The following is a 41,059-nucleotide window of genomic DNA, read 5'->3' as shown; positions in this document are numbered from 1 at the left end:
CTTACTTTCCGCTCCCTGCAAGTTGGAATCCAAAACCGGGATTCCAACTTGCAGGGAGCGGTTACTATTTATTCACCCACAAACATTTTACTCATACCGACTTTTCTGCACCAAGTACTTTTACAGTTATTTTAAATTGGCCTCGAAAGTTATTATATAAGCGGAATAGCCCACCAATTAGCCGTATCAAAATCCATACGCTAACTTAGTGGGCAATTATATATCATCAATATTTCCTGAATGACTTGAAGCCATCTCTGTATTTACTGCTTATTTCTGACCGTCTTTCACGTAATATAAATACTCTCTAATATTCTCTCTACTCCTAATTGTGTGTGTACCTGTTCAACAAACAACAACCAACAATTCAACCAATTGCATATATATTTGATAAACATTAGACTTTAACGTTTTTTCGCATAAATATGTAATTGTAGTGTATTGTCGGAATAGTTTCGTGCACAGGTACCCGAACTTAAATTGAAGGCTGGCAAGCTTGTGTATTTTCTCTTGCATTCTTCTGCACTTTTTTCTTGCAAAATACACCAGTGTTAAATGCAGCACTTACTGATCAATTAACTCATAAATCGCACGTTCTAAATATGATTGGTCCATCATATCGCATGAAAGAAACACAAGAATGGATTGAAAATAATCATGATTTATTGGCTCAAAATTAAGTTACGAAATGGCTCACTTTTCAGTTATGAAATAAACCTTATACAATTATTCAGCCATAAACACTCCTTTATATGGGGTTCTCATTACTTTTATCCATAGTTTTAAAGTTTCTCTATTAACTTGCGTTATTGGATAGTTTCTGGCGGTACAAACTTTCTCAGCGCCTGGAGAAAGTGAGCTTGTGGTAACGAGTAAACCGGATTCTGCACCATACTCCTGAATATCAGCCCAAAGCGATTTTACAACCATTTTTTCGATTTTATCTTTATATCTTTTACACTGTATAATAATAGTTGGAGGGCCTAATTTATCTATTTCATGAGTCCACAATCGCGCATCTATGCCGTCATCATTTCGTCCTTCTCCAATTTCTACGTAATATCCCTGCTTTTCAAAGAATTCACATGTGAGTGCTTCAAACTTTCTCCAATGGATATTTCCGATGGAGTCAAAGTTGTGACTGAGGTAATCAATATATCTTTGATCAATAAAGTTACCATAGAGTGTTTCTAAAGATTCACTCTCAAACAAGTTTTTTAGTTGTGCGATATCTGTCCAATTAATTTGTCTGATTTCCCCCCAAGGGCTCCTATGGAGGTCTGAATTGAATCCTTTCATTATTTCAATCGCCATTTCAACACCTTTTTTTTCATATTTAATGCCCGATTCTATTACATAAGGTGAAGGATCTATGCCATTTTTACTGTTATTCTCGACAAATTTACGTGTTGCCTCTGAAAGAAAATTAATAGCAGAGGCGGCTAAATCCATATACATCTTTAAAAGTTCCGGATTATTCCTGTATTTATTATGCAACAGTATGGAAGAAGGGACAGTGCTAGGACTTTGCGTATTCCCCACTTTATATAATAAATATGTAATGAGTTCTTCGTATTCCTCCGATCTAATTCTTAGTAAGTCGGTGCTATTGCCGAACCATAATGAATGAAATTGAATGGGAACAATATCATTAAACTCTTCAAGAGTAAGACCTAAACCAGACTTATAACCTATAATTTCACTAGTACGACCTACTAAATGATTTCTATTTATCCATATCGCCATTTCTTATCACCAACCTACTAATATTAGTTTTTCTGTAGTATTGCTGTAACCGTCTATCAGATAATACATGCTCAAACTACATAAATTCGGGTAAGCTGTGTATAGAACTATTCAGAATAACTCCCTGTGATTCTATAATAACAGAATGAAGATCAGAGTAATTAATTTTATTTTAGGCACCTATGCGTTGTAACCGTCAGTATTCAATTAATTCACTACAATTACATACTAATTGTGTGTGTACCTGTGCAACAAACAACAACCAACAATTCAACCAATTGAATATGTATTCGATAAACATTAGGATTCAACGTTTTTTCCGCATGAATATGTAATTGTAGTGTATTGTCAGAATAGTTTCATGCACAGGTACCCGAAATTAAGCTTTAACGTTTTCTTTGCATAAATATGTAATTGTAGTGTATTGTCGGAATAGTTTCGTGCACAGGTACCCGAAATTAAGCCTCATAATGGTATTTTTTTTGAAACTCAACAATCACAGAACACTCTATAATGGCGTTTTTCCGCAACGTGAAAGGTCTTGCATTTCATTCCACAGGGATACATCCTATTAAATACAAAATAAGTTTCTTTAACGTTTTATTCGTATTTGTGGAACAAGACCCATAACGCTGTGTAACGAGGTCATTAAAGCCTCAGGTACCTTGAACAATGTGGTCTACGTTCCGGGAAAACGCCTTTGTTTATTGCTTAATGGAACGTTTACAGTTCTTCTGCTTTTAGATAGCGTTGATTGAACAGCTTTTGCTTTTCAGTGTGTCTTAGTTTGCCAGCGATGACTTTTTCTAAACAATAATCCGGTTGATTGCTTTTATAAAGCTGTTGGTTTTTGATCATGGCGAAGGCAATTCTTAGAATCCGATTCCCCAAGGCAATATAGGACTGACCTGCTTTCTTCCCTTTGTCCTTCATCGCCAGGTAACGTATTTTCATTTCCGGATTCTGAATTGAAACATTTTTTCCTACCTGATAGACCACGTTTCGGAAAGCAGCCCTACCTTGTTTCGATATTCGGTAATGGTTCGCACGTTTTCCACCAGATTGTCTTACAATCGGATTCGTACCGGCCATTTTGATGAGTTGCCCTGCATGCGAGAAGTCATGGACGTTCCCTATTTCAGCAGTCAATTCCGCTGCTGTAGTGATGCCCAAACCAGGCATACTCAAGAGAATACCACCATCAGTCTCCAATAATTTCTCTTCAATTACATCCTCAAGTTCCTTGATTTGACGGTGAATTAACGCATACTCATCCAACTTTAGTTTGAGTAAAATCAATTCGCTTTCAAGCATAGACTTTGGTTTGGAAATCGAGTTCCCGGCGTAATCCAATAGCCTGTCTATGACATCATTCCTGAGCTTCAAATTATTTTCTATTGAAATCTTTCTCAGCCCCTCTTTACCAAGGGTTAAGATATCTGACGGGTGAGGATGGTTTCTCATCAAGAATAGGGACGTTTTTGAAACGAACTGATCCAGGATTTTAATCACCTTATTTTCACCATCAACCTTTAGATTTTTCCCTTGAAACTCACGGAAAATATGGTCCATATACAAACGTAGATGATTGATAGTCCTCGTTTGTGCGTTCACAAGCGTCCGTCTGGCTCTTGTCAATGTCTTTAACGATTCTAGCTCCAGCATTGACTCAACGCTCGTTCCACCTCGTCCATGAAGTAGCGACTGAACAATCGCCATCAAATCCACACGGTCCGTTTTCGTGTAATTTAACACGGTTTCTCTTTCCCTGGCGGTCGTCGCCGCATTCAATATACGGACGATATATCCTTCCACCATACAAAGCCTTACGAGGTCTTCATAGTAATGCGCAGTCGTTTCAATTCCGACAATCACTTGCGTAAGTGAGTAAGCCTCACAAGTCGCATCAATGTGTTTCTTCATCAGTTGATAGCCTGACATTGACCCGTCAAACTCAAATGGCTCCTGTAAAATATCGCCGTAGATCGTGCACACCATCGCTGTATTTACAAACTTTGCCGCATCAATCGCTACAATACAATATTCCTTTGCCTTTTCTTCCCGCATTAAGCGGTTCCAATGACTTCCATTCTTCCCCTGAATATGATTAAATGATAGTGTAACCATTGTTTTCAGCTCCTCCTTTTTGGTGGGAATTGTATATTGGAAGTTCTGTGATTGGTACTTCTCTTATACCCTGAAAACAATGGTTTTTTCATTTGCCGACTATCTATTTAACATAATAGGTACCTGAAATGATTAATAGCTGGGGTAGCTCGTCCAGGCTGGATTTTCGTAGGAACATACCTAGCTTTATGTATTAATTGTGCGTGAATTGTGTGGGTGCCTGTGCAACAAACAACAACCAACAATTCAACCAATTACATAATTATTCAATAAACATTAGACTCTAACGTTTTTTTCGCATAAATATGTAATTGTAGTGTATTGTCGGAATAGTGTCGTGCACAGGTACCCGAAATTAATTATTGTAGTGTATTATCGGAATAGTTTCGTGCACAGGTACCCAAAATTAATACCCTGAAAACAATGGTTTTTTCATTTGCCGACTATCTATTTAACATTATAGGTACCCGAAATTTGATACACAGCTATCTGAAATTCAAATTATTATATTATCAGTTTTCATTTTCTCTTTTAATTGCTCAACTAGAGTATCAATCCTACCCTCTACATCTAAACTTTCGGTATATACCTTAACATTCTCGATAAAATAATCATAATTTCCTTCCAACTCAACTATTGCTTGAGAGAAGTCATTTGAACTAATACCTACCTTATAGTCTGTACAAATTCTTTTTAAAGGTGGATTTTCAGAAGTAAGTAATGGTATGCCTTCGAACAAACTTTCATATAATTTACCCGAAGCACAATTTATATTATTTACAGTATCCAGAGCAAAAATAGAAACACTGACATTAGTATTTTTCAACATATATTTCATTTCACCACGGGAAATAAATCCTGCATAAAATATATTAGAATATTTCATTGTTGAAAGCATTGAATTAAACTTATCCTTATCCTTTGCTGTGCTTTGTCCAATAACTATTAATTGATATTTAGATCCTAATTTCCCTACAGCTTCTGCTAACTCAAAAGTTAATCTATGTTCCGCAATTCCTCCTGCATACAAAATATTGAATGAGTCAGAATTAAATAAATGCCCATATTTTTGTTCGCATTCAACAACATTAAATGTATCATCTATTCTATGGATATTATCAAAAACTATTGGAACCTCATCTAATCCATAATAATCTTTCATAATATTTGCTCTCTCAATATTTGCTGCAATAACAATATTAGCATATTTTAAATATTTTCTTTCAAAATACCTCATATGCTCTGCTATTTTCATTTTCAAAGTCCTACGTTTTCCGTTTTTCCCAATATATAATTCACTTGAATCATATATCACATATATATTTTTTCTATGTTTTGTTATCCATCTCAATATAGTTGAAGTATAATTATCATGTAAAATAACAATATCGGGATTCTCATTTTTAATCGCTTTTATAGCCCCTTTTATAAACGAAAAATAATTTCTTTCTCCATTTCCTGTTAAAATGCATTTGTAATTAGAAGTATCAAATGGTTTAGAATATGAAACTAAAATTGTTTCATCGCTCAATTTCTTTGCACATTCAAGAATTTCTTGGCTTCTAGCTTCAGTTTGTATATCATGATATACAATAAACATTACTTTCACAATAGCCCTCCTTCTTTTTCGGTTTTCAAAATCTTTCTAACTTCAACAAAAAGAAACACTAAACTCACAATTTGACCAACTATTGCTGCAATAGTTACTCCCCAAATTGCGAAATTATAGCCTAAAATAAAATACAAAGATATACTAATAATTGCACCTTTTAGAAAGGCCCTACTATAGGCTTTTGTATACCCGCTTGCAACTAATATTTGAGTGCCCATGAAATTGGAGATAATACTAAGCGTTGGTAAAAATCCGAGTAAAACTAATAAATTTGCCTTCTCTACAAAGGATTGACCCAAGATTAACCAAACTAACTGCTCTCTACACAAGACAACGCAAACCGATATAAAAACAAAAATTGGTATTACTATTTTTGCAATCCTAATTACAGAATAATAGCCCTGCATAAAAGAAATAACAAACTTTTTGCTATGGTAAGGAAATAAAGCCTGTCCAATAGGATAAAACAGCATTATTATAATTTGATTAATCTTGCTTATACCTGAATAATATCCACTGTACTCTACTACATAAAATACCCCTAATACAATAACACCTGTCGAACTCATAAGTGAAATAACAGCACTAGAAGTAAAAACATGAAAACCATCTTTTATCATTTCTAATATATCTACAAAATAAATTTTACACATTTTCACTTTAATTACAACATTAATAATAATTAACGAAATAACTGCAATAAGAAAAAAAGAAGCCGAGTATATTAAGGCATAAAGTTGTATATCATCTGGCGATTTAATTAATGTAAACACACAAATCAAAAACACAATTCTAACTGAAAAACTAATAATAGTCATATATTTTACTTTCTGAAGACCTTGAAATAACCATGTCGGCATTAATACATTACTTAATACCATTAAAAGGAATATAAAAATAACTTCATGATATTCAAATAACTTAGCATTTAAAAAAGTTAGTAATATTATTATTGGGAAAGAAACAAAAAAGAATAACAACTTTGTAGCTAAAATCGCTGTATATATTCTTGATAGTTCTTTTTTATTTTTTTCAACGATTGCTATTTTTCTTGCTCCAGTTAAGTTAAATCCATAATCAATAAACGTTTGAAAATAAGCAATAAACGCTAAACAAAATGTTATTATCCCAAACCCCTCTGGAAGAAATATTCTCGTTATATATGGGAAAGTGAAAAAGGGGATTAATTTGTTAGAAAAATCCAATAAAAACAACCAAGACATGTTCTTTAAAAACTCACTCTTTTTCTTACTTTTTATTTTATTAAAAAGCTCATTCATTTAGTCACCTTATGCAAACTTTTTTTATTTTTTATATCTGTTATAGCAATGGAATTAAAAAAGCCCATATAAATCCAAAATACAACAGAATAACTAATTTCATTCACAAAATGGGATCCTCCCATTGCATCAAATAAAAAAGCAAAAAGAATAATGTATGCAGTTCGTCTTAAAGCTTTTTCTTTTATCCCACTAAATCTCTTAATTAAAAGACAAAATAATATTAAAGTGATTACGAATCCCATTATTCCTAACTCACTTAAAATTAATATATACATATTATGAGGATCAATTAATCCAGTAATATCATCAACTGAGATAAATCTAGTTTCATATATCCTTTCAAAAAAATTCCCCATACCCGAACCAAACAATGGATATTTCGAAAAAATATATAAACCTAGGGAAGTCGCTTCCAGTCGTGCTATTTCTGAATCACCTGAAAAACTTAAGCCCCCTAATAATCTAGTTAAGTCATAATTACTAAAAGCATAAAACAATGCAGCTATTACAACACAAATTATACTTATATTTCCGCTTATTTTAGTTTTTTCATTTTTTATGAAAATCAAAAAATATAATGTAATTAATAATGTGCATAATGTTGCCGTACGTGATAAAAGTACTAAAGTTGCAATAATAATGATTATTATAGCCAAAAGAGAAATTATTCTCCAACTTCTCTCCTTGTCAGTAAAATAAATATAGAAACAAAGTGGTAATGTTAAATTAAAATAATAACTTACTGTAATACTAGATCCTAACATCATAGAAGCTCTATACTGTGCAGAAAATCTATAATTAGTCACATCATTTCCTACTAACTCCATAAAATAGGCATAATTAGTGGAAAGTATTATTGCGAAAACAGCATAAATTAAACAAATAACAATAAAAAACTTTATTATAATTCTTATATCATCACTTTTACATTTGGACATTGGGAAAAAAAGTAACATTGGTATAATAAATAATAATCCAGCATATATATATTGAGCAATAGAATTGATATGAAATCCGCTAACAGCAATATTTAATATATACATATAAATAAGTACTAAAAAAATTAAATTATATTTTTTAATACTTTCTAATGGATTTGATTTCCCTATAAAAAAAATTACTAAACATAATATTGGTATAATCCAAACCTCATTTGTTGTAACTTTATTATCAACATGAAAAGAAAAAGAATTCTTTACTCTATCAAATGCAAATAATGCATATAAGAATATGCTTCCTAATATATATAGATAAGTATTGTTTCTTTTTTTTACCTCATGTTCATAAAGTTTATTTGCTGTGAACTTCTCCATAATTATATACTTCCTTTTAATTTTCTAGATAGTAATGAGCAGTATAGATGTATGGACATTATAATAATAACCAGTAGCTTTTTAATAAAACTGCCTTAATTTCAATATTACTAAATATCCATTAAAAGTGAATTTAAACTTGGCAATGACTACCGTTAGGACAATGATTTTCAGTGATTCAAATCAAAATACACCGGGATCTACTTTTGCAATCAAAAGACTAGTCATAGTTTTTTAAAATTAATTATTAAACCTTAAAATTGGTGGTTGTCAATCTAATTGTCGTATTTGGCTAGTTTATTTTTCTCCAAAACTAATTTCAAACATATTGTATTCCCAAGGTTCAATCAAGGCCACCGCGCTACGCTTGCTGCCTGGTGATAAAAATGGGGATTTATCTTTCACCTAAGGCTTCTTCTATTCCTTCCTCTTTCATCGGGTTTAATGCTGATTTTTCATGTGTAGTCCAATTTCTTGTTTTTCAGGCCCATCGCTCTGCATGCTTTTCCCTTGCCAATTCGTATACTACTTTTCGTTTTTCTAATATAGCCACATGCGCTCCAATGTGGCATTGGACGGGCGTCACGTAATGGAGCCCGCTATGTAAATGCTTGTCATTGTACCAATGGATAATTATTTGCGCCCATTGTCTCGCTTCTTTTAGTGATGAAAAGCCTTTGCACGGAAATTAGGTAGGTACTTGAATATTCAAAACACTACTTTTGAATCTGGTTTATCGTTACTCACACGTAGTCTTGAAAAGGAACTTTAATGGCCATACTTCCCTGCCGACTAATTTCCTGCTAAGTTCCTGCTAACTAAATCGGGAATTAAATATAGCTGGTAATACAAGTCTTTAACTGCTCCACCTAACCAGGTAATATCCTATATCCGCACCTGATTTGGCGAGGTTAAATGGATTTTTGGAATTCTACGCTCCTGTTTTTTACTACGTCCTCGGTGATTTCTCTATTTTTTCTTCCCGTAAAACACGGTGAAAGGTAGATTTTGACGCAATATAGGGGCCTTAATCGGAGGACCTTGGAACGATTTGCGTTAACAGTAAATGTGCATATTCCGTTTGTTTGTCAATCGCGATGATTTCGGCTTTTTCTTCGTCTAACGATTTATTTCTAGGCGACAGCCTTTTCGTCAGTAGCCGCTTATCGACCATTACGTCATCATCCGCAATCCAGCGCTCATACGTACGCATATTAATGTTTAACTCCTGGCAAGCCATCGCTAATGGTGCGCCATTTTGATTGGCTTCTTGAATTAACTCTCTGCTTGTGCGTGATTTGACTGGTCAATCATTCGTCCTCGTCGTCCCCCAAAATAGCTTTGGCCTTTTTCACAAAAGGAGTATTGTCGCGGCATCCGCTAGCGCTTTCTCTTTTTCGAGGAAATCTTTCTCCAAAGCCTTCGCACGTTTCTTTCCTTCTTTCAACTGAATATTTAAGTGCTTCGCTTGATCTAAAGCTTGTCCATTTGCTTGAAAACAAACACCCCTACACACTTCAATCTGTTCCCGGCACAAACCTTTTCCCGACAATAATCTAGCCAGTTCAGCAACATTCATCGTAAATGTTTCCATCACGATTAAAAACTTATCAAGGCTATTCTAATTGTTGCTTGTCTGTCCATCTCCCGGTGTTGCCAACCCAGTTGTGCATGCATCCTTAAAACATTTTTGCAGCATCACTTCTGTAATGTCTTCTTCTTTTGAAATTTTCGCCACGGGTTCATTATTCTGTGTCAACATGCTTTTGATCGATTCCGTTTTTCGTTCTGATATGAACAGTGTTTTATTTTTCCCTGTTATATAGATTAACTTCCGTACTGCTTACTTAACCATACCACATTAGCCCCTCACGACTTCTTTCCCAACAGAGGGTTAAATCGAGAAAGCTATAGAAGCAATATTAATTTTATTTAATACACTATAAAAAACAAATATTCATTCCAATAAAAGTGAATCTAGTAGTTCTATATCAAAAATGTTTTCACTATATTACTAACTTTACAAATCTCTTCATCAGAAATATAAGGATGTATCGGCAATGAAAGTACAACATCACAGAGTCCAATTGTCACTTTAAATTCTTGATCATCATAATCCAATTCTGAAAATGCTTTCATTTTGTGCATCGGATTAACATAATAAACCATACTAGGAATTTCATATTCTTTTAGAAAAGACTGCAACCCATCCCGTTGCTTTTTATTCTTAAGCTTAATAGTATATTGAGCGAAACTCGAATAAAACCCATCAGGTATAAATGGAGTTTCAACAACTCCACTTAATCTTTCATTATATAGTTGGAATACTCGGTTTACATCTTCCACTTCATGATCAATAAATGCTTTGAGCTTTACTTTTAAAATAGCAGCTTGGATTGTGTCTAGTCTTGAGTTAACTCCAATTCTAACATTGTCATACTTATTTTCGCCTTTTCCATGAATCTGCAAAGACTTTAGTAATGCTGCTGAGTCATCATCATTCGTAAAAATAGCCCCGCCATCCCCATAACATCCTAATGGTTTTGCTGGAAAGAAGGATGTAGTTGCTGCATCGCCAAAACTACAAGCTCTTTTTCCATTGATGTTACCTCCAAAACCTTGGGCACCATCTTCTAATACTAACAAATTGTATTTCTTTGCCATTTTTTCTATTTCATAATGGTCTGCAGGAAGGCCGAATAAGTCAACAGGAATAATAACCTTAGGCGTTAACTTACCTTCTTCAATTGTCTTCAAGATTGCCATTTCTAATTTACTTGTATCAATGTTGAATGTATCTTTATCTACATCTACAAATACAGGAGTTGCACCACTAAATGAAACAACTTCTCCAGTTGAAAAGAAAGTAAAATCAGGTACAAATACTGCATCGCCTTCTTTGATACCCCATGCCATCATCACTAATGTCATTGCTTCTGTTCCATTGGCACACGTGATACAGTGCTTAATACCAACATAGTCAGCTAATTGTTCTTCTAGCTCTTTTACCACTTTACCGCCAATAAAACTTGCATTAGTAATTACATCTTGTATATTAGAATCAATTTCTTGCTTATATTTCTGATACTGAGCCTTTAAATCTCTGAATTCCATAAATCATCAACCCCCAATCGCCATATAATTATAATAAACTTTATTTGAATTTTTCTTCTAGTTTTCCATCAATAAGAATGTATTCTCTACTACAATCTTTACATTTCAAATCATCTTTTAGAACCTGGCCGCACTCACAAACCCAACCTCTTTGTTTAGCGGGTACTCCTGCCATTATAGCATAATCTGTCACATCCTTTGTTACTACTGCACCTGAAGCAATCATCGCCCAACGACCGACAGTATTACCACATACTATCGTAGCGTTTGCTCCTATTGATGCACCGTATTTAATAAGGGTTCTTTTATAGCCTTCAGTACCTTTAGGATATTTACTTCTTGGAGTTAAATCGTTTGTAAATACCATTGAAGGTCCACAAAATACGAAATCCTCTAATTCAACACCTTCATAAACCGATACGTTATTCTGAATTTTTACTCCATTACCAATTTTAACATTATTAGATATATTAACATTTTGGCCTAATGAACATTTCTCTCCTATTTGAGTACCTTTTTGAACATGGCTAAAATGCCAGACTTTAGTATCTTCACCTATCGTAACATTTTCATCTATATAACTACTTTCATGAACAAAGTAGTTCATCTATCAAACCTTCCTTTAAAATCAATCGTGCTGCATTTTTCCATTGGAAGTTTAATACTTTTACCTTCCGCGGCTGATTTATAAATAGCTAGAACAAGTTCAAGTGCTCTTCTACCATCCTCCGCTGTTACATATGGAGCTCTATCATTATTTACTGCATCAATTACATCTGCATAGAGTGGATTATGACCAAATCCGTAAACTGTTGGAGGATTTTCATGATATTTTTCTTTTACCTCTTCTGAGTCGTCTTTATTGTCGGCAAACATCCATTCTTCAATGATATTTACTGATTTACCGCCAATTTTGACAGTACCCTCCTCACCAAAAATATAAAGCGTTTCTTCTAAGTTTTTAGGAAAAATATTCGTTGTACCTTCGATAAGCCCATAACTACCGTTAGCAAATCGAACTAATGCCATCCCTAAATCTTCTGCATCAATAAATTCATGCATCAAATTATCCGTCATTCCGACAACTTCTACAATTTCATCGCCCATCATCCAGCGCAAAAGATCAATATTATGAATACATTGATTCATAAGTGCACCGCCATCTTGTTCCCAAGTTCCACGCCATGGTGCTTGTTTATAATAATCTTCTCCACGATTCCAACGAATATGAGCAGTTCCATGAAGTAGCTTACCGAAACGTCCTTCTTCCACTGCTTCTCTCATTTTTAGAACAGATTTATTGAAACGATTTTGGTGACATGCACTTACTTTCACATTTTTTTCTTTTGCTTTTGCAATAATTTGATCTGCTTCTTCTAATGAAAGAGCAATTGGTTTTTCAATAATTAGATTACTACCAGCTTCGATACAATCTAATGCAATTCTTCCATGTTCTCCACTTTCCGTACAAATACCCACTAACTCAGGGTTTTCGTTTACAAGCATTTCTTTATAATCTGTATATTTTTTTACGGTATTTGGAAGATTAAACGTTAAAATTGTTTCATCCATTTTCGATTCTTCCAAGTCACATAATGCAACAATGTTCAACTTATTTTTAACTGCTGCTGCAATATGATTCGGTGAAATTCTTCCACATCCAATGACTGCATATTTTAATTTCATAAACTATCCTCCTCAAGTCTTCTTATTATTTTTCCAGGAACACCAACAACAACGACATTATCTTCAACATCTTTTAAAACAACTGTGCCTAATCCAACAATACTATTTTCTCCTATTGTAATTTGATTCATAATTGATACAGAAGGGGCTATATATGAATTTTTCTTCAAATGTACACTTCCAGCTATCATTGATTGGGAAATTACACTTACATTCTCTTCAATTATGACATTATGTGCTATTTTACATAGATTACCCACCTTTACATTATTGCCTATTTCAGTATTATTTAAGGTTCCTCTATCAATACATGTATTTGCTCCGATTTCAACATCTTCACCTATAGTAACACCACCAAAATGAGGAACTTTTATATTCTTTCCTTCATCATTTTGAAAATATCCAAATCCATCAGATCCGATTATAACCCCGGAAGAAATTATCGAATTCTTTCCTATCGTTACTTTACCTTCAATGGATACATTATTTTTTATTTTCACATTATCTGAAATCACTACATTATACCCGATATAGCAATTATGGCCAATATATACGCCCTTACCAATATGGGATGATTCTATAACAGAATTCGGACTTTTATATTCTTTAGATGTTTCAGTAATAAAAAAATGATTTAATATCGTGAAAAATACTTCTTTTGGATTTTCACAGTAAATAAAATTCAAGCCTTCAAAGCCAATATTTTCAGCTTCTTTAGACACTATAATAGATTCTTTTATTTCTTCAATAACAAGAGAATTCATTTTTTCCACATCTTTAATCCATGAAATTGCCTTTGCTTTCACATTATCTATCGAAGCGTATGTTTCGATTGTCAGATTTTTATTCCCCTGATATTTATATGGGATTCTAGTACCATCTAAAAACTCTGTTATATTTTCAATATTAATCATCTAATAATCTCATCTTTACTGATAACTGAGGTTAAATCTCTAAAATTATCATTCATGAAATCATATTTATCAATATTAGCTTTATTTAGGAAATTCAATAATTTATATTCCATTGTTTCATTTTCACTAGAATACCAAAATGGATGAGTAAGAATATGTAACTTTTGATAATTACCAGATTCAATTAATTCAATAGGATTTTCTCGCCAGTTCATTCTGGAATCTGATACATATTTCATGTTTTTAAAGAAATTAGAGGAATACGAATTTACAAGTTTATCAAATTTAATATCATTTTCTAAAACCAACTTTGATGGACGATGCATTGAGATTACTTGTATTTGTTTATGCAACAACTTACTTAAAATACTGGCTTCACTCTCTATATATTTTTTTATATCGTCAACTGTATTAATATCATATCTTTTTTCATCAAAATGTAGCCCTATCTCATGCCCTAATAACATTATCTTTTCTAATAGTTCAAAGGACTTTTTCGAGAAAATATTATAAAAATCAGTTGATAGTAATACAAAATAGGTTGATTTTACTCCCATTTTATTCTCAATGATAGCCATATCAAGAGCTTTTTCAATAGTAAAATCAACATCATGTCTTAGAATAACAGATTTCTCATTTTCATCATTATTGTGATATGAGCAAAACTCATACCCTTTTTCATTCAGAACTCGTAATAAATGTATATAATATTTATTTGTAAATTCCATTTCATATCTCCTTTATAATAATTCAATATTACCCCTATTCTTTATTTCTTTCAATGCGTTTTTCGTATCAAAGATTGCTTTAGAGTGTTGTTGAACTAATGCGTAATCTACATTCGAGTGAGCAGTAGTTACAACCACTAAATCGGCACTGGAAAGTAGTTCAGCTGTTAATGCTACTTCACTCTTTTTACCTTCCCCACGCACACGATATTCTGGCACATTAGGATCAAAATAAATTACTACTGCTCCTTCTTTCTCTAATTCTTCAATTACTTTAATTGCAGGGCTTACTCTAAAATCAGAAATATCTTGTTTATACGCTACACCAAGAACCAAAATATTCGAGCCATTCATTGCTTTTTTCTCTTTATTTAGGATCTTACTTGCTCTTTCTGCACAATATTCAGGCATACGATCATTTACCATCATAGAGGATTCAATCATAGAAGTATGGAATCCGAACTCACGAGCTTTCCATGAAAGATAATACGGGTCTAGGGGAATACAGTGTCCACCTAATCCTGGTCCTGGATAGAATGCTTGGAAACCATATGGCTTCGATTTTGCAGCATCTATTACTTCCCAAAAGTTAATCCCCATTTTATTACTTAATATCGCAAGTTCATTCACAAGTCCGATATTGACATTTCGGTATGTATTTTCTAGAATTTTTTCCATTTCTGCAATTGCCGGAGATGAAACAGTATATACATCGCCTTCTAATACTTCGCGATACATTGCAGCAATAACTTCTGTTGCATCTTCACCAATTGCACCAACTACTTTAGGTGTATTTTTTGTTTTATAGATTGCATTACCTGGATCCACTCGTTCAGGTGAGAATCCTAAATAGAAATCTTCTCCACAAACTAAACCTGAGCCATTTTCTAAAAGTGGTTTGATCAATTCTTCTGTCGTACCAGGGTAAGTAGTAGATTCAAGTACTACCATCATTTCTTTCTTTAAATATTTGGCAATTTCTTTCGTAGAAGCTTCCAAATAGCTGATATCTGGTTGTTGATATTGATCAAGTGGCGTTGGTACACAAATCGCTACAAAATCAACGTTTTTCATAAAGCTAAAATCAGTAGTTGCAGAAAGTAAACCGGATTCAACTAAGTGAGCAAGTTCGCTATCTACTACATCACCTATATAGTTTTCACCTTGATTAACCATGTTCACTTTTTCAGCATGCACGTCAAAACCGATTGTTTTATATCCAGCTTTAGCTTTTTCAACAGCTAAAGGAAGACCTACATATCCTAGACCAACTACACCCACTGTGATTTCTCTTTTTTTAATTTTGTCTAATAGTTTCTGTTTCATGTTTACAAAACCCCTCTTTACCAATATATTTTTTCTTTTCATTACTTTTTATCTAAATTACTAGTTATTTTGATTGTTATAGTATCATGCTTGAAATATGAAATTAATTTAATTAAAAAACATCCAAACCCACCCGGTTACCCCTAAAATCTAGCCAATATATGGAAATTACTAAACTATATACTATTTTACTTTATCTAAATCACTAAAATAAATACTAATCTGTAATATAAATTTAAATATACCTGACAATAAAACCGCTAAGCAAAATCCAATTAACCCAAGCCAATTAGTTAAATAATAGTCAATAACCATGAATAAAATCAGATTAGACCGCTATGCCAATACCTACGAAAAGATTGTAATTTACCCCTTCTATAACTATATTTACGATACTATCCTTACCACTTAAATTATTTTCATCTTGTTGCAGAAGCCTGAGTGTCCTACTAGAGTACCGTATTTGGCAAATTGAATGTTTGGCTATGTAAGAATCTTTTCAAATTGGATTATTAACAAAAGTATTGAACCAATAAAACAAAAACGGAATACTAATTCTTTTCCTAAGTATTTCAAATTGATTAGAATTGTTTTTAATATCGTGATAACAGCCATACACAATAATGTCCCTCTGGATCCTAAAGAAATAATAATAACAAAGGTAGTACAAAAAAGGAAAAATGAAAAGGACCGAAAATTATTAAAAAAGTCTCCCAAGAATACCATTGCTGGCAGGAGCATAAAGTAAGACAAACTCATATTATAAACACCTGCTATTACATTCCCACTTAATATGAAAACACTAATAATAACGCCTATTAAAAATACTACATTCGCAACTATTTTCAAGACATTCTTGAATTCTTTAAATTCTTTTAAAGCCAAAGTGTATACTATTGCTTGGAGAGACATAAAAAGTACTGGAAAAATTAACTCCAACAAGTATGATCTATAGGCAGATAAAAGAGTAAACGTAAAGAAAATATTACCGTCATAATACCATAAATTATAATATGTTCTTTATCAACTCTCCTCCAGATTGAGGGAAATGGATAAATAAAGAAAAAGGCTACGATTATCTTTAAAACCATTTGAACCCATAACTCCATTTGAGTATCAATTAAACTAAATGTTATTAGCACCAAATATTGAAATGTCAAAATAACAAATGAAGCACTCTACGCTATACCTATATTTTAGGGTTAATTTTATTTTCTAATATTAGGTCCCGCTCTATTTTTTGAGTCTTAATTATTTTATATAATCTCCTTCAAAGTATAGACGATTTTCTTGCACCATCGTTTTAATTAATTGTTTTATTTACTGCTAGGGAAATCTTGCATCACCATTACAATAAAAGAGCATTAATTAATTCTAATTGCTTGTCGTGCAATTTTCTCATAAGAGAATGTTATATAACCTTTTGTCTTAGCGACTTTTTCCATATTTTCATATAATGTCTTATCATCCATCAACAACTTAATATTTTCTTTCAGTTGGTGAGAATTGTCACCATCTAAAAATAGACAATTTCCACCAACATCAACGTATTCCATTCCGTCCCACCTTTTACAAATTAATGGCAAACCACTGCAAATAGCTTGCTCCCATAATGCAGATTTCGAACCAGGGAATACTGCAGCATTTGAAGCTAAATAATAATCATAGACATCTTCTCCACTTAGCCAACCAATATAATTTACTCTATTATCTGATTCAATAAGACTTAGCATTTCTTGTTTTATATCGTCAGAAAAAGAGCCAAAAATTAATAACTTTAATTTATTACTATCAACTTTTTTCATAGAATTAAGTAAAAGTTTAATATTTTTCCTTTTACTTAATTTCCCACCTGTTATTATTACAAAATCATCATCCAAGATACTTAAATTTTTTCTTATTTTCATTTTTATTTCATCTTGATTTTCGAAGTCAATTTTATCTGTATCAGCTCCTAAATATAGATATTCCATTTTTTCATCTGATATATTATACATATCTTTTACAAATTTTCTGCATCCTGGTGCTAAAACAAATACTTTCTCAATAAACGGTAATGATTTTTGAATAGCCCATTTATAAATGACTTTATGTAATATCTCCCTTGAAATGAAGTTTTTACCACTGTTGATATATGCAGCGTGATTATCAACAATTAACTTACAATGTGGATTATCTTCTACATATCTCGCTACCTCTATTAGGTCTAAAAATTGTATACCATGGTTGAATATTAAATCCGGTTGCTCTTTTTCAAGTAGTTTATATGTATCTTTATATATTTTTAACTTCTTATTGATTTTTCCTAACCATTTATTTTTATAATCAATTCTAATAACTTTTATACCATCGGAATTAATATATTTTCCGGATTCCGCCAAGTCCTCTTCTCCATTATCTTTTCTATATGTAAATCTAGAAGCAATTATTGTTACATCATGTCCAAATTTTTTATGATATTTCGGAATAATATTTTCTTGATATCCAAAACCCTCTATGTAAAAATTAGACAAGCATAAGTGTACTATTTTCAATTTGAAGTTTTCCTCCATACAACCATATTTATATAATCTGTATAAGATAATATTATTCTAACTACTTTATCAGAAACATTATTCATACTATAATCTGAAACTCTTCTCAAAGTTTCTTTCCTTTGTGTATCTAATATCTCTAATCCCTGAATTACTCGCTCTTTCCCGAGCCCAACCATCATAACCGAAGCCTCTTCCATAGCCTCAGGTCGCTCATGAGCCTGTCTAATATTTAGCGCCCTAAATCCAAGAATAGAAGATTCCTCACTAATAGTCCCACTATCACTAAGAACTGCCTTCGCTTTCATTTGAAGTTTCACATAATCATTAAACCCTAAAGGTTTCATCGTTTTAATTAATGAATTGAATTTAATGCCTTTAGTATCAATCATTTTTTGCGTTCTAGGATGAGTACTAATGATTATCGGCATACCATATTTATCTGCAATTGCATTTAAACTATCACATAAATCCATAAAATTCTTTTCGGAGCTAATATTTTCTTCGCGATGAGCTGATACAACGAAATATTTATCTTCTTCAAGATTCAGTCTGTCCACTATGTCTGATTTCTCAATGTCTTCTTTTCTTGAATTGAGTACTTCAAACATCGGACTTCCCGTCTTAATAATTCTATCTGCTGGAAGACCCTCTCTTAAAAGATATTCTCTTGCAATATCGCTGTAAGTTAGATTGATATCCGCAGTATGATCGACAATTTTCCGATTTGTTTCTTCAGGAACACGCTGATCAAAGCAACGATTTCCAGCTTCCATATGGAAGATAGGAATTTGTCTTCTTTTTGCTGCAATTGCACATAGGCAGCTGTTTGTATCTCCAAGGACAAGTAATGCTTCTGGTTTAACCTCTTCTAAAATTGGATCAATCTTCACAAGGATATTGCCGATTGTTTCAACAGCTGTTCCATTTGCTGCATTCAAGAAATAGTCTGGCTTTCTTAGGTTAAAGTCTTCGAAGAAAACCTGATTCAATTCATAGTCATAGTTCTGACCTGTATGTACAAGTATATGTTCTATCGCATTTGATTCTTCCAGTTTGTTGATGACCGCTGAAAGTCTGATGATTTCAGGTCTGGTGCCTATAACAGTCATTACTTTTAATTTCTTCATCATTATACCTCCAAATAATGAGTGTCTGGCTTTTCGGGATCAAAGCTTTCGTTCACCCACATTACTGTAACTAAGTCTGTTTCTCCTACATTCACAATTGAATGTGTATATCCTGTCGGAATATCTACTACCTGCAGCTTTTCGCCATTTACGTAATATTCGATAATCTCTTCTGAATCGATATTTCTGAATCTGATTAGTCCTTTACCACTTACCACTAGGAACTTTTCATTTTTTGTGTGATGCCAATGATTTCCTTTAGTGATTCCTGGTTTAGAAATATTAACCGAAACCTGACCTCGATCTGGCGTACGAAGGAATTCTGTAAAAGATCCCCGATTATCGACATTCATTTTCAAACCATAAGAAAATTCATCTTCAGGCAAAAAACTTAGATATGTACTATACAATTTCTTCGTCAATTCATCACTCATTGTTGGTACGCCTAAAGACTTTCTGCTTTCTTTAAAGCTTCTGATACGGTCAGCTAAGTCACCTAATTCAATCTTATGCGTGACTGGTACAACACAAAGGTTTCTATCAGCAGTCGGGTTTCCTTCTAAAGCTCTTAAGAATTCTTCAAGCACATCATCAATATAGGCAAGTTCAAGAAGAGCCGCAGGATTATTTACCTGAATATCTAAACCTCTAGCTATATTATAACAATACGTCGCAACAACCGTATTATAGTTAGGTTTACTCCACTTTCCAAACAAATTGGGAAGTCTATATACAAATACTTCTGCACCCGTTTCTAATGAGTGTTCGAACAATAAATTCTCTCCAGCTTTCTTGCTGATACCATATGGATTATCTTTTTCAGCTTGGATAGATGAAGTAATTAGTATAGGTGATTTGTTATTATGCTTTTTTAGTAGTTCCAGTAATTCAGATGTAAAACCATAGTTTCCATCCATAAACTCTTTTTCATTCTCTGGTCTATTTATTCCAGCTAAGTGAAATACAAATTCGCATTTCTTTGTATACTCTTCCAAGTCTCTCAAAGTATGATTTCTTGTAAACAATAGTAAATCTTCATACCCCTGGTTTTTCAACTCAGCTACTAAGTTTTTACCGAGGAATCCTCCAGGACCCGTTACAAGAATTTTCACTTATGGTTCCACCCTTTCAATTCACTCTGTATGTAAGGGAGTTCTAAAAGCTTTCCTTTAATTTGTTCTATTGAAAGTCGATATGTATTGTGTGAGTTGTATTCTTCATCCGTAGAAAGCTTTTCATTACCTTCCTCGAAGTATTTATCATAGTTAAGATCACGATTGTCTGCTGGGACTCTGTAGAAACCTTCTAAGTCATCTGCTACGACATGTTCTTCCCTCGTTAGAAGCGTCTCGAATAGTTTTTCACCGTGTCGGGTACCTATAAGCTTCACTTCATTATCTGCATTAAAAATTTCTTTTACTGCTTGTGCCAAATCTTCAATTGTAGAAGCTGGAGATTTTTGGACCATAATATCTCCTGCATCAGCATTCTTAAATGCAAAAACTACAAGTTCAACCGCTTCCTCAAGACTCATAAGAAATCTTGTCATATCAGGATCTGTTACTGTAAGTGGCTTACCAGCTTTAATCTGTTCTACAAAAAGTGGAATAACTGATCCACGAGAAGCCATAACATTTCCGTATCTTGTACCGCAAATGAGTGTTTTATCAGGAGATACTGTTTTCGCTTTAGCAACAAATACCTTTTCCATCATGGCTTTTGATATTCCCATGGCATTGATTGGATAAGCAGCTTTATCTGTTGAAAGGCATATGACTTTTTTTACTCCATATTCAATTGACGCATTCAATACGTTTTCTGTACCAATAACATTTGTTTTCACGGCTTCCATCGGAAAAAATTCACATGATGGAACTTGTTTAAGTGCTGCGGCATGAAATACATAATCGACTTCATTCATTGCATATTTCACGCTCGCAAGATCACGTACGTCCCCAATATAAAACTTTAACTTATCATTATTATATATTTTCCTCATATCATCTTGTTTCTTCTCGTCACGTGAAAAGATACGAACTTCTTTAATATCTGTATCCAAGAATCTTTCCATTACTGCATTCCCAAAGGATCCAGTCCCCCCGGTAATGAGTAGAGTTTTATCTTTAAACATAATTTTTGTCCTCCAATATCGTGAAATCCCTAAAATGTTCATCCATTTTATTTAAAAGTTCTAATTTATTGAAGTTCCTATCATAGTAAATCCTTGCATTTCGACCCAATTCAATAAGTTGTTCATTTGAATTGCTTAATAATTCAACAATTGACTCTGCAAGTTGTTGAACGTCCCCTGCTGGACTACATAACCCTGCATTTGCCTCTTTGATTATTTGATTCGTTTCTCCTGTAGCTGAAGCAATAATTGGAATTCCACACGCCATATATGACTGGAGTTTTGCAGGGATTGTCATTGAAAACAGTGGACTGTCTGTTAAACAAAGAAAAGCCGCATCACTTGCTGCCATAAATTCAGGGATTTTGCTAGCTGGCTGTTTGGGTATGAAATTAAACATATCTGATAAGTTGTTTGATTTTACTAGCTCAATTAAGGTATCTTTGTATCTACCATCCCCAACAATATTAAAACGAATTCTTCTTTTAAATTTATTTCCTTTTAACAATAAGGCAACTTTCGGGAGAATATCTAATCCCTGAGAAGTTCCAATATTTCCTGCGAAAATAATATTAAATGCATCATCATTTGGAATTTCATCAATACCCGATTTTTTCAGTGGTTTATAGAAATCTTCTGCATACTGAGGCCAGTACTCAATTTTCTCCTTTGACACACCACGATTACTAATAGAAGTTACGAAGCTCCTTGATGTAGTAAATATTTTTGTGCATCGACTATATATATAATCAACCATTTTACCTACCATATTAATAACGGTTTTATTTTTTATCCCTGATAAAATTTCGAAGTTTTCCGGCCATAAATCTTGAACATAAAGATAACACGGTATCCTCCTCTTCTTCGCATACCATACCCCCGGCAAGGCTTGTGTCATTGGGGATACTTCAAATATAAATACATAATCAGCTTTTATACGAGTAAAGAGGCTCCAAAAAAAACCGGAAACGACGAAGGAAATATAGTTTAACGCAAGCATAATTGAACGGTTTCCTCTTGGCACTAGTGGAATTCTTATAATCTCAATTCCGTTATATAATTCTTTTCTTTTTTTTAGTAAGCCATATCCTTCAAAATACTTACCTTGTGGATAGTTAGGGATCCCAGTTATTACAGTTACTTTATATCCTCGTTTTACCCACTCAGTGCAAATGTCATTTATGCGAAATTGTTCAGGGTAGAAATATTGTGCTATAACTAAAATATGTTTTTTCAAGCTATAATCCACCCCTCTACATTATTTTTCAGTTGCAATGATCGATTCATTTAAATTCCAGACTCTGTAATTCTCTTTATAATCACTTAAACTTTGATCATAAACTAGATTACCAAACACCTTATTAACAATTCCTACTTTTTTGCTTACTGCACCTAAAATGGGATTAAATATCCTTGTCATTTTAATCTTCCTATTATGTACTTCAGCTATTATCTTCACCATTTCACTGGTTTTCACATACTCGCTATTTTGCGGGAAGAATGTACCACTCTCTTCATTTTCTACTATCATACGAATAAACTCAGATAGGTTATCTATATGAAGCATACTTCGCTGATTTTCGATATCTGGGAACACAGGTAACTTCTGAGCCGCTTTAGCTAATTTAGGATAATTCCCTTTTGACTCTTTACCGTAAATCATTGGCGGCCTGATAATAGAAATATTAAAATCATCGCTTTCCAAAGCTTTAATTCCCTCCTCTGCTTGGAGTTTACTATTGCCATAAAAGTTAGCAGGAGTTGGAACAGTATCTTTAGTGATAATCCTTGGTTTGTTTATATAACTACTATCACCGTAAACAATAATACTACTCATAAAAACAAATTGTTTAACACCATCTTTTTTTGCCTTTTGGGCGGCTTCTATCGTCAAATCCCTATTTACTTTATAATAGAGAGATTCCATTTCAGGTTTTGCGTCGACATGTGCTATCCCTACTGTATGAAATACTACGTCATATCCTTTAAATGAAGTTTCTTTCCATTTGTCATCTCTTAGGCTAAGAGTATCGATAGAATACGTACCAGGATATTGAGAAACCCACTTAACAAAAGATGTTCCTACATAACTTTTTGCTCCTGTAATAAGTATCTTTTTCACTTCGAAACAGTCTCCTCTTTAGATGCAGCTATTTCTGTAAGCCCAAGGTTTATATTTACTAAGCGTTTATTGACGTATCGATTTTCACCAAATAAGACTACACCAACAGTTCTTATGATGATTTTAAAGTCTAGCCACAAACTAAAATGTTCAACGTAATAAACGTCTAATTTGTATCTTTCTTCCAAGGATAGGTGTATATTTCCACTTACTTGTGCTAATCCCGTCATTCCAGGATTCATATTGAGTCGCTTCGCAATTTCATCTGAGTAATCGTCAAGGGAAGAAATCCGCTCTGGTCTTGGACCAACTAGACTCATTTCCCCCTTAAGAACATTCAACACTTGGGGAATTTCATCGATTTTACTTCTTCTCAGAAACTTTCCGGTAGAAGTAATTCGATCATCGTCTTTCATCACTTCTTGACCTTTCACCATTGTTTCTGAGCCGATTTTCATCGTCCGTAATTTATATACCTTAAATATCTTTTTATGAAGTCCAGGGCGGTCTTGTAAGAAAAAAACAGGTCCAGGAGAAGTAACTTTAATTAATAGTGCAATTAAAATCCATATAGGAAGAAATAAAATAAGTACTACTAAGGAAGCCACGATATCAAATAAACGTTTGAGCACTTTTGGGAGTATTTTATTCTCCATTAAAATCCCTCTACTTCATAATCAACAGGGATTAAATACCCGTCACTAAGTTTTATTTCACCATCATTTTTATTTATTTCGGCTGACCAAATCCTAATGGTTTTATCTCCATTTTTGTAAAAAGCGCCTGGGTATGGATGGGAGACAGCTCTCACTAAACTATCGGCTTCATTCATAGTCATGCGACCCAAAACTTCACCATCTTCTGGTTTTCTACCTGGCCATTCAGTAGCGTCAGCATCATTTTGTTTCGTAAGTGTAATATTGTTATTGACGATAGCATCCCAATACTTTGAAATCAGCGTAATATGAAGTTCATCTACTGTTTGATAAAGCTCTGTTGCCGTTGATTTCTCATTAAGTGGTATGACTCCTTGTCCAATAATTTCTCCTGTATCGACACCTTCATCAAGCTTAAACATCGTTACACCTGTTTTATCTAACCCTTTAATAATGGACCATGGAATTGCTGCTCTTCCTCTGCCAATTGGTAATAACGTAGGGTGCATTCCAATACATCCATGTGTCGGGGTTTCAAGTAATTCTTTCTTGGCTATCTGTGACCATCCAATAATAAATAGCCAATTAATTTTATGTGCTTTAAGAGTATCAATGACTTCTTGGTCATTGATATTATTAATTTTCAAAAGTGGAGTAGCGTTTTCAGTGGCAATATCATCAAGATAGATTCTTCCAGACTTATTCTTTGCCTTTTCATCCTTTAGCGTTATAAGTAAGTCCAAGTTTCCGCCAATTCGGTATATTTCTTCGACGCAACTTTGTCCCAATTGAACACAAGTTGCAAATGCCATTTTCATTTTCATACCACATCTTCCTCCAAACAACTAAAATCCTCGTCTGAATACACTCTCAAAAGCTTCAGCATAAACCATTCCCGCTTGTCCACCACGATATGCAGCAAGACCTTTAATCGCCTCATTGCTTCTAGGATGAGGGTAATCTCTCATAACTCCGCGATATTGTGCAAGCGCCTCGATTTTTGTATCAACACTCACTTCACCGACTTCAAAAAATGTATTCGGTGAAAACTGATTCATTGCTGTATTAAGACCCCACTCTGTAGAGGATGGGACTTCCATGAATAGAAGTTCTCTTAACTGCGGAACATCATTTCTTCTTTGGAATAACCGGGCTGCAGCTTGGCAGGCCAGGGATGTATGTAAATGATCATTATTTAAGTCGGCGGGATAATGGGTTAACACCACATCCGCATTTGTCTCAATCATTGCATTTTCGATAAACTGGACAAGCTTTAGATGGGGCACCATATTAAATGCGATGTTTGGAAAATCACCTATAATAATTTTGTCAACGCCTAGTATATCCATAGAGTTATTCACATCTACATTAAGCTCATCAATTGTCGGACGGTAATTTCTTGCATTCACTTCACCCGATAATATACAGACATTTACTGAATGTCCTTCTTGGGCTAGCTTAAACATTGTAGCACCAGCGCCTAAAACTTCATCATCTGGATGCGCTACAACCACCAAATATGTCATATCTATTACCTCGCTTGTTTATATTTCTTAGTTAGTCAGTCAGTAATCTTTTGGATTTACAAGTTCACTCCTATTTACAAACTCCCAACCGCTAGATATTAGTTGAATATATCCAATAAACTCAATACTTTAATTCACATAAAAACCCTTGCCCAATAGGCCCACTTGATGAACAAGGGCGACTTAATGGTTTGATTTCACTGTCTGTTATAATAAGGTAAGTTGATAGCTTCCGAAAAAGGACTTTCTTTTGTGTAGTCGAATATCACCGTGGATGTCAGTATCTGGCACCACTAGTTTAGTTCAACACCGGCACCTTCCGATTAGCCAACCCAACCAAAGTATCCTTCAGCTCAACCTCATCCATCTCAAGCACCCTACTCAAAACATACTCCATCTCCAACCCACTAACCGGCTCCGCCTTCCCAACAAAAATCTTCGGAAAAACATGCTCGCTCTGCCGCTCATTATCATTCAACAATTCCTCAAACAACTTCTCCCCAGGCCGTATCCCTGAATACCTAATCCCAATCTCATCCTCACTATACCCCGACAACTTAATCAAGTTCTTCGCCAGATCCACAATCTTCACCGGTTCACCCATATCAAGCACAAACACTTCGCCCCCGGCAGCCAATGTCCCTGCCTGAATAACAAGCCGCGAGGCTTCCGGAATCGTCATAAAGTAACGGGTCATTTCCGGATCCGTCACAGTAACCGGCCCACCCGCTTTAATCTGTTTCTTAAACAACGGAACAACACTACCACGCGATCCAAGTACATTCCCAAACCGAACAGCCGCAAATTTCGTAGTGCTATTCTTCGCAAGATTCTGTACAATCATCTCCGCAAAGCGTTTCGTCGCACCCATGACATTCGGAGGGTTAACCGCCTTATCCGTAGAAATCATAACAAAGTGCGGGACGCCGAAGGTGTCCGCTGCTTCCGCAATATTCTTCGTACCAAAAATATTGTTCTTCACAGCTTCCATCGGGTTTGCTTCCATCAACGGCACATGTTTGTGTGCGGCTGCATGGTAAATGACATCGGGCTGGTATTCACTCACGGTGTCGAAAAGCCGCATGCGGTCTTGGACGTCTGCGATTACCGGAATGATTTCCGTGTCTTGTGAAACCTTTTGACGCAGTTCCATGTCTATAGTGTAGATGGAATTTTCACCATGACCGAGAAGGATCAATCTGCTCGGTCTGAATTCGCTCACTTGGCGACAAATCTCTGAACCGATGGAGCCGCCAGCTCCGGTTACGAGGATTGTTTTGCCAGTGAGTTTGTCTGATATGGCTTTCATATCGAGTTGGACTTCGTCACGTCCGAGTAAATCCTCGATTTTGACATCTTGCATATCGTTAACGGATACTTTCCCTGTCATCAAGTCTTCAATACGGGGAATCGTTTGTGTACGAATACCTGTATCGACGCAAATCTTCATCAAGTCCGCCATGGCTTGTTTAGACATGGATGGAATAGCGATGACGATTTTTTCGATATGATTATCTTTGACAAGATCAGGAATCCTGTTCGTGCCGCCTAGCACTTGTAATCCGTATATTTCCAATCCGCGTTTCGCTTTATCATCATCTACGAACAGCACGGGCATCATACCGGATGCCGGGTTCTTCAAGACTTGACGGACAATCATCGTACCGGCTTGTCCCGCCCCGACGACCATGGTGCGAATCTCTTCATCCGCATTCGAATGGATAACCGTCTCCCGTACAAGCCGCCAAGATAACCGCGAACCACCGATTAGTAGAATATGAAGCATCCATGTTAGAAAGAGTGCACGTAAGTAAATATCTTGTGTCAGTATAAATTGAACGGCTGCGACGACAACTATCGTCCAGGTGACCGCTCTGAAAATCGATTTCAATTCCCCGACTGATGCGTACGCCCATGCTTTCTTGTACAGGCCATAATGCCATGCGAAGAAGTGGTGCGCCAGCTGAATGGTGACGACGCTGATCAGCAACATCTTATTCGTAAATACGTCTATGTAGGGATGCAGTACAAAATAACCTATGTAGATGGAAAACAAGACGATAAAGGAATCGACGACAACTAGTAATGTCATCCGTTTTTTAATGGTCATAATACACTCCCTCGTTCCTAGCAAATCAGACTCCCTATGTATCGGTCCTGTCCAACAGACTAATAATCTTCCTTATTCAATACCAATTTCCAATACCAATAGGTTGATTATACTACTTCACTTCTTGATGTTCCACCACTTTTTTGGAATTATCAATTCTGGTTCTAAAATGACAAGCGTGTCATTCGTTAGGATACGCTCGTTGTTGGCTAGTAAAAGTTCCGCTTCGGCATGAAATCTCTTCTTTTCCAGCAGATTCAGCCCTTTTTCAAATAAAAACGGTCTTGTGTCCAAGTTGTGAACATCCGATCCATATGTATGGATAAGGTTCGACTCGATGAGTTGCAGCGAAATCTTCTGCACTGTTTTGCCAAAGTGACCGGCCACACTCCCCGCTGTGATTTGGGCGAGGGCCCCGTTGCGGACAAGCCGTTCGAGACGCGCGGGTTTTTCGGCGATGGCCCGGTTGCGTTCGGGGTGCGCGATGATCGGGATGATTTCTTTTTCAAGCAACGATTGAATGATTGCTGTCGTATAAGCAGGAACAGATTGTGTCGGCAATTCCAATAGTAAATAATTCGAGTTTGCGAGTAATAGCGCTTCCTCGGCCTCTATTTTCTCGATGAGGTCCTCGCATAGCCGTACTTCTTGTCCGGGGTGTAGCTTGACTGGAATGCCGGCTGACTGGACAGCATCCGCCAGAAGTGTGAGCTGACCTTCTATTGTAGTGCGCGGGACGTGGTAATGGGGATTGAAGGCGTGCGACGTGGCGATTATGTCGGTGATGCCTTCACTTGCCGCTTTTTCCAACATGCGCATGGTGTCTTCGATTGTTTCCGGTCCGTCATCGACGCCGAAAAGGATATGTGTATGCATGTCGATCATATAAGTCTCTCCTCTCTAGGTAAAAAGAAAAAGAGTACAGGCGTAAATCGCCCGTTACTCTCCGGCTCCGTAATATTGGTAGTAGTAATGGTCCTTTTCAAGGACAAAGTTGTTCATAAGAACGCCAAGGATGTTGGCCTTGGAGGAATCAAGTGCTTCTTTCGCTTTTTGGATACTGGCTTTTTGCGTATTGCCTGCATTGACGACAAGGATTGCCCCATCGCATTTATTCGATAGAATTTGAGCATCCGCAACGGATAACAGCGGCGGTGCATCAAAAATGATAATATCATAGTCTTCAACCAGTTGATCGATAAGCATGTCCATAGCTTTCGAACCTAACAGTTCGGCAGGATTCGGCGGGATGGGACCGCATGTAATCAGCGTCAAACCATCAATTTTCGTCTCTTTTACAACATCGGCCAGTTTCCATTTGCGGGTCAGCAAGTTGGATAGCCCTGTTGTGTTCGCCGTATGGAACGTGTAATGCATCGTCGGCTTTCGCATATCAGCATCGACGAGTAAAACGTTCTTGCCTTCTTGGGCGTAGACGATAGCAATGTTGGCAGCGGTTGTCGACTTCCCTTCACCAGGTGAAGAAGAGGTGACGATCAAAGACTTCAGTTCTTTGTCAGGTGTTGAGAAATTGATGTTGGTACGGACAGTGCGGTATTGCTCCGCGACAAGCGATTTTGGACTGGCATCTGCGACCAGCTTTCGCGCCATCGTTTGGGTGGATGCCTTTTTCTTTTTAGCCACTTTGCTCATCTCTCCTTTCTTCTCTGTTTCAGAGCGTCTATTGCGCTTGGTGCCTTGACTTCAGGAATCGGGCTGATAAGTCCCAGTATCGGTAAGCCGAGCAGTTCTTCGATGTCGTCTTCCGTTTTGACCGTTGTGTCCAAATACTCTAACAGGAATGCAATCCCTACGCCTAGCATAAGACCGATGACGGCAGCGATTGCCATATTGAGATAAGGATCCGGTTTAATAGGTGCCGGATTTTCCGCAGGGATCGCCTTCGATAGGATATTGACGTTATCGACGTTCATAAGCTTTTGGATTTCTTCCTGGAAGACGATTGCTGTTGTATTGGCAATGTCGACGGCCCTGAACGCCTCAGGGTCTTGTACGCTAATACTGACAACTTGCGAGTCTTGTTCGCTGTTGACGGTTAGTTTACCGGAAAGCGCTGCCGGTGTCGTGTCGAGGTCAAGGTTTTTAATGACTTTCGAAAGGATAGCAGGGCTTTTGATAATAACGTTGTATGTATTGATGAGTTGAAGATTCGTTTGTATGTCTTGTGCGTTGAACTGACTCTGCTCGACTTTTTGCTGATTGACGAGGATTTGCGTCGACGCTTGGTAGATCGGTGTCAAGAATAGAAAACTGATGACGCCCGCTGCAGTTACTGCTAGCACGACGGCTACCAGAATAAGGACCAGCCTTTTCTTCAGCGTTTTGAATAAATCTTGTAAACTGATGGTTTCCTCCATACGTTACATATCTCCTTTTTCACTAACATTCAATTTCGACTTATTATAGCACAGATTGCGGAAGTGTCTCTTGTTTATTGTGGAAATATGACATATTTGACGGAAAAAATGGTGCGTAAGTGGGTTGACTAACTATTTTACTATTTCTATCGTTTACACCCTATTTATAGGAAGACATCTCTGGTGAACTATGGTAAAGTTCCACTATGAAAAAAATTCTATTTCTTTTATTGATTGTCGCTGGACTATTCTTTTCATCCGGACAGACGTACGAAGAACAAACATTAATCCCTTCACTTGCTGAATGGCTACCGGATAAGCCATTGTTAGAACCTCTATCGAAGCTGGAAATCCCTTATTGGGGAAAAATCATTTCAGTCGAAGAGCGGGGCTATTACCCGTTTGTTGAGTTTTTGCTACGCAAAAGCGCCCATTTTTTCCTATTCGGCTTGTTGGCGACCGCGGTGTATGCGGTGTTGCCACGGTTTACGCTCCGTTCTATAATCGCGTTGGTCATTACGCTCGGACTTGCGATAGCGGATGAGTATCATCAGTCGTTGACGGGTGGACGGACGCCTTCTTCGCGCGATGTACTGCTGGATACGGCGGGCGCTATTACGTTCATTGCCGTGTTGCGTATTGTGTTGGTTGCACGGGGCGGGCGGAAACGGAAGCGCCGTGGAAAGCTATAAACACCCGGGGACCGAACTCAAAAAAAACGCTCAAGTCTAGTAACTGACTTGAGCGTTTTTTAGTTGGTTCGGATTAATCACCGGCCGACCGCTTTACTTAGAATGCTGTCGCGGCGTGTTTTTTTCATCGCTTCGTATTCATCTTTGAAGCTTTGCGCGTACGATTTGTTGTACCCGTTATTCACAAGTTCAGCTTCGACTACTTTGAGGGTACCGTAGAAGATTGCGTCCGTGCTCGCCTCAAGTTCATTCGCAGCGGCCATGTATTTATTGTAAAAGTAACCGTAGTTTATGCTTTCGCCGTTCGCTTTTTTTGAGCTGTACTCTTGCTTGGCACGGCCTACGAGGGCATTAATCTTCCCATTGGCTTGTGATTCCAGGTTATTGAAAACCGGTGTGTATGTGTTTTTGATAGTCGCGACTGTCGGTTTGTTGGCCTGATTCGCGCTACCTGTTCCAGGTTTGCTCGTCGTGGTACCGGCTTGTTTGTCTGTAGAAGAATTGTTGTTGCTCGTACTATCGGTCTTGTTGTCTGTTGAAGACTTATCGGTGCTAGATGTGCCGGTTTTATCATCTGTGGCTTTATCGTCCGTAGTTTTCGCTTCATCGGAATCGGCTGCTGAACCGGAGTCGTTCGTTTCGATGATGTTCCCGTTTTCATCCACTGTAATGGATGTGCCATCTGGCAATTCGACTGTATATGGATCCGCAATGATTTCCGTAACTTCGGCATCCGCTACATCGTATTTTTTAAATTTCAAAATGTATGTTAGGTACGCCGCGATACCTAGTATGATGACAATCAGTATGATAATGGCAATCTTCCATGGTTTTTTCATCATGCACCTTCTCTCTCGTGTTAGTAGCTAGTTTACCATGAAGTGGTGTCTGGGTGTAGTTTTATCTTGGATACTGGGTGGGAATTGTTGGTCTATGTTGAGATTTGCCGAGGACTGTCAGTAGGTGGTTGCAAAATCCGTGCGTTCTAGTAGAAAGTTTCAAGTGCAATGGCTTACCCACACAACTAGCAGGGTGCCGGAATACCGACACCCCCTGTGTGTACTACTAGAGTGTCAGACTACCGACACTCTTTGCACCATCCAAATTGTGACAGTACCTGGCATCCCGTGGATTAACCAGAAGTCTGTACCGGATACAAGTTAACCTTTACTCTTCAGTTTCATGTATGACTACGAAATTCAATCCGCTTCCACTTTTAAAAATGTGATAAAGCCCCTTTGATTCATTCACTCGCATCGGCATTTCCCTTGTTCGAATATCGAGCTTCCCTTTTAGTTTATAAGCTTTTAGTATTTTCCCCTCAAACGAACTTTTGCTTATAGCGATGATAATCTTACTGCCGCCACTAAGAATGATTTCCGTCTCTTTACTAGATAGCTTAATTGTATTTTCAATATGATGCAAAGCAAACCAGACACAGTCATTTTCCTCAGGTGATTTACTCGGAAACCAAAAGATCCCGAGTTTTTCAATCACATTGACAGGATGCATTTTGGTATCTCCCAAAATCATATTGGCACTTTCTCTGGCACCTTTTAAACTAGAGCCGTAGTATTTCAAGTTGAAATCGATAAGTTCGGTCGGATTCATCTCTACCACGAATGGAGAACCGCCATCGAACACTTTGGTGTACAAGTTACCCGCATCATCGTACTCCGGTAAAAATAAAATGGTGTTATACGTTATTATATATTGTGCCGAACGCTTCATTCTTCATTCTCCTCCTGTATAAATCCCTTTTATCTATTCTTCCAATCCCTGTTCCTGGATTAGTATGCTAAAGCGCTATTGATCCAGCTTGACTCTTCACCCACTCCTTATCCCACTCAGCCATTTTCTCATCGTTGTTCTTAACTTAATTTCCCGAGTTGCAATGAAATTAGTCGAACCTTAGCGCATCTCCTTTTCTACGTATTTGTTAATTCGACACAAGAAGTCGATTCTCCTCTTTTTATTTTTAATTTTTTGAATTGAAATTTGATTCGTAGTAATTTTACAAGCATCTACTTTCGTATCCTCATGTATAAAGGCATTCAGTTAATTCACTACAATTGCATATTTATAAGATGCGGATTAGATAAGTGCCTGAATTTTTAATGGTTTCCGTATAATTATACAGTTGCATGAATTGCTTGTTATTTTTTTTTGCACAGGTGCGTGCAAGTTTTCTACAAAGACTTAATAATCCAATTACCTCTACCCATAAGTCCTTTTTCGACCCCTGATTCTTCGATTATGGTATGCCAAACGTCATGAACTCTCGTTGGATTGCCCGTTTCTTATGAACTACGATGTAGTCACCCGGGAATACAATGTATCGTGCACGGTCTGGAAGGCCGCTCAAATGATGAATTTTGAAGACGTTTTGGAACAATATGAACCAATGATTTCCGCCTCTATCCGCAAACTGAGTATTTACCGTGATCATGAAAGTTTCAAACAAGCAGGCAGAGTTGCACTATGGCAGGCATGGAACCGATTTGACATCGCCAAGGGGAACTTTACACCGTTCGCCTATCGAAGCATTCGAGGTGCCATGCTGGATGAATTGAAAAGAGAAAGTCGGTTTGACGAGAATGTCATGCGGATGGATGATGAGCTATTGGCGTTTACAATTGGTGGCGAATTCGATGTTCATTCCGGCGAAAAAAGTGAACTTGCAGAAGCACTGGACCTATTGTCGCCTGCTGAGCGGGAACTTGTCCGGTGGCTGTTCGTTGAGGGTTTTACGTTGAAGGAATGCGCGGAGAAGGTTGGTATAACGGTTGCGGGTGTTAAGAAACGGCGGGAGCGGATGTTGGTGAAGTTGAGGGGGGGAATAGGTGTAGGCTCTTGTTAGTTAAGGTAGTTCCTATTTCGATTTCTTTACTTACGGGATGCCAGGTACTGCCGCAATTTGAGGGACGCAATTAGGGTGTCAGTAGCCTGGCACCTTAATTGATTGAAGCGTGAATCAACAACATCCGTCGGATAATCAAATTTTACTGTCAAAATAGATTGCCTATTATTCTATTTATAGCTAGAATAGTAGACAAATAGTACTTCTTGTCCCACTTCTATAATCCAACTAATCTATTACCCATTTCAAAGGAGAGACAACATGAAAAAAGTCGCATTTTCAGCACTTGCTGCGGGTTCACTGGCCCTTTTTGTCGGAGTTTCAGATACAGAAGCTAGTTCGTACGCCGTTCAACCTGGTGATAGTCTTTGGAAAGTTGCCGCGGCACATGCTGTTTCGGTATCAGATTTGAAATCGTGGAATCAGTTGACGTCAGATATGATTCATCCGAATCAGACGTTGAAACTGGCTGCGTCTTCTACAGTGGTGGCAACAAAGCCAGCTCAAAAGAAGCCCGTTAAGCAAAGTACCACAGTTGAATCTTCACATCTATATGTGGTTGCTTCCGGTGATACATTATCCCGGATTGCGCAGCGACATCAAACAACTGTCCGTAGTATTCAGCAACTAAACGGACTTTCTGGTGATCGCATCTTTGCTGGGCAATCGTTGAAAGTGACGGGCACAACTGGTTCAACGCCAGTTGTATCGAAACCGGCCGTACCAAAGAAACCTGCCCCTACCGTCTCAACGACCGGCACAGTTCGTGTTGTAGCGGGTGATACGTTGTCAGGCATTGCTTACCGACAAGGGATTACGGTTACGCAATTGATGAACTGGAACAACCTAACTTCGAGTAACATTCGTGTGGGACAAGTCTTGAAAGTTGAAAATGCACTTGTTGCGACACAACCAAACACGAAGCCGGTATCCGCGCCTGTAGTGTCTCCTTCTGTTCCCACGGGTTCCGGAACGGTTGGCTCTGTTATTTCAACAGCGACTTCGCTTATTGGTACACCGTATGTATGGGGTGGCTCGACAGCTCGAGGATTTGACTGTAGCGGCTACATCTATCATGTGTATAGTACTGCGGGCGTGAGCGTTCCCCGCACAAATACGATTGGATTTGATGCACGTTCTTATGAAGTAAGCAATCCGCAAGTTGGCGATCTCGTATTTTTCAAGGATACGTATCGGGCGGGCATTTCCCATATGGGAATCTATCTTGGTAATCATACATTCATTCACGCCGGTGGTGATCGTGTTCAGATTTCGAGTCTACAGGCAGGTTATTGGGCACAGCATTTTGATAGTTTTAAACGGCTTTATGCGATGAATTGAATGAAAGTCCACTACGTGAATGATGTAGTGGGCTTTTTTGGAGTACCTGTGCGTGGCACTATTCCGACAATACACTACAATTACATATTTATAAGCCAGAGATTATATAAGCACGCGAAAAGTTAGACTATGCCGTATCTTTATACAATTGCATGAATTGTGTGTTGTTGTTTGTCGCACAGGTACACACACAATTTGCTATTGGAAATAACCTAGTCTATAATTTAAACAAATAGAATTGTAAAATTCAAAGGGAGTGTTCTTATGTCGAAAATCAAAACAAAAAACAGGCCATTGAAAGTGTTAATGGCAGGGGCAGTCGCTCTTACACCAGTATTAGCTGTCGGTGTAAATGCGGATAAAGCTAGTGCCGCAACGGGCTACGCATCTATTGATGCACTTATTGCAGATTTAAACACTGCCTACGATAAGTTGAGTGATGCTGACCAAGGCCATCTAGTTGCAGCCCAGAATCAAATAAATGGAGCTCTTGCAGAAAATGCATGGGAGGATAATATTAACTCACTATTGAAAGACCAAAATAATGATAATGCAAGAACAGTAGTCAAAGAGTTAGTAAAGCTATTGGCTAGCTCCCATTCAGTTATCGGTTTGGAGAATGCATTCAAAGAATTTGATAAAAACGTAAGCGATGATAATTTAAAGAATGCATTCGGTGAAGACATAACGAAGATAGAGTTCGTTAATTTCCTTGTATTTGTTGAATCAAATGTTTTTAAGGAATTAGGAAAAAAGGATAATTTCTCTTCTTACTATGATATTTTTAGGGACGTTTTATTGCAATCAGCTACGAGTGATAACTATCCAAAAATTACAGATGGCATTAGAAAAACTGTTAAAGTCGATGAAGTTCCTACCGTATTGCAAGGTATCCTAGCTAAAGCTAAAATTACCGATGATCAAAAAGATGCCTTCGTTAAATTAGCGAAAAACTACAACCCTGCAACTCCTCCAGTAGGTGGCGGTGGCGTCACTCCACCGGTAACAGATATCCCGGATAACGACAATGGTCAGATTTCTACAACACCTGATTCTATGGAATCCAACCCACAAGCTGTCATTGATGCGATTAACGATTCAAAGGAAGTAAATGAATTAGTGTTAACAGTTGAAGAGACACAAGGAACTGTAGGAATTCCAGCGCTTGTAATGAATGCGCTTCTAGAGAAAAATGGTAGCGCTGCTATCGTTGCACAAGTTCAAGGTGCATCTTATTCAATTCCAGTGAAAAATGTTGAGATGGCAGAAGCAGCTAAGCAATTAGGTGTAACAGCTGCTGAACTAAAACTTACTATCAGCATTACACCAGTGTCGAATATTCTAGATAAAGACACACGCTATAAGGTTCTTTCAAAAGCAATAGACTTTAAGGTTGAACTTGTAGCACCTGATAATAAATCTGTTGAACTTAAATCGTTCAAACACCCAATCACTCGCGGCATTGAAGCTAATTCTAACTTGAATCCGGCGACTACTCTCGGTGTAGTTGTACAAGCTGATGGGTCCATTATTGCCGTTCCGACATATGTCAATGATGAAAAAAGTGCTCTACTACGTCGCTCAACAAACTCTACGTACACATTAATCGAGCACTCTAAAACGTTTATCGATGTCGACAAAGGTGCGACATGGGCTGAAGAGTACGTTGAAAAGTTAGCTTCTAAAAAGATTGTCAATGGTGTTTCTTCTACATCATTCAAACCGTCTAAAATTGTTACACGGGGCGAGTTTGCAGCGATTTTAGCACGTGGTTTAGGTATTGTCGCAACTGATGCTAGTAAAACAGGCTTTACAGACGTTTCAACTAGCCAAGGTGTCAATAAAAACGGTGAAATCACAGCAGTAGCTGAAGCTGGATTAATTGCTGGATATAAGGATGGAACGTTCCGTCCATACGAAGAAATTACACGCGATCAAGCAGCTATTATGATTAGCCGTGCAATTGACTTTATCGACTCAAAAGACGTGAAACTTGATAACTCGAAAAAAATAACTTCTTTTAAAGACTACGACAAAATCGGTGCAGCATCACGCACACATGTTGATAAAGTATATAAAGCTGGTTACTTGGATGGCTATACAGATAACACATTCCGTCCGTTAGCTGATGCAAATCGTGCGCAAACAGCAAAAATCCTTTATAACTTCTTGCAATCTATTAAGTTCATTAACTAAGTTTGTTCCATTGCGACTGGTGTCAGTAACTGGCACCGGGTGTGTAGTATGTTAAAAAGCGTATTGCCTATTTACAGGCAATACGCTTTTTTGTCGATTATCTAAATGCACAGAAACTATTTTTTTATACAAAAAGAATCCGCGGAGAACTGAAGCTCTCCACGGATTTTTTGCGCCATCAACCAGGCTCACTACGTCTATTTCTATTGTATGAAAGGAATATCCTACATACACATTGTACCATAATCTTCTGCAATCTAAAAGACTAAGTTTCTATTAATTCATTTTGATAGTGTTCTATATAAGAAGACGGAGAAATCTGCGCGGCTAATATTTTGCGCTGGGCCAAACTTGCCGCCGCCGATCCCTTCGGTAATTCCATTTAACGCAAGAGAATTGATAGCTTCATAGGCAAAGCTTCCTTTACTGTCATTGAAATAGTTCTTCTCGGACAACGGAAGGCTAAATCCTCGTTGCAAAATAGCGGCCATTTCTGCGCGTGTCAATTTACCGTTTGGATCAAACTTTGTTCCACTTTCTTTCCCTCGGATAATGCCTTTACCTGCAACCGCAGCCACTTCTTTGTAAAATGCCATGCTTGGTGCCATGTCAGTAAAGCCTGGGTCTTTAACATTGTCCAGTGGAAGCTTTAACGCACGTGCAAGCAAGATTGCTCCTTGTTGTCTGGTCAACTCCTGATAAGGACCAAATGAGCCATCTGCATAGCCTGCAATGATGCCTTCATTGACAAGTGCACTAATTTCTTTTTCTGCTCTGAATGTCAATCCTGTATCTTTGAAGAGACCTTCTTTGAATTTTGCATTATAAACTGCTTTTACATCATCAATCATGATGGACCCTTTTGTTTTGAGAGAAGCAGTCGGCTGAGCAATATAGATTTGCTTCAGGGTTACATCCCCTTCTACAGCGGACGGTATTTCTGCAGTTACATAGTTCCATCCAAGCCATTTCAAACCGTTTTCCGGCGTGAAATCAATTGTATATTCTTCTCCTGTACTATCTGCAATTTTACCACGAAGCCATGTCTGACTTGCGTCACCATACACACGTGCAGTTAGCTTCACTGGTTTCCCGCCTGTTTTCATCGGTGTCTTCGCGTTGATGTAAGCAGCGGAAGTCCCGGATTTCCCAGTGAAATCATAGGTTAATTTCAATGCGTTGCTGCCTTCAAATGCGGGTTCTTTTGCACTGTTAGTGGAAATCTGTGCTGTACCGTTTACCGCACTCGCTTGCCAATTTTTTATACTTTCCATTCGATCAATTCGATAGTATTCGCCTGTGATTGCAACTGAAATTGTCACTTTTTTATCGGCTAGTTTTGCTGTAATCGTTCCGCTACCATTTGTTGTCGTCGCAGTGAAAACGCCTGCCGCAGTAATTGTTCCAATGTTCGGCGTCACTGACCATTTCACAAGCGAAGGGTCAAATATAACTTCCCTATTTTTGCTGTCCAACGCTTTGACAGTGATGGTCTTCTTTTCGCCTGCGCGGACTTCAACGCTAGGCGTAGAAGGTGTGACTTTCGCTATAGACTCAACGACTTCCAATGGAATAGTCCCTGTTGCACCGTCACCTTGAATAGTGATTGATCCAACACCTGCTTTTTCAGCCGTGAAATTCAGACCATTTGTTGAAATCAAACCTTGTGGTGACGAAAGTTTCATATTCTTTGTACTAAACTTCACGGGATTATAATAGTTGTCCATCACATGATTGAGTACTACTGAACCTTTTGTTCCTTTTAAATAGACACCCTTTTTCGCAAGCTCTGCAGATACAGTTGCCGATGTTCCTTTTGGAGCAGTCGAAACCGCGAATAGTGATGTTGAAACGGAACGTTCACGGCCATCTGATGGCCTATTGAACAAAGAAACATTGAAGTCCCCTGGTTTACGGACAGCCATTGTCGTGGAACCGCCTCCGTCAAGATTTAGGGCACGATCCGCCCCGATGGAAACAAGGTATTCGGCAAACTCTTTCAAAGCCATTCCTTTGCTATACGGCGCTTGTCTACCGTCGACCGTTACCATGAACACTTTTGTGCCCGTCTTGTCGATTGCAATCGCTGTACGCGGTGCGCGTTCTCTAGCCCGGTCACTCGTAACGTCGATTCCCAAGTCCACTTTGCCGTTTTTCACAAGTTCAGGACCTGATGTCAACATGAATGACGAGCCTTTCCACTGCTCGTCGATGTTCGTCGTAATGGAAATCTTTTCACCAATCCCAATGTCTTTTACAATCTGCATGGCCTCTCCATGGGCAGACAAGACAAATCCGTCTTTTGGAATCGTAGATGCCGTTTGATCTCCGCGCTGTCTAACAGCAGAGACTGTACCTGAAACCGTTTCCCCGAAGTTAAGGGCAGTTCCACCCGACACGCCTGAAATGACAAGCTCAATCCCAAGGGCATTTGTTTCAGTTGTCGGTTCCGGATAAAGCGGTGTATATAAAATGAGATTATCATTCGAACGGTGTTTGTCCGTACTCGTAATTGGATAATCCGTTCCAGCATGGTTGAATGAAAGACTTAGATTATACGCATCAATTTTTCCTTTGCCATTTTTGTCGATGCCGAAAGCAATCGGTTGATTGACATATTGGTCGGATCCTGACGCGATTATTCCAGCATTCATCAGCCTGTCCCGATAAGCGATCAAGTACATCGGTAAATGGCCTTGATCAGCTGACCAGAAAAACGATCCGTTGATGGCACCGGCCACTTGTTTACCGGGACCTGTATATGCGTTTGCCTGCTTTGTCGTAGGGCTTAGCTTATTTAACGGTGTCGGGTAGCCGACATCAACAGTCGTATAAGGATCCTTCAAGTCGACCGTCATATGACGGATAGCTTGCGGGTACCCGGAAATTGTCTGTTGGTTATAGTCGTACTGAACGCCGTTTGAAATTTTAATCTGTTCTTTTCCTGTAGCGAATGATAGTGCAGGAAAAGCAAGCAAAAAGACGAGTGACATCGTTACAATTCGATAGATTTTAGTATGTGTAAACACTTTTTCTAGCAACCTCCAACCTCTTATGTAGTAAGTCTATTATAAACGCTAATTCTACGAAAATCATAAGATAGTGGAAAGTATTGCACATTCGTACTAATTGACTAGCGTGGGTGGATTACCACTTAACTATTTATGTTGACGTAAAGAGTCCTCTTAACAACGCTCGGCGCTCGGGGATGCCTCCCGCAATAAGCCTGCCAGAAGACCGCGAGGCCACTGAAAAAGTCCAACTTTATCAAATACCGTTGATTTCCGTTCCGAGCGGACGCTTTCCGCGGGCACGGCTTCAGCCGCTTCCCTCGCTGCGCTCAGTCCAGGGTCTTCAGCTCGTGCTGTTCCCGCAGGAGTCGCCGCTCTCCACTACAATCAACTAGTTCTCACTATAAAAAAGTACCCCAGATAGAACGATCTTTCACTCAGTAGAGAAAAGGTCGTTTTTTTTGTATAATGAAAGTAACAATTATCCTAGGCGGTGTTCCCGATGATCTCCAACCAACAGTCC

General features: G+C 37.4%; 33 protein-coding genes and 1 pseudogene. 4 read left to right on the top strand and 30 right to left on the bottom strand.

Annotated features, from left to right (window positions below; genetic code table 11):
- Window positions 1-726: 726 nt before the first annotated feature.
- The 27 genes and pseudogenes from FILTAD_RS15200 to FILTAD_RS15065 all read right to left on the bottom strand — a co-directional run bounded on the left by FILTAD_RS15200 (window position 727) and on the right by FILTAD_RS15065 (window position 30,436).
- Entirely contained in the window at window positions 727-1,746 is a 1,020-nt protein-coding gene (locus FILTAD_RS15200) for a restriction endonuclease (RefSeq protein WP_124071822.1), read from the bottom strand.
- A gap of 723 nt (window positions 1,747-2,469) precedes the next feature.
- Complete coding sequence (locus FILTAD_RS15195; protein ID WP_124071821.1) at window positions 2,470-3,873, bottom strand: IS110 family RNA-guided transposase; 1,404 nt, start codon at window positions 3,871-3,873, stop codon at window positions 2,470-2,472.
- 496 nt (window positions 3,874-4,369) lie between these two features.
- Window positions 4,370-5,482, bottom strand: a complete 1,113-nt coding sequence (locus tag FILTAD_RS15185; protein ID WP_124071820.1) for a glycosyltransferase family protein — start codon at window positions 5,480-5,482, stop codon at window positions 4,370-4,372.
- Window positions 5,479-6,765 carry an oligosaccharide flippase family protein gene (locus FILTAD_RS15180; RefSeq protein ID WP_124071819.1) on the bottom strand — a complete coding sequence of 429 codons (1,287 nt, stop codon included), beginning with the start codon at window positions 6,763-6,765 and terminating at the stop codon, window positions 5,479-5,481. The genes FILTAD_RS15185 and FILTAD_RS15180 overlap by 4 nt, the downstream gene beginning before the upstream one ends.
- A complete protein-coding gene (locus FILTAD_RS15175) occupies window positions 6,762-8,081 on the bottom strand; it encodes an O-antigen ligase family protein (protein ID WP_124071818.1) in 1,320 nt (439 codons plus the stop codon). The genes FILTAD_RS15180 and FILTAD_RS15175 overlap by 4 nt, the downstream gene beginning before the upstream one ends.
- Before the next feature lie 481 nt (window positions 8,082-8,562).
- Window positions 8,563-8,745, bottom strand: a pseudogene (locus tag FILTAD_RS16310) (IS3 family transposase); the annotation flags it as partial.
- Between the two features lie 363 nt (window positions 8,746-9,108).
- Window positions 9,109-9,294: a hypothetical protein gene (locus tag FILTAD_RS15165; RefSeq protein WP_124071817.1), complete on the bottom strand. Its 186-nt coding sequence runs from the start codon at window positions 9,292-9,294 to the stop codon at window positions 9,109-9,111.
- A gap of 138 nt (window positions 9,295-9,432) precedes the next feature.
- Window positions 9,433-9,678, bottom strand: a complete 246-nt coding sequence (locus FILTAD_RS15160) for a transposase (protein ID WP_124071816.1) — start codon at window positions 9,676-9,678, stop codon at window positions 9,433-9,435.
- Window positions 9,679-10,067: 389 nt separating this feature from the next.
- Entirely contained in the window at window positions 10,068-11,195 is a 1,128-nt protein-coding gene (locus FILTAD_RS15155; protein ID WP_124071815.1) for a DegT/DnrJ/EryC1/StrS family aminotransferase, read from the bottom strand.
- 40 nt (window positions 11,196-11,235) lie between these two features.
- Entirely contained in the window at window positions 11,236-11,802 is a 567-nt protein-coding gene (locus FILTAD_RS15150) for an acyltransferase (RefSeq protein WP_124071814.1), read from the bottom strand.
- Entirely contained in the window at window positions 11,799-12,881 is a 1,083-nt protein-coding gene (locus tag FILTAD_RS15145) for a Gfo/Idh/MocA family protein (RefSeq protein WP_124071813.1), read from the bottom strand. Before FILTAD_RS15145 ends, FILTAD_RS15150 begins: the two co-directional genes overlap by 4 nt.
- Window positions 12,878-13,795, bottom strand: a complete 918-nt coding sequence (locus tag FILTAD_RS15140; protein ID WP_124071812.1) for a DapH/DapD/GlmU-related protein — start codon at window positions 13,793-13,795, stop codon at window positions 12,878-12,880. The genes FILTAD_RS15145 and FILTAD_RS15140 overlap by 4 nt, the downstream gene beginning before the upstream one ends.
- Window positions 13,792-14,523, bottom strand: coding sequence for a polysaccharide deacetylase family protein (locus FILTAD_RS15135; RefSeq protein ID WP_124071811.1), 732 nt, complete (start codon window positions 14,521-14,523; stop codon window positions 13,792-13,794). The genes FILTAD_RS15140 and FILTAD_RS15135 overlap by 4 nt, the downstream gene beginning before the upstream one ends.
- A gap of 12 nt (window positions 14,524-14,535) precedes the next feature.
- Entirely contained in the window at window positions 14,536-15,849 is a 1,314-nt protein-coding gene (locus FILTAD_RS15130) for a nucleotide sugar dehydrogenase (RefSeq protein WP_124071810.1), read from the bottom strand.
- Window positions 15,850-17,213: 1,364 nt separating this feature from the next.
- Window positions 17,214-18,383 (bottom strand): glycosyltransferase family 4 protein, encoded by a 1,170-nt coding sequence (locus tag FILTAD_RS15125; RefSeq protein WP_160117623.1) that lies wholly within the window; start codon window positions 18,381-18,383, stop codon window positions 17,214-17,216.
- Window positions 18,380-19,513, bottom strand: a complete 1,134-nt coding sequence (gene wecB / locus FILTAD_RS15120; protein ID WP_124071808.1) for a non-hydrolyzing UDP-N-acetylglucosamine 2-epimerase — start codon at window positions 19,511-19,513, stop codon at window positions 18,380-18,382. Before wecB ends, FILTAD_RS15125 begins: the two co-directional genes overlap by 4 nt.
- 2 nt (window positions 19,514-19,515) lie before the next feature.
- On the bottom strand, window positions 19,516-20,625 hold the full coding sequence (locus FILTAD_RS15115) for a capsular polysaccharide biosynthesis protein CapF (RefSeq protein ID WP_124071807.1): 1,110 nt from the start codon (window positions 20,623-20,625) through the stop codon (window positions 19,516-19,518).
- A complete protein-coding gene (locus FILTAD_RS15110) occupies window positions 20,622-21,644 on the bottom strand; it encodes a nucleoside-diphosphate sugar epimerase/dehydratase (protein WP_124071806.1) in 1,023 nt (340 codons plus the stop codon). The genes FILTAD_RS15115 and FILTAD_RS15110 overlap by 4 nt, the downstream gene beginning before the upstream one ends.
- On the bottom strand, window positions 21,637-22,881 hold the full coding sequence (locus tag FILTAD_RS15105) for a glycosyltransferase family 4 protein (protein WP_124071805.1): 1,245 nt from the start codon (window positions 22,879-22,881) through the stop codon (window positions 21,637-21,639). The genes FILTAD_RS15110 and FILTAD_RS15105 overlap by 8 nt, the downstream gene beginning before the upstream one ends.
- Window positions 22,882-22,902: 21 nt before the next feature.
- Window positions 22,903-23,766: an NAD-dependent epimerase/dehydratase family protein gene (locus FILTAD_RS15100; protein WP_124071804.1), complete on the bottom strand. Its 864-nt coding sequence runs from the start codon at window positions 23,764-23,766 to the stop codon at window positions 22,903-22,905.
- Window positions 23,763-24,422, bottom strand: a complete 660-nt coding sequence (locus tag FILTAD_RS15095) for a sugar transferase (protein WP_124071803.1) — start codon at window positions 24,420-24,422, stop codon at window positions 23,763-23,765. Before FILTAD_RS15095 ends, FILTAD_RS15100 begins: the two co-directional genes overlap by 4 nt.
- On the bottom strand, window positions 24,422-25,246 hold the full coding sequence (locus tag FILTAD_RS15090) for a formyltransferase family protein (RefSeq protein ID WP_124071802.1): 825 nt from the start codon (window positions 25,244-25,246) through the stop codon (window positions 24,422-24,424). Before FILTAD_RS15090 ends, FILTAD_RS15095 begins: the two co-directional genes overlap by 1 nt.
- Before the next feature lie 21 nt (window positions 25,247-25,267).
- Window positions 25,268-25,948, bottom strand: a complete 681-nt coding sequence (locus FILTAD_RS15085) for a PIG-L deacetylase family protein (protein WP_124071801.1) — start codon at window positions 25,946-25,948, stop codon at window positions 25,268-25,270.
- A 298-nt stretch (window positions 25,949-26,246) separates the two neighbouring features.
- Window positions 26,247-28,058, bottom strand: coding sequence for a polysaccharide biosynthesis protein (locus FILTAD_RS15080; RefSeq protein WP_124071800.1), 1,812 nt, complete (start codon window positions 28,056-28,058; stop codon window positions 26,247-26,249).
- A gap of 117 nt (window positions 28,059-28,175) precedes the next feature.
- On the bottom strand, window positions 28,176-28,943 hold the full coding sequence (locus tag FILTAD_RS15075; RefSeq protein ID WP_124071799.1) for a tyrosine-protein phosphatase: 768 nt from the start codon (window positions 28,941-28,943) through the stop codon (window positions 28,176-28,178).
- A gap of 54 nt (window positions 28,944-28,997) precedes the next feature.
- Window positions 28,998-29,711, bottom strand: a complete 714-nt coding sequence (locus FILTAD_RS15070; protein ID WP_415579413.1) for a CpsD/CapB family tyrosine-protein kinase — start codon at window positions 29,709-29,711, stop codon at window positions 28,998-29,000.
- Window positions 29,708-30,436 (bottom strand): YveK family protein, encoded by a 729-nt coding sequence (locus FILTAD_RS15065; protein ID WP_124071798.1) that lies wholly within the window; start codon window positions 30,434-30,436, stop codon window positions 29,708-29,710. Before FILTAD_RS15065 ends, FILTAD_RS15070 begins: the two co-directional genes overlap by 4 nt.
- A gap of 206 nt (window positions 30,437-30,642) precedes the next feature.
- On the opposite strand from FILTAD_RS15065, the gene FILTAD_RS15060 reads away from it, so the two are divergent.
- Entirely contained in the window at window positions 30,643-31,128 is a 486-nt protein-coding gene (locus FILTAD_RS15060) for a VanZ family protein (RefSeq protein ID WP_124071797.1), read from the top strand.
- Between the two features lie 77 nt (window positions 31,129-31,205).
- Here FILTAD_RS15060 and FILTAD_RS15055 read toward each other — a convergent pair whose 3' ends face one another.
- Together FILTAD_RS15055 and FILTAD_RS15050 are read right to left on the bottom strand one after the other, a co-directional pair.
- Window positions 31,206-31,967 carry a hypothetical protein gene (locus FILTAD_RS15055; RefSeq protein ID WP_124071796.1) on the bottom strand — a complete coding sequence of 254 codons (762 nt, stop codon included), beginning with the start codon at window positions 31,965-31,967 and terminating at the stop codon, window positions 31,206-31,208.
- Window positions 31,968-32,295: 328 nt separating this feature from the next.
- On the bottom strand, window positions 32,296-32,859 hold the full coding sequence (locus FILTAD_RS15050) for a competence protein ComK (protein WP_124071795.1): 564 nt from the start codon (window positions 32,857-32,859) through the stop codon (window positions 32,296-32,298).
- Window positions 32,860-33,493: 634 nt separating this feature from the next.
- Between FILTAD_RS15050 and FILTAD_RS15045 the strand changes: the two genes are divergently transcribed.
- From FILTAD_RS15045 to FILTAD_RS15035, 3 genes are all read left to right on the top strand, one after another.
- The gene (locus FILTAD_RS15045) at window positions 33,494-33,988 is read left to right on the top strand and encodes a sigma-70 family RNA polymerase sigma factor (protein WP_124071794.1); all 495 of its coding nucleotides are present in this window, start codon (window positions 33,494-33,496) and stop codon (window positions 33,986-33,988) included.
- Window positions 33,989-34,249: 261 nt separating this feature from the next.
- A complete protein-coding gene (locus FILTAD_RS15040) occupies window positions 34,250-35,329 on the top strand; it encodes a C40 family peptidase (protein ID WP_124071793.1) in 1,080 nt (359 codons plus the stop codon).
- Window positions 35,330-35,593: 264 nt separating this feature from the next.
- Window positions 35,594-37,525: an S-layer homology domain-containing protein gene (locus FILTAD_RS15035; protein WP_124071792.1), complete on the top strand. Its 1,932-nt coding sequence runs from the start codon at window positions 35,594-35,596 to the stop codon at window positions 37,523-37,525.
- A gap of 281 nt (window positions 37,526-37,806) precedes the next feature.
- Here the strand turns inward: FILTAD_RS15035 and FILTAD_RS15030 are convergent, their stop codons facing one another.
- Complete coding sequence (locus FILTAD_RS15030) at window positions 37,807-40,566, bottom strand: phosphodiester glycosidase family protein (RefSeq protein ID WP_124071791.1); 2,760 nt, start codon at window positions 40,564-40,566, stop codon at window positions 37,807-37,809.
- Window positions 40,567-41,059: the final 493 nt, after the last annotated feature.

It is taken from the genome of Filibacter tadaridae, assembly GCF_900609045.1.
Classification (GTDB): domain Bacteria; phylum Bacillota; class Bacilli; order Bacillales_A; family Planococcaceae; genus Sporosarcina; species Sporosarcina tadaridae.
Note: the sequence above shows the minus strand (reverse complement) of the source record. Positions and strands in the feature narration are given on the sequence as shown.

Bases quoted from the DNA above. Each gene is read 5' to 3' on its own strand.
- FILTAD_RS15075 (WP_124071799.1), bottom strand. From the start codon at position 28,943: ATGATCGACATGCATACACATATCCTTTTCGGCGTCGATGACGGACCG.
- FILTAD_RS15155 (WP_124071815.1), bottom strand. From the start codon at position 11,195: ATGGAATTCAGAGATTTAAAGGCTCAGTATCAGAAATATAAGCAAGAA.
- FILTAD_RS15195 (WP_124071821.1), bottom strand. From the start codon at position 3,873: ATGGTTACACTATCATTTAATCATATTCAGGGGAAGAATGGAAGTCAT.
- FILTAD_RS15150 (WP_124071814.1), bottom strand. From the start codon at position 11,802: ATGAACTACTTTGTTCATGAAAGTAGTTATATAGATGAAAATGTTACG.
- FILTAD_RS15035 (WP_124071792.1), top strand. From the start codon at position 35,594: ATGTCGAAAATCAAAACAAAAAACAGGCCATTGAAAGTGTTAATGGCA.
- FILTAD_RS15090 (WP_124071802.1), bottom strand. From the start codon at position 25,246: ATGAAAATGAAAATGGCATTTGCAACTTGTGTTCAATTGGGACAAAGT.
- FILTAD_RS15180 (WP_124071819.1), bottom strand. From the start codon at position 6,765: ATGAATGAGCTTTTTAATAAAATAAAAAGTAAGAAAAAGAGTGAGTTT.
- FILTAD_RS15165 (WP_124071817.1), bottom strand. From the start codon at position 9,294: ATGCGTACGTATGAGCGCTGGATTGCGGATGATGACGTAATGGTCGAT.
- FILTAD_RS15135 (WP_124071811.1), bottom strand. From the start codon at position 14,523: ATGGAATTTACAAATAAATATTATATACATTTATTACGAGTTCTGAAT.
- FILTAD_RS15085 (WP_124071801.1), bottom strand. From the start codon at position 25,948: ATGACATATTTGGTGGTTGTAGCGCATCCAGATGATGAAGTTTTAGGC.
- FILTAD_RS15060 (WP_124071797.1), top strand. From the start codon at position 30,643: ATGAAAAAAATTCTATTTCTTTTATTGATTGTCGCTGGACTATTCTTT.
- FILTAD_RS15070 (WP_415579413.1), bottom strand. From the start codon at position 29,711: ATGAGCAAAGTGGCTAAAAAGAAAAAGGCATCCACCCAAACGATGGCG.
- FILTAD_RS15130 (WP_124071810.1), bottom strand. From the start codon at position 15,849: ATGAAACAGAAACTATTAGACAAAATTAAAAAAAGAGAAATCACAGTG.
- FILTAD_RS15040 (WP_124071793.1), top strand. From the start codon at position 34,250: ATGAAAAAAGTCGCATTTTCAGCACTTGCTGCGGGTTCACTGGCCCTT.
- FILTAD_RS15145 (WP_124071813.1), bottom strand. From the start codon at position 12,881: ATGAAATTAAAATATGCAGTCATTGGATGTGGAAGAATTTCACCGAAT.
- FILTAD_RS15110 (WP_124071806.1), bottom strand. From the start codon at position 21,644: ATGTTTAAAGATAAAACTCTACTCATTACCGGGGGGACTGGATCCTTT.
- wecB (WP_124071808.1), bottom strand. From the start codon at position 19,513: ATGAAGAAATTAAAAGTAATGACTGTTATAGGCACCAGACCTGAAATC.
- FILTAD_RS15055 (WP_124071796.1), bottom strand. From the start codon at position 31,967: ATGAAAAAACCATGGAAGATTGCCATTATCATACTGATTGTCATCATA.
- FILTAD_RS15050 (WP_124071795.1), bottom strand. From the start codon at position 32,859: ATGAAGCGTTCGGCACAATATATAATAACGTATAACACCATTTTATTT.
- FILTAD_RS15175 (WP_124071818.1), bottom strand. From the start codon at position 8,081: ATGGAGAAGTTCACAGCAAATAAACTTTATGAACATGAGGTAAAAAAA.
- FILTAD_RS15065 (WP_124071798.1), bottom strand. From the start codon at position 30,436: ATGGAGGAAACCATCAGTTTACAAGATTTATTCAAAACGCTGAAGAAA.
- FILTAD_RS15140 (WP_124071812.1), bottom strand. From the start codon at position 13,795: ATGATTAATATTGAAAATATAACAGAGTTTTTAGATGGTACTAGAATC.
- FILTAD_RS15080 (WP_124071800.1), bottom strand. From the start codon at position 28,058: ATGACCATTAAAAAACGGATGACATTACTAGTTGTCGTCGATTCCTTT.
- FILTAD_RS15200 (WP_124071822.1), bottom strand. From the start codon at position 1,746: ATGGCGATATGGATAAATAGAAATCATTTAGTAGGTCGTACTAGTGAA.
- FILTAD_RS15045 (WP_124071794.1), top strand. From the start codon at position 33,494: ATGATGAATTTTGAAGACGTTTTGGAACAATATGAACCAATGATTTCC.
- FILTAD_RS15095 (WP_124071803.1), bottom strand. From the start codon at position 24,422: ATGGAGAATAAAATACTCCCAAAAGTGCTCAAACGTTTATTTGATATC.